Source organism: Kitasatospora sp. NPDC001119 (assembly GCF_053598475.1).
In genome coordinates, this window is sequence record NZ_JBSFKI010000037.1 from 55,125 (window position 1) to 98,345 (window position 43,221).

At 75.2% G+C, this 43,221-nt stretch carries 33 protein-coding genes (1 of these 33 cut by a window edge); 15 read left to right on the top strand and 18 right to left on the bottom strand.

The window, feature by feature from the left end; all coding sequences use genetic code 11:
* From ACWDD9_RS34340 to ACWDD9_RS34370, 7 genes are all read right to left on the bottom strand, one after another.
* On the bottom strand, positions 1 to 707 hold the 5' portion of the coding sequence (locus ACWDD9_RS34340; RefSeq protein ID WP_449813783.1) for a serine hydrolase domain-containing protein. The gene continues 673 nt to the left of window position 1, outside the view; the window shows 707 of its 1,380 coding nt (coding positions 1-707); the start codon lies at positions 705 to 707; its stop codon lies off the left edge, out of view.
* 141 nt (positions 708 to 848) lie between these two features.
* On the bottom strand, positions 849 to 2,174 hold the full coding sequence (locus ACWDD9_RS34345; protein WP_049658093.1) for a M1 family metallopeptidase: 1,326 nt from the start codon (positions 2,172 to 2,174) through the stop codon (positions 849 to 851).
* Positions 2,175 to 2,221: 47 nt separating this feature from the next.
* Complete coding sequence (locus tag ACWDD9_RS34350) at positions 2,222 to 6,184, bottom strand: Pls/PosA family non-ribosomal peptide synthetase (protein WP_449813784.1); 3,963 nt, start codon at positions 6,182 to 6,184, stop codon at positions 2,222 to 2,224.
* Between the two features lie 390 nt (positions 6,185 to 6,574).
* Positions 6,575 to 7,441: an NmrA family NAD(P)-binding protein gene (locus ACWDD9_RS34355; RefSeq protein ID WP_416875055.1), complete on the bottom strand. Its 867-nt coding sequence runs from the start codon at positions 7,439 to 7,441 to the stop codon at positions 6,575 to 6,577.
* The gene (locus ACWDD9_RS34360; protein ID WP_449813785.1) at positions 7,438 to 7,926 is read right to left on the bottom strand and encodes a hypothetical protein; all 489 of its coding nucleotides are present in this window, start codon (positions 7,924 to 7,926) and stop codon (positions 7,438 to 7,440) included. The genes ACWDD9_RS34355 and ACWDD9_RS34360 overlap by 4 nt, the downstream gene beginning before the upstream one ends.
* Positions 7,927 to 8,039: 113 nt before the next feature.
* The gene (locus ACWDD9_RS34365) at positions 8,040 to 8,561 is read right to left on the bottom strand and encodes a MarR family winged helix-turn-helix transcriptional regulator (protein WP_375874967.1); all 522 of its coding nucleotides are present in this window, start codon (positions 8,559 to 8,561) and stop codon (positions 8,040 to 8,042) included.
* Positions 8,562 to 8,618: 57 nt separating this feature from the next.
* A complete protein-coding gene (locus ACWDD9_RS34370; RefSeq protein ID WP_449813786.1) occupies positions 8,619 to 9,884 on the bottom strand; it encodes an FAD-dependent monooxygenase in 1,266 nt (421 codons plus the stop codon).
* 200 nt (positions 9,885 to 10,084) lie between these two features.
* Here ACWDD9_RS34370 and ACWDD9_RS34375 point away from each other — a divergent pair, with 200 nt between their 5' ends.
* From ACWDD9_RS34375 to ACWDD9_RS34385, 3 genes are all read left to right on the top strand, one after another.
* Positions 10,085 to 10,690 carry a TetR/AcrR family transcriptional regulator gene (locus tag ACWDD9_RS34375; RefSeq protein ID WP_449813787.1) on the top strand — a complete coding sequence of 202 codons (606 nt, stop codon included), beginning with the start codon at positions 10,085 to 10,087 and terminating at the stop codon, positions 10,688 to 10,690.
* Positions 10,691 to 11,097: 407 nt separating this feature from the next.
* Positions 11,098 to 12,717 carry an alpha/beta hydrolase gene (locus ACWDD9_RS34380; RefSeq protein WP_198959396.1) on the top strand — a complete coding sequence of 540 codons (1,620 nt, stop codon included), beginning with the start codon at positions 11,098 to 11,100 and terminating at the stop codon, positions 12,715 to 12,717.
* Between the two features lie 355 nt (positions 12,718 to 13,072).
* Positions 13,073 to 14,695, top strand: coding sequence for an FAD-dependent oxidoreductase (locus ACWDD9_RS34385; RefSeq protein WP_449813788.1), 1,623 nt, complete (start codon positions 13,073 to 13,075; stop codon positions 14,693 to 14,695).
* 123 nt (positions 14,696 to 14,818) lie between these two features.
* Here the strand turns inward: ACWDD9_RS34385 and ACWDD9_RS34390 are convergent, their stop codons facing one another.
* The gene (locus ACWDD9_RS34390; protein WP_049656422.1) at positions 14,819 to 15,550 is read right to left on the bottom strand and encodes an ABC transporter ATP-binding protein; all 732 of its coding nucleotides are present in this window, start codon (positions 15,548 to 15,550) and stop codon (positions 14,819 to 14,821) included.
* Positions 15,551 to 15,980: 430 nt separating this feature from the next.
* On the opposite strand from ACWDD9_RS34390, the gene ACWDD9_RS34395 reads away from it, so the two are divergent.
* The 3 genes from ACWDD9_RS34395 to ACWDD9_RS34405 all read left to right on the top strand — a co-directional run bounded on the left by ACWDD9_RS34395 (position 15,981) and on the right by ACWDD9_RS34405 (position 23,318).
* On the top strand, positions 15,981 to 19,352 hold the full coding sequence (locus tag ACWDD9_RS34395; RefSeq protein WP_449813789.1) for an ABC transporter permease: 3,372 nt from the start codon (positions 15,981 to 15,983) through the stop codon (positions 19,350 to 19,352).
* Complete coding sequence (locus tag ACWDD9_RS34400; RefSeq protein WP_449813790.1) at positions 19,349 to 22,195, top strand: hypothetical protein; 2,847 nt, start codon at positions 19,349 to 19,351, stop codon at positions 22,193 to 22,195. The genes ACWDD9_RS34395 and ACWDD9_RS34400 overlap by 4 nt, the downstream gene beginning before the upstream one ends.
* 133 nt (positions 22,196 to 22,328) lie before the next feature.
* A complete protein-coding gene (locus tag ACWDD9_RS34405; RefSeq protein ID WP_380743290.1) occupies positions 22,329 to 23,318 on the top strand; it encodes an ABC transporter ATP-binding protein in 990 nt (329 codons plus the stop codon).
* Positions 23,319 to 23,339: 21 nt separating this feature from the next.
* Here ACWDD9_RS34405 and ACWDD9_RS34410 read toward each other — a convergent pair whose 3' ends face one another.
* Both ACWDD9_RS34410 and ACWDD9_RS34415 read right to left on the bottom strand, forming a co-directional pair.
* Positions 23,340 to 23,522: a hypothetical protein gene (locus ACWDD9_RS34410; RefSeq protein WP_049658969.1), complete on the bottom strand. Its 183-nt coding sequence runs from the start codon at positions 23,520 to 23,522 to the stop codon at positions 23,340 to 23,342.
* Between the two features lie 167 nt (positions 23,523 to 23,689).
* Complete coding sequence (locus ACWDD9_RS34415) at positions 23,690 to 25,240, bottom strand: AMP-binding protein (protein ID WP_449813791.1); 1,551 nt, start codon at positions 25,238 to 25,240, stop codon at positions 23,690 to 23,692.
* A 295-nt stretch (positions 25,241 to 25,535) separates the two neighbouring features.
* Between ACWDD9_RS34415 and ACWDD9_RS34420 the strand changes: the two genes are divergently transcribed.
* Positions 25,536 to 26,156, top strand: coding sequence for an AAA family ATPase (locus ACWDD9_RS34420; protein ID WP_449813792.1), 621 nt, complete (start codon positions 25,536 to 25,538; stop codon positions 26,154 to 26,156).
* A 19-nt stretch (positions 26,157 to 26,175) separates the two neighbouring features.
* On the opposite strand, the gene ACWDD9_RS34425 is transcribed toward ACWDD9_RS34420, so the two are convergent.
* Complete coding sequence (locus tag ACWDD9_RS34425) at positions 26,176 to 26,382, bottom strand: hypothetical protein (protein WP_449813793.1); 207 nt, start codon at positions 26,380 to 26,382, stop codon at positions 26,176 to 26,178.
* Positions 26,383 to 26,665: 283 nt separating this feature from the next.
* Here ACWDD9_RS34425 and ACWDD9_RS34430 point away from each other — a divergent pair, with 283 nt between their 5' ends.
* The 3 genes from ACWDD9_RS34430 to ACWDD9_RS34440 all read left to right on the top strand — a co-directional run bounded on the left by ACWDD9_RS34430 (position 26,666) and on the right by ACWDD9_RS34440 (position 30,232).
* Positions 26,666 to 27,874, top strand: a complete 1,209-nt coding sequence (locus tag ACWDD9_RS34430) for a proteinase inhibitor I4 serpin (RefSeq protein ID WP_449813794.1) — start codon at positions 26,666 to 26,668, stop codon at positions 27,872 to 27,874.
* Between the two features lie 152 nt (positions 27,875 to 28,026).
* Positions 28,027 to 28,779, top strand: coding sequence for a thioesterase II family protein (locus ACWDD9_RS34435; protein WP_375874958.1), 753 nt, complete (start codon positions 28,027 to 28,029; stop codon positions 28,777 to 28,779).
* Positions 28,780 to 28,933: 154 nt separating this feature from the next.
* Positions 28,934 to 30,232: a styrene monooxygenase/indole monooxygenase family protein gene (locus ACWDD9_RS34440; RefSeq protein ID WP_387971201.1), complete on the top strand. Its 1,299-nt coding sequence runs from the start codon at positions 28,934 to 28,936 to the stop codon at positions 30,230 to 30,232.
* 86 nt (positions 30,233 to 30,318) lie between these two features.
* Here ACWDD9_RS34440 and ACWDD9_RS34445 read toward each other — a convergent pair whose 3' ends face one another.
* The 3 genes from ACWDD9_RS34445 to ACWDD9_RS34455 are packed head-to-tail and all read right to left on the bottom strand — an operon-like array spanning position 30,319 to position 33,756.
* Complete coding sequence (locus ACWDD9_RS34445; RefSeq protein ID WP_449813795.1) at positions 30,319 to 31,020, bottom strand: FadR/GntR family transcriptional regulator; 702 nt, start codon at positions 31,018 to 31,020, stop codon at positions 30,319 to 30,321.
* Positions 31,021 to 31,030: 10 nt separating this feature from the next.
* Complete coding sequence (locus ACWDD9_RS34450; protein WP_449813796.1) at positions 31,031 to 32,272, bottom strand: MFS transporter; 1,242 nt, start codon at positions 32,270 to 32,272, stop codon at positions 31,031 to 31,033.
* Positions 32,269 to 33,756: an amidase gene (locus ACWDD9_RS34455; protein ID WP_449813797.1), complete on the bottom strand. Its 1,488-nt coding sequence runs from the start codon at positions 33,754 to 33,756 to the stop codon at positions 32,269 to 32,271. Before ACWDD9_RS34455 ends, ACWDD9_RS34450 begins: the two co-directional genes overlap by 4 nt.
* Before the next feature lie 230 nt (positions 33,757 to 33,986).
* Here ACWDD9_RS34455 and ACWDD9_RS34460 point away from each other — a divergent pair, with 230 nt between their 5' ends.
* Complete coding sequence (locus ACWDD9_RS34460; RefSeq protein WP_079272352.1) at positions 33,987 to 34,319, top strand: PadR family transcriptional regulator; 333 nt, start codon at positions 33,987 to 33,989, stop codon at positions 34,317 to 34,319.
* Positions 34,316 to 35,314, top strand: coding sequence for a hypothetical protein (locus ACWDD9_RS34465; RefSeq protein ID WP_449813798.1), 999 nt, complete (start codon positions 34,316 to 34,318; stop codon positions 35,312 to 35,314). Before ACWDD9_RS34460 ends, ACWDD9_RS34465 begins: the two co-directional genes overlap by 4 nt.
* A 159-nt stretch (positions 35,315 to 35,473) precedes the next feature.
* Here ACWDD9_RS34465 and ACWDD9_RS34470 read toward each other — a convergent pair whose 3' ends face one another.
* On the bottom strand, positions 35,474 to 36,097 hold the full coding sequence (locus ACWDD9_RS34470) for a LysE/ArgO family amino acid transporter (RefSeq protein ID WP_049651185.1): 624 nt from the start codon (positions 36,095 to 36,097) through the stop codon (positions 35,474 to 35,476).
* Positions 36,098 to 36,166: 69 nt separating this feature from the next.
* On the opposite strand from ACWDD9_RS34470, the gene ACWDD9_RS34475 reads away from it, so the two are divergent.
* The gene (locus tag ACWDD9_RS34475) at positions 36,167 to 37,084 is read left to right on the top strand and encodes a LysR family transcriptional regulator ArgP (protein WP_449813799.1); all 918 of its coding nucleotides are present in this window, start codon (positions 36,167 to 36,169) and stop codon (positions 37,082 to 37,084) included.
* A gap of 26 nt (positions 37,085 to 37,110) precedes the next feature.
* On the opposite strand, the gene ACWDD9_RS34480 is transcribed toward ACWDD9_RS34475, so the two are convergent.
* A complete protein-coding gene (locus ACWDD9_RS34480) occupies positions 37,111 to 38,025 on the bottom strand; it encodes a hypothetical protein (protein WP_449813800.1) in 915 nt (304 codons plus the stop codon).
* Positions 38,026 to 38,163: 138 nt separating this feature from the next.
* Here ACWDD9_RS34480 and ACWDD9_RS34485 point away from each other — a divergent pair, with 138 nt between their 5' ends.
* Complete coding sequence (locus ACWDD9_RS34485; protein ID WP_449813801.1) at positions 38,164 to 40,566, top strand: ATP-binding protein; 2,403 nt, start codon at positions 38,164 to 38,166, stop codon at positions 40,564 to 40,566.
* A 193-nt stretch (positions 40,567 to 40,759) separates the two neighbouring features.
* Here ACWDD9_RS34485 and ACWDD9_RS34490 read toward each other — a convergent pair whose 3' ends face one another.
* Complete coding sequence (locus ACWDD9_RS34490; protein WP_074003580.1) at positions 40,760 to 41,539, bottom strand: NAD(P)H-dependent oxidoreductase; 780 nt, start codon at positions 41,537 to 41,539, stop codon at positions 40,760 to 40,762.
* A 161-nt stretch (positions 41,540 to 41,700) separates the two neighbouring features.
* On the opposite strand from ACWDD9_RS34490, the gene ACWDD9_RS34495 reads away from it, so the two are divergent.
* Positions 41,701 to 42,591: a helix-turn-helix transcriptional regulator gene (locus ACWDD9_RS34495; RefSeq protein ID WP_449813802.1), complete on the top strand. Its 891-nt coding sequence runs from the start codon at positions 41,701 to 41,703 to the stop codon at positions 42,589 to 42,591.
* Positions 42,592 to 42,606: 15 nt separating this feature from the next.
* Here ACWDD9_RS34495 and ACWDD9_RS34500 read toward each other — a convergent pair whose 3' ends face one another.
* Entirely contained in the window at positions 42,607 to 43,005 is a 399-nt protein-coding gene (locus tag ACWDD9_RS34500; RefSeq protein WP_380775195.1) for a VOC family protein, read from the bottom strand.
* Positions 43,006 to 43,221 lie beyond the last annotated feature (216 nt).

Sequence of the window (43,221 nt, forward strand, 5' to 3'; positions counted from 1 at the left end):
TCGGCGATGGTGGACCAGAGTTGGCCGGCCGGCGCCATCAGCCCGGTGTCGGTGAGCGGCTCGGGCAGCATGACGTCGGCCCAGGGGTGGACGGCGAAGCCCCCGGCGTGCGGGTGCTCGGGCAGCAGCGTGGTGCGGTCCATGCCGAGCGGGGCCAGCACCTCGCGGCGCAGTACCTCGCCCCAGGGCTCGCCGCGCAGCTTCGCGACCAGGGCGCCGAGCAGCGCGTAGCCGGGGTTGGAGTAGTGGTGCACCCGCCCGGCGGGGTGCTTCAGCGGCCGGTCGGCCTCCAGGACGTCGTCGAGGCCGGGCCGCAGCGAGCCCTCGGTCCGCTCCCACCACGGGCCGGGGGTCTCGGCGGTCAGGCCGGAGGAGTGCGCGAGCAGTTGGGCGACGGTCGCGTCGTCGGCGGGGGTGCCGGGCAGGTGGCGGGAGAGCGGGTCGGCGAGGTCGAGCAGGCCCTCGTCGCGCAGCCGCATCACCAGCACGGCGACGAAGGTCTTGGTGAGCGAGCCGATCCGGTACTGGACGTCCGGGGTCGGCGCGTGCCCGTCGACCATGCTGCGGGCGCCGCTCCACACCGGCCGCCCGTCGCGCAGCACCCCGGCGACCATCGAGGGCGTGCGCCCCTCGGCCTGGGCGACGGCGAGCCGGTGCAGCAGGGCGCGGCGGGTGGCGGGCAGCAGCTCGGAGGGGAGGTCGGTCATGTGGGCTTCTGGACTCATCGACATGTGCACGGACAGTAGTCCAGCCCGGCCGCGACGCCGACCCAATAACCCCGCGCCCGGGCCCGGTGACCACCCGCGCCCGGGCCCGGTGACCGGATCAGGCCGGGCCCGGGCGCCGGATCAGCCCGGCAGCGGCGGCAGTTCCGGCCGCTCCAGCCAGGCCTCGAAGAGCGGGCCGAGCGGCGCGGCGGTGTACCGGGCGGCGTGCGCGCGCAGGTCGGCGGTGGCGACCACGCCGTGCCGGTTGGCGCCCGTCCAGTCCCGCAGCATCGCGAAGAACGCGTCGTCGCCGAGCGCCCGCCGCAGCGCGTGCACCACCAGCCCGCCGCGCTGGTACAGCCGGTCGTCGAACATCAGCCTGCGGCCCGGGTCGCCGAGCGTCAGGTCCTGCGGCAGCCCGGCCAGCAGCCGGTGCGCGGCGGCGGCGTGCACGGCCGCGCCCGGGCCGCCGGCGTGCTCGGACCAGAGCCACTCCGCGTACTTGGCGAAGCCCTCGTTGAGCCAGATGTGCCGCCAGTCGGCGATGGTGACGCTGTTGCCGAACCACTGGTGGGCCAGCTCGTGGGCGATCAGCCGCTCGCGCTCCCAGCCGCCGCCGAGGTGGTTGGTGCCGAAGGTGGCGACGCCCTGCGCCTCCACCGGGACGTCCAGCTCCTCGTCCGCGACGACCACCGCGTACTCGCCGAACGGGTACGGGCCGAAGACCTCGCCGAAGTACGCCGCCATCTCCGGCTGCCGGGCGAAGTCCCGGGCGAAGGCGGCGGCCAGCCGCTCCGGCACGTAGCCGGTCTGCGGCACCGCCGGGCGCACCGCCAGCGGCACCGGCCGGTAGTGCCCGATCGACACCGTCACCAGGTACGTCGGGGTCGGCGCGCTCTGCTCGTACACCCAGGTGGTGCTGGACGCCCGGGTGGTGCGGGTCAGCAGCCGGCCGCTCGCCACCACCGTGAACGGGGACGGCGTGGTGACCGCCAGCTGGTAGGTCGCCTTGTCGGCGGGGCGGTCGTTGCACGGGAACCAGGACGGCGCGCCGACCGGCTGGCTCGCCACCAGCGCGCCCTCGGTCAGCTCCTCCCAGCCCAGGCCGCCCCACGGGCTGCGCACCGGGCGCGGGTTGCCCGCGTAGTGCACCTCGACGGTGAACGCCGCGCCCGGCGCGAGCGCCCTGGCGGGGCGGATCCGCAGCTTGCCGCCGCGGTGGGTGTAGCGGGCGGCCTTGCCGTCGACCAGCACCCGGCCGATCCGGAACTCGGCCAGGTCGAGCGCGAACTCGGCCAGCGCCGCGTCCGCGACCGCGCTCAGCCGGGCCGAGCCGGCCAGCCGGTTGGGCCCGGGCCGGTAGTCCAGCGCCAGCTCGTAGCGGTGCACCCGGTAGCGGTGGTCGCCGCTGTTCGGGAAGTACGGGTCCGGGGCGCCGGCGGCCGCCGGGACGTGCTTGGGCTTCACGGGGACGTGCGCTTCCTGCGGGCCGGGACGGGGGGACGGGGAGGTGGTCACGGCGTGCTCTGCCACGCCTCGATCGGGTTGCCCAGCCACCGCGTGTCGGCGGGGACGGACTCGGCGCGCATCACCAGCGAGGCCGGGCCCAGCGTGCTGCGCGCGCCCACCGTGCTGCCGGGCAGCACGATGCCGCCCGGGCCCAGGGTGGCGCCCTCGCGGAGGACCACAGTATCCATCCGCATGATCCGGTCGTGGAAGAGGTGCGTCTGCACCACGCAGCCCCGGTTGATGGTGACCCCGTCGCCGAGGGTGACCAGGTCCGCCTCCGGCAGCCAGTAGCTCTCGCACCAGACCCCGTGCCCGACGTGCGCGCCGATCGAGCGCAGCCACAGGTTCAGCACCGGGGTGCCCGGCACCGCGCCGACCAGCCACGGCACCGCCAGCATCTCCACGAAGGTGTCCGCCAGCTCGTTGCGCCACACGAAGCCGCTCCACAGCGGGTGCTCCACCGCCCGGAACCGCCCGACCAGCAGCCACTTGGCGGCGGCCGAGACCAGGCAGGCCAGCGCGCCGGCCGCCAGCAGCACCAGGCCCGACAGCAGCGCGGCGGTCAGCGGCGAGCCGGCCGCCAGCCAGGACAGCGCCGCCGCGGTCAGCAGGCCCAGCGCCGCCGAGGCCAGCACCGGCACCAGCCGGGCCACCTCGACCAGGCCGCGCGCCCACAGCAGCCGGGCCGGCGGCTCGTAGGTCAGGCTCTGGTCGGCCAGGTCCGCCGAGCGCGGCAGCCGCATCGGCGGCATGCCCAGGTACGAGCCGCCCTTCTTCGCCTTCGCCGGCGTCGCCGACAGTACGCCCACCAGGCCGCGCTTGGGCACCGAGCGGCCCGGCGCGGTCATCCCCGAGTTGCCGAGGAACGCCCGCTCGCCGACCTTCGCCTCGCCGAGCCGCACCCAGCCGCCGCCCAGTTCGTACGGGGCGATCAGGGTGTCGTCGGCCAGGAACGCGCCGTCGCCGACCGTGGTCAGGCTGGGCAGCGCCAGCACCGTGGACACCTCCGCGCCCCGGCCGACCCGCATCCCGAGGGTGCGCAGCCACAGCGGCGTGACCAGCCCGGCGTAGAGCGGGAACAGCACCTCGCGGGCCCGGTCCATCAGCTGGGTGACGGTCCACGCCTGCCAGCCCACCCGGCCGTGCAGCGGGTGCGTCCCGGGCACCAGGCCGGTGCTCAGCAGCCGGACCAGCACCACCAGCTGCGTCGCGTACACCGCGCCGAACGCCAGCGTGGCGGGCAGCAGGCCGAGCAGCGCGCCGCCGAGCGCCGGGCCGAGCGCCGCGCCCTGGTCGACGAACCGGGACAGCACGGCCAGCGCGGCGAGCGCCGGCAGCGCCGGGAGCAGGCCGAGCACGGCACCGCTGGCGCCGTACAGCGAGGCCCAGCGGGCCCGGCGGGCGGGGCGCTCCTTGGGCCAGGCGCGTTCGGTGCGGCCCAGCTTGACGGCGGGCGCGCCGCCCCAGCGCTGGCCGGTCGGCACCTGCCCGGTGACGCTGGAGCCGGCCGCCACCTGGGCGCGCTTGCCGACCCGGGCGCCGGGCAGCAGCGTCGACCGGGTGCCGACCACGGCACCGGAGCCGATCTTGACCTGGCCGATCAGCAGCCGGTCGCCGTCCAGCCAGTAGCCGCACAGGTCCACCTCGGCCTCGACCGCGCAGCCGCGGCCCAGCTTCAGCATCCCGGTGACCGGCGGCAGCGAGTGCAGGTCCACCTCGGGCCCGACCTTGGCGCCCAGCGCCCGGGCGTAGCGCGTCAGCCAGGCGCCGGACAGCGAGTCCGCGCCGCTCAGCTCGGCGAGCCGCTCGGCGGTCCACAGCCGCAGGTGGACGGAGCCGCCGCGCGGGTGGCTGCCCGGGCGCACCCCGCGCAGCAGCAGCCGGGCGCCGCCCGCCGCGACGGCCAGCCGGCCCGCCGGGGTGTACAGCGCGAGCGCGCCCGCGCCGACCCACCACCAGGAGGCGGTGGGCGCCCACGGGTAGTCGCCGAGGTGGGTCAGCAGGTTCCCGGCGGCCAGCAGGGCGACCGTCCAGCGCAGGCCGACGACGGTGAACAGCGGGACCAGCAGGAGCAGCTGGAGCAGCTTGGCCCTGGTCGGCACCAGGGCGACGGTACGGGCCTCGGCGCTCTCGCCGGCGGAGCGCTCCAGGTGCCGGGCGAGCTTGCGCAGCGTCGGGTGCTGGTAGATGTCCAGCACGGCCGCGCTCGGGTAGCGGGTGCGCAGCAGGGTGGTCAGCCGGGCGGCGGCCAGGCTGCCGCCGCCGATCGCGAAGAAGTCGTCGCGCGGGCCGCCGACCCGCACGCCGAGGATCTCCGACCACTGCTCGGCCAGCCAGGCCTCGGTGCCGTACAGCTCCTCGCCGGGGCCCGCGTTCTCCAGCTCGGGCAGCGGCCAGGGCAGGGCGGCCCGGTCGACCTTGCCGGAGGTCCGGGTGGGCAGGGCCTCGACGGTCGCCAGCAGCGGCACGAGGGCGGCGGGCAGCTCGGCGCGCAGCCGCTCGACGGCCTGCTCGCGGTCGAAGCCGTCCTGGACCACCAGGTAGCCGACCAGCAGCTGGTTGCCGCCGCGCGCGGTCCGGACGGCGGCCGCCGCGCCCGCCACGCCGGGCAGGGCCTGCAGGGCCGCGTCGACCTCGCCGAGCTCGATCCGGCGGCCGCCCAGCTTGATCTGCTCGTCGGTGCGGCCGAGGAACAGCAGGCCGGCCGGGTCCGCCTGGACCAGGTCGCCGCTGCGGTAGGCGCGCTCCCAGCCCAGCGAGGGCAGCGGCGCGTACTTCTCGGCGTCCTTCTCCGGGTCGAGGTAGCGGGCCAGGCCCACCCCGCCGATCACCAGCTGCCCGGTGCCGCCGGGGGCGACCGGCAGGCCGGCCTCGTCCACCACGGCGAGGTCCCAGCCGTCCAGCGGCAGGCCGATCCGCACCGGGCCCTCGCCGGTCAGCAGGGCGGCGCAGGCGACCACGGTGGCCTCGGTGGGGCCGTAGGTGTTCCACAGCTCGCGGCCCTCGGTGACCAGGCGCTGCACCAGCTCGGGCGGGCAGGCCTCGCCGCCGAAGATCAGCAGCCGCACCTCGTTGAGGGCCTCGGCCGGCCACAGCGCGGCCAGGGTCGGGACGGTGGAGACCACGGTGATCTCCTGCTCGGCCAGCCACGGGCCGAGGTCGGCGCCGCTGCGCACCTGGGAGCGGGGGACCGGCACCAGGCAGGCGCCGTGCCGCCAGGCCAGCCACATCTCCTCGCAGGAGGCGTCGAAGGCCACCGAGAGGCCGGCCATCACCCGGTCGCCGGGGCCGATCGGCTCCTCCTGGAGGAAGAGCGCGGCCTCGGCGTCCACGAAGGCGGCGGCGTTGTGGTGGGTGACGGCCACGCCCTTCGGCTTGCCGGTCGACCCGGAGGTGAAGATGATCCAGGCGTCGTCGGCGGGGGTGGGGCGGCGCTCCAGGGCGGGAGCGCGCTCGCCGGTGGTCGCCAGGCCGCGTCCGGCGCCGAGCACGGCGGCGACGGCGGCCTCGCCGAAGACCAGCTCGGCGCGCTCGTCCGGGTCCTCGGCGTCCACCGGGACGTAGGCGGCCCCGGCGGCGAGCACCGCGAGGATCGAGACGTACAGGTCGTTGGTGCCGGAGGGCACGCGCACGCCGACCCGGTCGCCCGGGCCGATCCCGGCGGCGGCCAACCGGCGGCGCAGCTGCTCGACCTCGGCGGCCAGCGCGCGGTAGCTGAGCACGGTGCGCCCGTCGTCCAGGGCGGGCTCGTCGGGGTGGGCGGACACGGTGGCGTCCAGCACGTCGACCAGGGTGCGCGGGGCGGCGGCCGGGCGGCCGGGGAACAGGGCGAGGGCCGGTTCGGCCTGCGGCACCGGCGCCTGGGCGGGCTCGGCGTGGGGCGTGGACCCCTGGACGGGTTCGGCGCGGGGCGTCGGATCCTGCGGTGGCGTGGGGTACTGCTCCGGGTGGCTCGGTTCAGCTGTCATGGCAGCCGTGCGCTCCTCGTCCTCGCCCCGTTCCGACCGATGCCCGGCCCCTGGGGCGGTGGGGGCACCGCCTGATCGGGTGACCCCACTCCGGGGCCGGAGCGGACAACCCGACCGATGGTAGCCCCGGCGCGGCGACCCGGCAGGAGCGGACGCACGGCCCAACTGGCGCCGGAGTGGCCGAATCTGACGCTTCATCAGTCAATAACTGAGCCCCGTTGGAACCCATGTGACGAGGTGTCAGTGAAATTGACGGATCGTCAGGTCGATTCTTCGACCGTGATCCACGCCACAGCGAATGCTGCTCCCTTCGGGTGGCGGGCCGTCGGCGGGCCGGGTTTCGAGCTCGGCCCCTTCGGTCCGGTCCCGGCCCGCCGTACGGCCCGGCGGTCAGCGGAACCGGTGCAGGTTCTCGCCGAGGAAGGCCTCCAGGGTGCGCGGAGCGCGTCCGGCGAGGCGGAGGAAGGTGTCGTCCGGCGTCTCCTTGCGGACCACCGCGAGCTGCTGGATCTCCACCACGTGGGTGGCCAGCCAGTCCGGCATCCCGGCCCGCCCGACCAGGTGGGCGTGCAGCTCGGACGGGCCCAGGTCGAGGTAGCGGACCGGCCGGCCGAGCAGCTCGCCCAGCAGCGCGGTGAGCTCCGGGTAGCTGTAGGCCCGCCCGCCGGTGAGCGGATAGGTGCCACCGGCGAGCTCGGGGCGGGTGAGCACCTCGGCCGCCGCGTCCCCGATGTCCCGGGCGTCCACGTAGTTGCAGCGCGCCTGTCCCAGTGCGCCGTGCACCATCCCGGCGGCGGCGATGCCGGGCGCCAGGAGCAGCAGCTTCTGCATGAACGCGTACGGCCGCAGGACGGTGGTGGTGATGCCGGAGGAGCGCAGCCGCTCCTCGATCAGGTGGTGGCCGCGGGAGACGGCGACGGGGGAGTCCGGCTCGGCGGCGGGCGCGGAGACCTTGACGATGTGCTCCACGCCGCAGTCGACCGCCGCCTCGATCGCGTTCAGCTCGTACCGGACCTGCTGCGGGCCGTTGGCCATGGTGAGGAAGAGCTGGTGCGCGCCGTGGAAGGCCGCGCGCAGGGAGGCCGGGTCGGCGGCGTCCGCCGGGAGGGTGGCCGTGCGGGCGAGGGTGCGCTCGTCGAGTGCGGCGGCCAGTCGGGCGGGCTCGCGGCTGAGGGCGCGGCTCGGTGCGCCGAGGGCGGCGAGGCTGCGCAGGGTGGCGCCGCCGGTGGCGCCACCGGCGCCCATGATGACGATCATGACGTCTGCCTTTCGGGGAGGGGTGCGGTGGGGAGTCGGTGCTGTGCCGTGCGGGCCGGGCGGCTGCCGCGCCAGTGCCAGGTGGTGATGGTGGCGGCGATCGCCGAGGAGACCGGCAGGTCGATGGGGAGCCGGTGCGGCCACGGGCTGTCGGCCAGCCGGGGGACCTGCGGCAGCCAGTGGGCGGCGGCGAGGCCGACGGCCAGGCCGAGCGCGGCTCCGGCCAGGCCGAGGGCGGCGGCCGCGAGGGCGCGCGGGGTCCGGGCGGGCCGGGTGCGGACGGGGCGGCGGCGCAGTGCGGCGCCGAGGGCGGCGGCCACCAGGGCGGAGGTGCCGCCGATGGTGGTGAGCGCGGCGGCCACCAGCTGGGGTTGGCCGGTGATGGCTCCGCCGGCCCCGGCCATGGCGGCGGGCATGGCGTAGGCGAGCAGGACCTCGCGCCACAGGACGAAGGGCGGGGGAGCGCCGGGGGCCTTCTTGCTCATCGGAGCGGATGTCCTTTCGTTAGTAGTTAGGTACCTAAGTATTTGTGCTTAGGTACCTAACTATTGGGGCTGAGGGGGGCGGGCCGCCGAACGGCGGCCCGCCTGGGTGCGGATCAGTCCTCGGTGAGCGCGTCCATGCCCGCGACCACCCGGCCCAGCAGGTCCAGGAAGGTGGCGCGCTCCTCGGTGGAGAGCCCCCCGACCAGCGCCTGCATCCGGGCGAAGTGCTCGGGCGCCAGCTCCCGCAGGCGGTCGGCGCCCCGCGCGGTGAGGATCACCACGTTGCCGCGGCCGTCCTCGGTGGACGGTCGGCGGGCCACCAGGCCCTCCCGCTCCAGGCCGTCGACCAGGCCGGTCACCGTCGCCCGGGAGACGCCGAGACTCGCCGCGAGCTGGGAGGGCGACTTCTCGCCGCCGTGGTCCTCCAGGTCCGCCAGCAGTCGGTAGCGGCCGGTGGAGAGGCCGAAGCGGCCGAAGTGCACCTCGCCGGCCTGGTTGATTCGGGCGCCCGCCGCCATCAGCCGGGTCGCGACCAGAATCGCCTGCGGATCGGCCGAGAGGCCGTAGCGGGCGATCTGGCGGCGCGCCTGGTCGAGGCTGGGGGCGGTGGGACCGCCCTCGGAGTACTGGGTCACGAGAAGTAATATGGCGCCTAACTTGATTCCGCGTCAAGCGGGACCATGGGCTTGTGCCTAGGCGGCACGCGGAGCGATCCGCGGCGGCGTCCAGTCGGCGTGCCGCAGGACGGTCCGGACCATCGCGCCGGGCGGGGTGAGCCGGATCGCGGCGTTGCGCAGGCCGACCGCCAGGGGGTGGGCGAGCTGCTGGCCCATCCGGCCGGCCCGGCGGGCGTCCCGGGCCACGGTCTGGCTGCGCGGACGGCGGGCCGCGTCGTACCGGGCGAGCGCGCCCTCGACCGTCCGGGCCTCGGCGAGCGCCGCCGCCAGGGTCACCGCGTCCTCCAGGGCCTGGCAGGCGCCCTGGCCGAGGTGGGGCGTCATGGCGTGCGCCGCGTCGCCGAGCAGTGCGACCCGCCCCGAGACGTAGGAGGGCAGCGGGGTGGTCAGCTCGTTGATGTCGTGGTGCAGCACGGCCTCCGGCCGGGTCGTGGCCAGCAGCGAGGGGATCGGCTCGTGCCAGGGCGCGAAGCGGCGGCGGACCTCGGCCAGCGGGTCCCGGTAGCGGACCCCGGCCGGGGCGTTCAGGACCGCGTGCCACTCGGCGGTGCCGTCCGGGAAGGCGATGTGGCCGAACTCGGCGCCGTGTCCCCAGGTGATCTCGAAGTCGGCCCTCAGTCCGTCGACCGGGCGCTCGGTGATCGCCCGGAGCACCGTCGAGCCGCTGTAGACCGGCCCGGGGTGGTCGGGGAAGAGGCGGCGCCGGAGCCGGCTGTTGAGGCCGTCGGCCGCGACCAGGAGGTCGGCCTCCAGGAAGTCGGCCTTCGGGCGGTCGGAGTGCTGGGGGTCGGCGTGCCGGGGGTCGGTCTGCCGGGGGTTGGCCTGCTGGGTGTCGGTCGCCGGGGTGGTGCCGCCGAACCCGACCCGGACCCGGAATGGCCGGGTGGTGTCCAGCTCGGTCACCTCGGCGCCGACGATCAGGGACTCGGCGGGCAGCGCCTCGCGCAGGATGCGGTGCAGAGCAGCGCGGGGGATCCCGACGATCGGGGCGCCCAGCTCGCGTTCCAGTGCCGCACCGTCCATCGCGGCGAGCCGGCGGCCATCCGGCGTCCGGGTGCCGCCGGTGTACTGGCGGCGGGCGGCCGCCTCGACCGCCTCGCCGACCCCCAGGGCGGCGAGCGCGCGCATCCCGTTGGCGGCCAGCGAGATGCCGGCGCCCGCATCGTCCAGGACGGCCGCCCGCTCGACCACGGTCACGTCCCACCCCGCCAGTCGGAGCCCGATCGCGGCCGCCAGTCCGCCGATGCCGCCCCCGACCACCACCGCGCTGCTGCTGCTCATGCCCGGTCCTTCCCGTGTTGCCGCGCTGCTTTCTACATCTGTAGAAGGAGCGTACTACGGGGCTGTCGGCAGGTGGACGGGGGTGGGGGCGGGGCCGCCGGGGTCCGCCAGGGCGGTTCGGGGTGGTGGGGTGGCGGTCGGCGGTCGGCTCGGACCGAGGTGGTGCGCGCCGGGTGCCGCGGCCCCGGTAGAAAGGAGGGATGCGGCGACACGAGGACCAGAAGCGGGACGATGCGGGGCGGCCGGACCGCCGGACGGTGTTGGCGGACGCCGCGATCGGGGTGCTGGCCGACCTCGGGGTGCGCGGACTGACCCACCGGGCGGTCGACGCGGCGGCCGGGCTGCCGGTCGGAACCACCTCGGCCTACCTGCGGACCAGGCAGGCCCTGCTCACCGCACTGGTGCGGCGGCTGGTGGAGCTGGACCAGGGCGAGCTGCACGCCATGGGGGAGCGGGTGCCGGTCCGTTCGTCGGAGGAACTGGCCGACGGCATCGCCGAGTTGATGCGGCAACGACTGTCCGGCGACGGGCGGCGGCGCTCGCTGGCCCGGTACGCCTGCGCGGTGGAGAGTGTGCGCGATCCCGAACTGCGCGAGATCCTCGTCCCGCGGGAGAACGCCGGGCGCGCCGCCGTCCGCGCGTTCCTCGCCGACCAGGGCGTGACCGATCCCGACGGGCGGACCGCCACACTGCTGGCCTGCGTCGACGGTCTGGTCTTCGAGCACCTGGTGGGCGGCGGCGAGCCCGGTGCCGACGCGATCCAGGGACTGGTGGCGGCCGCCCTGCGGGGAGCGGCCGCGAGTTGAGGCGTGCCGCTCTTCGCAGGGTCGCGCGGGGTCGCGCCGGCGAGGAGCGGGACGATCTTCCCTCCACGGGCCGCCGAGCACCGGCGGGGAGCGCCGCGCCCTCGATGCCGAACGCGCAATAGCGGGAGCCCCTGGGTGTTCGGCCGCGCGGGAAATCCGCGCCCTCGGTCGACTGCGTAGGCCCCCCGCCGGACGCCGCCCGCCCCCACCGAACCCGGACGACCGACGGTCGATCGGCAACGCGGGATGACGAAATCTCAGGTCAATCAACCGTCAAGTTGGTTCATTCACAGAATATTTCGCGATGTGTCACATGACGGGTGGATGATTTACGCCGCTCCCAGGTCTTCCCACGGAGATCTCCGACTGACAGGCTGGGGCCGCCCTTTCAGTACGGAGGAGGTTCCTTGTCCCGCATATCCACGCTGGCCGGAGCGGTCACCTGCGCTCTCGCACTTGTCACCGGCACCGCCGCCGCCGCTTCGGCAGCGCCTATTGACCAGACCCCGAGCCTGGCCGAGGCGAAGGTCGATCCCGTCGCCTGGACGCCGTGCAACCCCGACCCGACCAAGCCGGACCCCGGCATCTACGACTGTGCCGTCTACCCCGTGCCGCTGGACTACGACAAGCCGTCGGGCGAGAAGGTCGGCATCGCGATGATGCGGCGGCGGGCGAGCGACCCGTCGAAGCGGATCGGCTCGCTGTTCCTCAACCCGGGCGGCCCGGGCGGCAGTGGCTACCTGTGGGCGACCACCGCCCGCTTCGGCACCGAGGTGCAGTCGAAGTTCGACCTGGTCGGCTTCGACCCGCGCGGCGTGGCCCGGAGCAACCCGCTCAAGTGCTTCAAGACCCAGGAGGACGCCGACGCGGTCACCAACCGCATGGTCGGCGTGCCGGTCACCAAGGCCGAGATCAACGAGACGCTGGACGCGGACCAGGACTACACCGACGCGTGCAGCAAGAACGCCGGCCCGCTGATCGAGCACATGTCGACCATTAACGTGGTGCGCGACCTCGACCGGATGCGCCGCGCCGTCGGTGACGCCCAGCTCACCTTCGCCGGGTTCTCCTACGGCACCCTGATCGGTTCGACGTACGCCAACATGTACCCGAACAAGGTCCGCGCGATCATCGTCGACGGCAACGTCGACCCGAACCTGCGCCTGCACAACGGCCTGGAGTACGACCGCCAGCGGGCGAACGGCTTCGAGCTGGCCCTGGACGAGTTCCTCAAGCGCTGCCAGACCGCCGGCGCCCCGCGCTGCGCCTTCGGCGAGGGCGACACCCGGGCCAAGTTCGACCAGCTCCGCGACCACCTGCGGACCAGCCCGATCACGCTGCCGAACGGCTCCAAGGTGACGCTGAGCAGCTTCACTGGCGAGGTGGCCAGCGCCCTGTACTCGCAGGCCAAGCTGGCCCCGCTGGCCAAGTCCCTCCAGGCGACCTACCAGGTGTTCCAGAAGCCGGCCGCGGCCGCCCTGCTGGCCCCGCAGGCGAACGTCTCGGACGAGGACGCCAACCTGCTCTCGGTGGACGTCCCGCGGACGGCGCTGCGGGAGGCCCCGGTTGACTCCGAGTACACCGCGGACGACTCCTACATGGCTGTCAACTGCCAGGACAAGCCGTACCCCTCCAACGACCGGGTGTTCGCGAACGCGGCCAAGGCCTGGGAGAAGGAGATGCCGACCTTCGGCCGCTACCAGGCCTTCGACGCGCCCGCGTGCGCGAGCTGGCCGGCCCCGGCCCGGGACGCCGAGCGCTTCTCCGGCCCGTGGAACAAGAAGACCTCCAACACCGTGATGGTGATCGGCAACCTCTACGACCCGGCCACCCAGTACAAGTTCGCCCAGCGGATGCAGCAGGAGCTGGGCAACGCGGTGCTGGTCAGTGTCGACTCGATCGAGCACTGCGCGGTCGGCCGCAGCCAGGCGCTGAACAAGATGGTCACCCGCTACCTGGTCGACGGCACCGCGCCGGCGGCCGGCCAGCTGCTGAAGCCGGACGCGGAGATCTTCCCGGCGGTCTGACGGAACGGCCCCCGGTGATCCGGGGGAGGGTTTGACGGTCGTGGTGGTCGGCGGTGCAGCCGGCCACCACGACCGTGTTTTCCGGGCGAGTTCCCGGAGGGCCGGGAGGGCCCGGAGAACACGGAGACGGATCGTCATCGAACCTCCCGTGGAGCGGATTCCTGCGATTCGTCGGCGACCATAGCCCATGCCACTGACAATGGGATTCCGGCGTCAAGGTGACGGTCAAGACCAGGCTGGACCAGCAGGAATGACGTACTGTCACACTTTCCATTAACCGATTCCCGTGGCCGGATATCCGTGTTAGCGTGCGGGCCGCCGGCTTCTCTCGGACTCGGGAAAGTGGGGACGGAACATGCGGTACGAATTCTCCCGGCGGGGATTCCTGGGCGGTGTCGGCGCGGCGGCCGCCGGGATCACCGCCGCTTCCACGGGCGCGGCGGCGGCCGAGGGCGCGCGCCGGGAGCTGCCGAAGGGGCGGTCGGTGCTCCCCGGTGACCCCCGCTACCAGACCCTCGCCCAGGGCTTCAACCAGCGGTGGAGCAGCAGTCCCGCCTACATCCGGCTGGTGGGCGACGAGGCCGACGCGGTCGCCGAGGTGAACCGCGCGCTCGACGCCGGGCTACGGCCGACGGTCCGCGGCGGCGGGCACTGCTACGAGGGTTTCGTCGACAACGACCAGGGCGTCATCCTCGACCTCGGCATGATGCGCGGCACCGCCGCCTCGACCGACAAGTTCGGCCGGCCCACCTACGGCGTCGACGGCGGCGCGACCAACTGGGACGTCTACACCACGCTGTTCCGCGAGTACGCCGTCACCCTGCCCGCCGGGTCCTGCTACTCGGTCGGCGCGGGCGGGCACGTCTGCGGCGGCGGGTACGGCCTGCTCTCCCGGCGGCACGGGCTCACCGTCGACCACCTCGTCCAGGTCGACGTGGTCACCGTCCGGGGCGGCCGGGCGGTGGTGACGAAGGCGCACCGCGAGGACGCGCCGGGCTCGCCCGAGCAGGACCTCTTCTGGGCCCACACCGGCGGCGGGGGCGGGAACTTCGGGGTGGTGCTGCGGTACCACTTCGCGTCGGACGTGCCCCAGCCGCCGCCCCGGGTCTGGCTGAGCAGCGTGGCCTGGCCCTGGGCCGAACTGCTCCGGCGGCCGGCCGACTTCGAGACCCTGGTGGCGAACTTCGGCGCTTTCATGGCCGAGCACAGCGGCCCGCGGGAGGCGGTGTACCAGGGGCTGTTCGCCATCCTCAAGCTCACCCACCACTCCAACGGGAACGTCGTCCTGTTCAGCCAGTGGGACGGAGCGGACCCGGCCCCGCTCGACGCCTTCGTGGCCGCCGTCGAACAGGGGATGACGACGCGCGCGGTGGTGCAGACCCGCTCGGCCGGCGGGCTGTTCCTGCCCTACCCGGACAAGCGGCGCCGGATGCCCTGGTTCCAGGCGACCATGACGCTCAACCCCTCGGGAGACAACGAGCGGGGCAAGCACAAGTCGGCCTACCACCGGGAGCCGTTCGCCCCGGCGCAGATCGCCGCCTTCTGGGACTGGCTGACGCGGGACGTCGAGGGGGCGGACCTCTCGAACACGGTGGTCCAGATCGACTCCTACGGCTGCCGGATCAACGCCCGCCGCCCCGAGGAGACGGCCGTCCCGCAGCGCGACTCGATCATGAAGCTGCAGTACCAGACGCACTGGACGGACCCGGCCGAGGACGAGGAGCACCTCGCCTACCTGAGCGGGCTGTACCGCGACGTCTACCGGGAGACGGGCGGTGTCCCGGAGGTCGACACCGCGACGGACGGTGCCTACGTCAACTACCCGGACACCGACCTGGGCACCGCCGACCAGCCCGACCCGGACTACCCGCGCCTCTACTACAAGGGCAACTACCCACGGCTGCAACGCACCAAGGCCTACTGGGACGGGGAGGAGGTGTTCCACCACGCCCAATCGATCATCCCGGCCGGGCCCTGAGTCCGAGCGCCGGCGCCCCACGGGGGCGGGGAGGCACCCCGCATCCCCACCCCCGTAGAGCAGTCCGGTCACGCGCACCCGTAGCGCACACCGGGATCAGCCCCGGGGCCCGGGCCCGTTCCGCTAGGCGGCCTGCTCCGCCTCCTCCTCGACGATCCGTCCGTCCCGGACCTCGATCACCCGGTCGGCGAGCCCCATCAGCGTCGGGTCGTGGGTGGCGACCAGCACGGTGACGCCCTCGCTGCGCACCACCGCGCGCAGCAGCTCCATGATCGAACGGCCGGTCTCGGAGTCCAGCTGACCGGTCGGCTCGTCGGCGATGATCAGGCTGGGCTGGTTGGCCAGCGCACGGGCGATGGCGACGCGCTGCTGCTGGCCGCCGGAGAGCTCGCCGGGGCGCTGGTTGGCGTGGTCGGCGAGGCCGACCAGGGCGAGGAGGGTGTGGGCGCGCTCCTCGCGCTCGGCGGCCGGGGCCTTGCGCAGCCGCAGGGGCACGCCGACGTTCTCGGCGGCGGTGAGCATCGGGATCAGCCCGAAGGACTGGAAGACGAAGCCGATCCGCTCCCGCCGCAGGGCGAGCCGGCCGTCCTCGTCCAGCGAGGCGAGGTCGATGCCGTCCAGCGCGATGCTGCCGCCGGTCGGTGCGTCCAGGCCGCCGACCAGGTTCAGCAGGGTGGTCTTGCCGGAGCCGGACCGGCCCTTGAGCGCGGTGAGTTCACCACGGCCGACGGTGAACGAGACGCCGCGCAGGGCGTGCACGGTCCGCTCACCGGTGCCGAAGCTCCGGCGGAGGTCGGTGACGGCCACCATCGGCTGGGTGGTGGTGTCGGCGGTGGCGGCCTGAGGCTGCGTCATGCGGCGTCCCCCTGTGGGCGTGGCGGCCCGGTTCCATCCGGGTCCCGTCCGGTTCTACGGATATGAGTGCTCCGGCGGTTCACGTTCCCGGGCGGGAATCCGAGAAGTCGGTGTCCCGGGCCAAAGGAGTGCGCCGAAGCCGGATTTGTGAGGTGTTCATGGCATTTCAAGTAGGGCATCCCCGGCCGGGATGCTACCAATGAAAGGAATTTGCTCACTGCTTACTTGATTCGCGCAAGTCCCTTCCGTTCCTGGATCGAATCTGACAGCATCGTCCGCTATCCGGCGACCGATAGCCGGTGATCAATGCGCCGGTGTGCCCGCGGTGTGTCCATCTGTGACCGATCTGCACGCGGATCGGCACTCGGATCGGACCGACGAGCGGGGCCCGGGGATGCAACCGGGGACGTAAGTCCGGGGGAGGAACCTGATGCTCGGCTTCGTCGTGCGCCGACTGCGCGGACGAGTGCCGCTGGCTGCCGCCGTCCTGCTCGCGGTGCTGATCACCACATCCGTGCTGACCGCCTTGGTCGCCTTCAACAGCAGTGTCGGCGAGGCCGGCCTGCGACAGGCGCTCCAAGGGCCCGGTCACGCACGGACCACGGTGACGGTGACCGGCGAGCACGGGCTGGACCAGCGGACGAAGGACGAGGAGGCGCTCGCCTCCTACCGGCAGAAGCTCTTCGGCGACCTGCCCGTGCACACCGACAGCGTGATGCGCAGCCGCTCCTACAGCCTGCCCGGCTCCGGGGGCGCGGCGAACGGCAGCCCAGCCAACGGCACCGCGGCGAGCGGCAGCCCGGCCAACGGCACCGCGGCGACCGGCAGCCCGGCGAGCGGCACCGGCGCAGCCGGCGCCTCCGCCGGCCAGGCCCCCGGCGCCCAGCTCGACCTGACGGTCCTCGCCGACCTCGACCGCGGCCGGGTCCAACTGGTGGCCGGCGCCTGGCCGGGCGCCGCCACCGGGCCGGCCCAGTCCGCCGCCCCGGAGGCCGCCGTCCCGCAGAGCCTGCTGCGCCGGCTCGGCCTGACCGAGCAGGCCCTGCCCGCCGAGGTCCGGCTCGTCGACCGGAACGACAGCAAGCCGCTGGCCGTCCGGATCACCGGCGTCTACCGGGCCACCGACCCGGCCGCCCCGTACTGGCGGATCGACCCGGTCGGCGGCCACGAGATCGAGGTCGCCGGCTTCACCACCTTCGGCCCGATGATGGTCGACCAGAGCGCCTTCACCACGGCCGGCCTGGTCCAGAGCAGCCGCGGCTGGTCGCTGGACGCCGACTTCTCCGGCGTCGACCGGGCCGCCGCGCAGGCCGTCGGCGACCGCGCCCAGCGCCTCTCCGATGAGCTGCGGACCTCCGGTTCGCTCGCCGCGAAGACCGAACTGCCCGACATCATGCGCGAGTTGTCCGACAGCATGGTGGTCGCCCGGTCCACCCTGTTGATCGGCGCCCTCCAGCTGGCGGTGCTCGCCGCGGCGGCCCTGCTGCTGGTCGTGCACCTGATCGCCGCGCGGCAGGAGTCCGAGAACGAGATGCTCGCCGCGCGCGGCGCCTCGGCCGTCCGGCTCGGCTCCTTCACCGCCCTGGAGTCGCTGCTGCTGGCCCTGCCCGCGGCGGTGTTCGCGCCGCTGCTGACCCCGTTCCTGGTCCGCGCGCTGGCCGGCCTCGGCAGCGCCCACCAGGTCGCCCTGGACACCGGCATCAGGTGGTCGCTCTGGCCGGTGGCCGTGGTCTGCGCGTTCGCCTGCATCCTGCTGGCCACCGTGCCCAGCGTGGTGCGCGGCGTCGGTGCCGCCCTGCGCCGCCGGGCCGGTCGCCGCCAGGCGGTGGTCTCCGGCGTCGCCCGCAACGGCGGCGACATCGCCGTGCTCGCCCTGGCCGCGCTCGCCTACCAGCAGCTCGACCAGTACGGCGGCGGGCTGTCCCCCGACTCCACCGGCCGGCTGGACGTGGACCTGCTGCTGGTCGCCACCCCGACCCTCGCCCTGTGCGCCGGCACCCTGGTGGTGCTGCGGCTGCTGCCGGTCGTCGCCCGGCTCGGCGCCCGCGCGGCGGCCCGGGGCAGCGGCCTCGGCCCCGCCATGGTCGGCTGGCAGCTGGCCCGCCGGCCCGGCCGCGCCACCGGCCCCGTCCTGCTCCTCGTCATGGCCGTGGCCACCGGCGTCCTGGCGCTCGGTCAGCACGCCACCTGGACCGCCTCCCAGCGCGACCAGGCGGCCTTCGCCACGGCCGGCGGCCTGCGCATCTCCGGCTCGCACAACGCGCCGATGGGTCAGGGCGGCCGCTACGGCAGCCTGCCCGGCGGCGACCGGCTGGTCGCGGTGGTGCGCGACGAGCAGCCGCTGCAGGGCGGCTCCGGCCAGCTGATGGCCGTGGACGCCGCCGCCTTCGCCGAACGCGTCCCGGTCCGCTCCGACCTGCTCGACGGCCGCACCGGCACGGAGGTCTTCGGCTCGCTCGCCTCCCCCGCCCCCGCCGGCATCCCGCTGCCCGGCAGCCCGCTGCGGATCGACGCGGACATCGCGGTGAGCCAGCAGGAGCCGAAGAACTCGCGGTTCACCAGCGTCCCGATCCAGCCCGAGGTCCGGTTGCTGCTGCGCGACCGCTTCGGCCTGGTCCACAAGGTCCCGTTCGGCGAGCTCCCGATGAACGGCCAGGTCCACTCCTCGATCCGGCTCGGCGCGCTGGTCGACGCCCCGGTGGGCTCGGTCGCCGCCCCGCTGACCGTGGTCGGCGCGAACGTCGCCTTCGGCGACCGCAGCGAGGGCGAGGTCACCCTGCGGAACCTGGCCGTCTCGGACACCGCCGACGGACCGTCCACCGCCGTCCCGGTGCCCTCCGGTGCCGGCTGGACCATCAAGCCGCCGGAGTCCCGCAACGGCGCGGGCGGCTCGCCGGTGGCCGCGCTCGCCTCCGAAGCGGCCGCCGCCGACAGCCTGTTCACGGTCCGCTACCACCCCGCGGGCGGCATCGGAGACCCGATCCGCGCGGTGCTGAGCCCGACCGGGGCGCCCCTGCCGGCCGCCGTCAACGGCGTCGCCACCCACGACTACCTGAAGTCCGTCGGAGCCTCCGTCGGCGACACCCTCCAGGTGCCGTTCAGCGGGGTCGTCGTCCCGGTCAAGGTGACCGGCGCGGTCGAGGCCCTCCCGGTGGCCGGCCAGCGGGCGCTGCTGCTGGACCTCGGCTCGGTCGCCCGGATGCTGTCCGTCCAGGACCGCAACCTGCCGTCCCGCACCGAGTGGTGGCTGCCCGCCACGGGGCCGGGCGACCGCATCCCGGCCGAGGCCGCCGCCGCCCTGCGCGGCGCGCCCGGCAGCCAGGACCTCGCGCTCTACGAGGAGGTCTCCGAGGGCCTCCTCGGCGACCCGGTCGGCGCCGCCCCGCAGAGCGCGCTGATGGCCATCGCGATCGTCACCGCCGTGCTCGCCGCGATCGGCTTCGCCGCCGCGGTGGCCGGTTCGGCGCACGAGCGCTCCCGGGACTCCGCGCTGCTGCTCGCCCTGGGCGCCCCGCGCAAGCAGGTCACCCGGACCGTCGCCGCCGAGAACGCGGTGCTGGTCGGCCTGGGCGGGATCGTCGGCCTCGCCCTCGGAGCCCTGCTCGTCCGGCTGATCGTGCCCTTCGTGGTGCTGACCCCGGCGGCCCGCCGCCCGGTGCCGGAGGCCCTGGTCGAGCTGCCGTTCGGTCAGGCGCTGCTGTTCGCGGGCGCGATCGCCGTCGTCCCGCTGCTGTCGGCCTTCCTGATCGGCCGCCGGCGCCGAGACGTGGCCGCGCGGCTGCGCCACGTGGAGGAGATGTGACCACCAAGGCCGGCACCACCGTGCCCACCCCCGCGCCGCCGCCGGCGCCCGAACCGGCGCGGGCCCACCGGCCCGCGCCCTGGGTCCGCACCCGGCTGCGCGCGATGCCGCTGGCCGCGCTGCTCACGGCGGCCCTCGCGCTCGTCACCGTCTTCCTGGCGGCGGCCTTCCCGCGCATCGCGGACCGGAACGCGGACAGCGCGCTCCAGGAGTTCACGCGCGGCCTGGGCACCAACGTCACCAACCTGGAGGTCACCTCCGGGCTGGCCCCCGGCGACGACGGCGCCGCCCTCGAAGCCCTGCAGCGGAAGTTCGACGCGCAGATCGGACGGCAGCTGCCGCTGAGCGCGTCCGCCCAGGTCCACGGCACCCGGATCAAGACCGAGCGGAAGATGTTCAACCCGGGGTTCACCCGGCTCTCCGACCGGGCCATCCCGGGGCTCGGCCTGTTCTACCTGCACGGCCTCGCCGACCGGGCGACGCTGACCGCGGGCACCTGGCCGGGCCCCGCCCCGGTCGACGGCCCGCTGCCGATCGCGCTGAGCCAGCAGGCCGCCGAGGCCATCAACATCAAGGTCGGCGACGTCATCGAGAGCGGCACCGACGGACCGGTCGCGCTGCGCACCACCGTGACCGGCCTCTACCGGGTCAACGACCCCCAGGACCCGTTCTGGGAGGGACTCGGCTGCCCGTCCAGGGCCTGCCTGGGCGTCAAGGGCGAGGACGCGTGGTACTGGACCAGCGGCTTCGTCGACGGCGGCAGCCTGACCGCGCTGGCCCGCTGGGGTTCGAGCGGCCAGAACTTCTGGCGGCTGCCCGTCGACCCCGGCTCGCTGCGCGCCGACGAGCTAGACCACACCCGCGAGGTCCTCGGCTCGTACACGGCCGGCCCCGGCATGACCGCCCTGATCGACGCCACCCTCCGGGCCGACCTGCACGCCACCTCGCTGATGCCGGACGTCCTCGCCCGGGCCACCGCCCGCTACCAGGCCGCGGCCCCGCTCGGCGCCATCGGGCCGGCCGGTGTCGCCGGCGTCGCGGTCGTGGTGCTCTGCCTGGCCGCGGCGCTCAGCACGGACCGGCGCACGGCCGAGATCCGGCTGCTCCAGGCCCGCGGCGGCTCGCGCACCGGGGTGCTGCTGCGGCTGCTCGGGGAGGGCGCGGTGACCGTGCTGCCCGCCGCCGTGCTCGGCACGGCCCTCGCGCTGGTGCTGCTGCCCACCCCGCGCTGGGGCACCCCGGTGCTGCTGGCGCTCGCCGTGACCCTGCTCGCGATCCTGGTCTTCCCGGTCCGGGCCGCGCTGCTCTGGGCGCGCCCGCGGGCGGCCGGCGGCTGGCGCCGGATGGTCGGCGAACTCGCCGTGCTGGCCGTCACCGCCGCGGCCGTGGCCGAGGTCCGACGTCGCGGCGTCGGCCACCCCGGTAGCGGCGTCGACCCGCTGCTGGTGGCCGCCCCGCTGCTGCTCGCCGTCTCCGGCGGCCTGCTGCTGGCGAGGATCGAGCCGGTCGTGGTCGGCTGGCTGGCCGCACTCGCCGGCCGCGGCCGCGGCCTGGTCGGCTTCCTCGGCCTGGTCCGGGCCGCCCGCGACAACTCGGGCCGGCGGCGGCCCTCCGCGCTGCCGCTGCTCGCCCTGCTGATCGCCGTCACCGCCACCGGCTTCGGGGCCACCGTGCTCGACACGGTGGACCACTCCCGGGCGCGTGCCGCCCGGCTCTCCACCGGCGGCGACGTGTCCGTCTCCGTCCCGCTCTACGCCAACCTGCCGGAGGCCTTCACCAAGGCGGCCGGCGAACTGCCCGGCGTCCGGGCGGCGACCGGCGCGTGGATCGAGGAGCGGGCCACCTTCGTCGGCGCCGACCGGGAGACCGCCGAGGCCGTCCTGGTGGTGGTCGAGCCCGAGGCCTACGCGGAGATCTCCCGCACCGTCGGGGTCGGCGGGTACGACCCGGCCAAGCTGACCGCCGCCCCGGGCGGCAAGGACGGCCCGGTCCCCGCGCTGTTCAGCCGGGACCTGGCCGCGCACCTGGACTCGGGCGCACCGCAGGTGCGCACGCCCTCCGGCAGCCAGATGGCCACCAGCGTCGCGGGGATCGTCACCGCCACGCCCGCCTTCCCGGACCCCGGCAAGCCCTTCGTCGTGGTGCCGGCCGGCCCCGCCGCGGAGCACCTGCCGGAGCTCAAGCGGTCGAACCGGGTGAACAAGTGGTTCGCCGTCGGCGACGTCGACCCGGACCGGGTCCGCGCCCTGCTGCGGGAGCGCGCCATCGGCAGCGGCGAGCTCCTGGGGCGCGTCGCCAAGCTGATCGACGCGGAGGCCACGGCGGCCGGGAAGACCACCGCCGGCCTGCCCCCCGGCTACGTGGTGCACAGCAGCCGCGAGAAGATCGCCGAGCTGGCCGGCGACCTGGTGCAGCACGCCGCCGGGCGGCTGTTCTGGTACTCGGGCTTCGCCGCCGCCGGCTTCGCCCTGCTGGCCGTGCTGCTGACGCTGCTGCGGGCCGCGCCGGACCGTACGGCGGTGCTCGCCCGGCTGCGCACCATGGGCCTGCGGCCCCGGCAGGGCCTGGTGCTGATCATCGCCGAGGCGCTGCCGCAGACCCTGGCGGCGGCCGTCGGCGGCGGGCTGGTCGCGCTGGCCGCGGTCGCCCTGCTCGGGGGCGCCTTCGACCTCTCGGCGCTGGTCGGTGCCACCGTCGGCGAGACCCTGGCCCCGGCGGTGCTGCCGGTGCTGCTGCCCACCGCCGGTCTGGCCCTGGTGGTCGGCCTCGGGGTGGTGCTGGAGACCCTGGTCGCCGGCCGGCGCCAGATCGCCACCGAACTGCGAGCGGGGGAACGGCAATGAGGCCGGTACGGACGGCGGCGGACCCGCCGGGAGCGGCGGGCGGGGGCAGTGCACGGGCCGTGACAGCGGCCCGGTCCGCCGGGACAGTGGAGAGCGGTGCGATGAAGCAGACAGTCGAGACAGGAGACCACCGGTGAAGAGCACTCCCCAGGAGCGGACGGTCGCCGAGGCCCCCAGCCTCCAGGAGCTCCAGCAGCGGGCCCTCGCCGCCGCCTCGCCCAAGGCGTACGGCGAGGGAGCGGCCATCGTCTGCGACCGGCTGGTCCGGATCTTCAGCGCGGAGGGGGTCGAGGTCCAGGCGCTCCAGGGCCTGGAGCTGACCATCCGCCAGGGCGACCTGGTCGCCCTGGTCGGCGCCTCGGGCAGCGGCAAGTCCACGCTGCTCACCATCCTCGCCGGGCTGGACGTGCCGACCGCCGGCACCGCCACCGTGGCCGGCTGCGACCTGCTGGAGATGTCGGTCAAGGAGCGGCTGCGCTACCGGCGCGAGGTGGTCGGCTTCATCTGGCAGCAGACCGCCCGCAACCTGCTGCCCTTCCTCACCGCCGCCGAGAACATCGCCCTGCCGATGCAGCTGCGCGGCCGTCGTTCGGGCGCCGGCGGGGCCCGGCAGCAGGCGGCCCGGGTGGCGGAGCTGATGGAGGCGCTGGAGATCGGCGAGCTCGCCCACCGCAAGCCCAACGAGCTCTCCGGCGGCCAGCAGCAGCGGGTGGCGATCGCGGTGGCGATGGCCAACAACCCGCCGGTGCTGCTCGCCGACGAGCCCACCGGCGAGCTGGACTCGGAGACCGCCGGGATCATCTTCGAGTCCTTCCGCACCGTCAACCGCGAACTGGGCGCCACCGTCGTGATCGTCACCCACGACCCGATGGTCGCGGGCGAGGTCCGTCGCACGGTCGCGATCCGGGACGGGCGGACCGCCAGCGAGGTGCTGCGCCGCACCGTGACGGACGAGCACGGCGAGGAGTCGGTGAACGAGCGCGAGTACGTGATGCTGGACCGCAGCGGCCGGGTGCAGCTGCCGGTCAAGTTCCTGGAGTCGCTCGGCATGGAGCACCGGGTGGCGGTCGATCTCGCCGCCGACCACATCGAGGTCCGGCCGGACGACATCGCCGGGCACTGACCGGCGGTGGGCGGCGCGGCGTCAGCTGTCGCCGCCCATCCGCTGGAAGAGGCCGCTGCCCTCGGCGTCCGCCCGGAGGTCGGGCGGCGCCTCCTCCGCGGCGCGCTCGCCGCGCGAGGTGGCGGTGCAGAGGGCGAAGACGATCAGGGCACTGGCCGCCACGGCGAGGATGCCCAGTGCGGTCAGGACGCGTAGCCAGGTCAAGGGAGTGCCTCCTGGGGGGACGGTGCGGCCCACAGCGACGTGCACGGCGCTGCCGGGGATGTATCGGCAGGTCGGGCCGCACGATCGAGTGCCCACGGACGGTTCTTCCCGCCGGGTGGCGCACGAGAGGTCGCCCGCGTAGGCGCTCGATGCACTCGTCGGGCGCGTCATACCCCGTCGCGCGCCCCCGCGGTGGCGGCCGCCCGTCCGCTCCCGGCGTCCACCTGGGCCCGCAGGGCGGCGAGGTCCGGCTTCCCGAGGCCGTTCAGCGGGATCGCGGGCAGCAGCAGGAGCGAGTCCGGGGCGCACCGGCCGAGGCCGTGCGCCCGGGCCCAGCGGTGCAGCTGCCCGGCCGTCAGCCGCGAGCCGGGGACGAGGGCGACGGCGGCGTGCACCCGCTCCAGGCGGTCCGGGTCGGTGGTCGTGAACATCACCGCCTCGCGGACCTCCGGGTGGGTGCGCAGTGGCTCCTCGATCTCGCGGGGGAACACATTGTGCCCCTCGACGACCGCCATCGGGTCCCGCCGCCCGGCCACCGTCAGATAGCCGGCCGCGTCCAGGCTGCCCAGGTCGCCGGTGTGCAGCCAGCCGTCCCGGAGCACCTGCCCGGTCAGCTCCGGGTCGCGCCAGTAGCCGGCCATCGCGGTCGGCGTCCGGACGCAGATCTCCCCGGTCCGGTCCGGCGGCAGCTCGGCGCCGTCCTCGTCCAGGACGCGCAGCCCGGTGTCCGGGTACGGGCGGCCCGCGGTGGTCAGCAGCCGCGGTGCCAGGTGCTCGTCCGGGCCCAGCCGGGCGACCGGCCCGCACTCCGTCAGGCTGTAGGTCTGGTGCAGCACCCGGCCCAGCCGCCGGGTCGCCTCGGCGAGCCGCCGCGGCGAGGGCGCGCAGCCGGTGTACCCGACCCGGCGCAGGCTGCCGGTGTCGGTCGTCGGCAGCAGCGGGTGGTCCAGCAGCCGGTACAGCAGGTGCGGCGGCAGGTACATCCGGGACACCCGGTGCCGCTCGACCGCCGCCAGCACGGCCCCGGCGTCGAACCCGTCCTGCATCACCACCATGCCCCCCGCCGCCAGCGCCAGGTCCGCCGTGGTGCCGCCGCCGTGGCAGAGCGGGGTGCACAGCAGGAAGACCGAGCCGGCCAGCAGCGGCGGGCGCGGCGGACGGGCGAAGCGGCGCAGCACGCCCTTCGGGCGCCCGGTCGTGCCGCCGGTGAACCGCACCGCCATCACGTCCTCGGGCAGGTAACGGGGCGCCAGCGGGGCGGGGGAGCGGGCCGCGGCGAGGTCCAGCAGGTCCGTGCCGAGCCCGAGCGGCGACGGGCCCAGCGAGAGCAGGACGGCCGAGGGCACCGCCCGCGCGACCCCGTCGGCCGCCGCCGCGCACCGGACCGGGTCGAAGACCAGCGCGGACGTCCCGGCGAACTCCGCCAGCGCCACCTGCTCGGCGACCGGCCCGTCCGGGAACGGCATCGCCACCCGGCAGCCCAGCAGATTCGCGGCCAGCCGCACCAGCAGCGCCTCCGGCCGGTTCCCGGCCAGCACCGTCACCCCGTCCCCGCGCCCGAGCCCGGCCCGCTCCAGCGCGCGGGCGGCGCGGTGCACCAGGTCCAGGCAGTGCTGCCCGGTCCACTCCTCGTCCCCGTACCGGAGCGCCACCCGGGCGGGATCGCGGGCGAGCCCGTCCAGCACCAGCGCGGTGTACGTCGGAGCCGCCTCCGCCATGGCCCGTCCTCCTGTCTGACGGCTCGTCAGCCTAGTGGACGGCGGGCCCACGGGTGCACTGCGGTCGCCGGGGGCCCAGGGGCACCGACGGGTGCGGGTAGGCGCCGACGGACCGGTGCGGGCCTGCGGGGTCCCCTCGGCCCCCGGCCGGAGGGCGCCCCCGCTTCCTCTCCGCGAGGCGCGCACGCCCGACGCCGAGGCCCGGTCCGGCCGGATCCGCCGAGCGGCCGGCCGGGCGTTGTTGTTAGGGTTCCCGGTCGGACGTGAACGGGGGCTCGGACTGGTGGGCGGCGGGGTGGATGCGGTCGTGGCGCCGCGCGGCGTGGTCGATCTGCGGGGCGAGGCCGGGGCGGGGTTCGTCACCGCCTACCCGGCCGACGCCGTCGTGGTGGTGTCCGGGCTGCCGGGGGCCGGGAAGAGCACGCTGCTGCGGCGCTGGTCCGGGGCGGCGGTCCGGGCCGTGGACCCGCGGACGGTGCACGAGGCCTGCGAGGCCGTGATGCCCGCCGCCCTGCCGTACGCGGTGTACCGGCCGTGGGCCCGGCTGGAGCACTTCCGGCTGCTGCGCTCCTCGGTGCGCGGTGGCGGCCCGCTGCTGGTGCACGACTGCGGCAGCCGCGCCTGGATGCGGCGCTGGCTCGCCCGGGAGGCGGCCCGCCGGGGCCGCGAACTGCACCTGGTGCTGCTGGACGTCGGCGCCGCCACCGCGTTGGACGGTCAGCGGGCCCGCGGCCGGCACGCCTCCAGTCGGGTCTTCGCCCGCCACCGCCGCGGCCTGGAGCGGCTGTTGGCCGCCTTCACCCGGCACGTGCGCGCCGGCGGCCCGATGCCGACCCCGGAGGCCTCGTCCGTCCTGCTGCTGGACGGGGCCTCCCGCTCCCGCGCCGAGACGGTCCGCTTCGGCGCGGCGGGCTGAGCCGGGCCGGCGGCCGCCGTCACCGACGGGCCCGGCGCTCGGCCTCGGCGTGCCACCAGCCGGGCGGGGAAGATCCGTTGACGACCGCGGACGCCTGCTCGGGGTGCAGCCCGAGCGTCCGCAGGGCGTCGGCGTGGACCCGGACGTCGAACCAGCCGTGCCAACGGCCGTCCGGTCCGACCCCGCAGAGCAGGTCACTGCGCACCGCTTCCGCGGCGATGGGCATCCAGTCGATGCCCCGGTCGCGCAGTCAAGCGCGGAGGGCGGCCGGAGGGGTCGGGCGGCCGGGCAGATTCTCGTACGCCGCGATGGTGATCCAGTCGTCGGGCTCGCTCATCCGGCCATGCTGACACGGATCGGATCAGGTCGACAGCGGAAAGGGGGGACGGCGGAACCCGCCTTCACCGAGCGGGCGTTGGCGGCCGGGAGCGCCGGTAAACCGGTCGCCTCCCACCCGGGCCCGCGCCTACCCTCGGCGGCGTGCCGGACGATCGAGCGCAGGGGGGCGGATGAGTCGGGCCGAAGCCGTGAGGGCGGTCAACGCGCTGGGCGCGCGCTGGGTCGGGCAGGTCGACCCGGCGGGTGGGACGGTCCTGATGCCGGCCGGTGTCTGGCCGCTGCTCGGCCTGCTGGCGCCGGCCGGAAGCCCCGCCGTCCAGGGCGAGTCGACGCAGGCCCTGGGTCTGCCGCCGGAGGCTGCCGCCGAGCGGGCCCGGGAACTCCTCGGTCTGCTGGAGGGCATCCCGGCGGTCGGCTCGGCCCTCGGGCTCTGGACGGGTGAGCGGCTGCGGCTGCGCCCGGAGTGGTCGGCCGGGCTGCCGGCGGGCGTACACGGGCGGCTCACCGGTGACGTCCGACAGGACCAGGCGCGGCTGGACGCCTGGGCCGCCCGGGCCACCGGTGGTCTGATCGACGCCATGCCGGTGCGGTTGGACCGGGAGACCCGCCTGGTGCTGGCCGCGGCGCTCACCGTCCGGACCGACTGGATCCGGCCGTTCGACGAGATCGACGGTCCGCCGGAGGGTCCGGCGGACGCCTGGGGCAGGCCCGTCCGGTACCTGTCGCGGTACACCTGCCTGCTGGACCGGGCCGCCGTGCTGGAGTCACCGACCGGGCTCGTCACCGAAGTGCGGGTGCACGGGTACCGGGACATCAGTGTCCATCTGCTGCTCGGCGAGCCCGGCGCGTCGCCCGGCCGGGTGCTGGCCACCGGCGTCGAGGCGTTGAGCGGGCGCCACCGCCGGACCACCGCCGACCGCCTGCCCGTCGGCGCCCCCGGCCCCGGCCTGACGATCGACCTGATCCGGCGGTACGAGCCGGAGGACCTGTTGGCCGTGGACGTCCCGCGGTTCACCGTCGGGGCCGACCACGATCTGCTCGCCCGCCCCGACCTCTTCGGCCTGGCCACACTGGGGACTCGCTCGGAGACCGAGCACCGCCTGCCCGGGCTCGGGGGAGCGGAACCGCTGTTCATCGACGGCGCCCGGCAGCGCGCCACCGCGACCTTCGGCCCGGACGGCTTCCGGGCCGCCTCGGTGACCGCTCTCGGAGTCGCCGGGGGCGCCGCCGCCCACCCGCGCCCGTCGTACCTGCGGCGGATCGCCCGGGTCGGCTTCGGACGGCCGTTCGGCTTCCTCGCCGTCCACCGCACCTCCGGTCTGCTCCTGGCCGCGGGCTGGGTCACCGATCCGGACCCCGCGAGCGGTGTCCGGGCCTGAACCTCCTGACAGGCAGGCCCGGGCGGCCGGCGGGGCACCGGCGAGAACCGGCCTGCCGGAGGGTCATGATCGTCACTTCGCCCCCGCGGCGGGGCCCGGCACTGCCAGACTGGGGCCTGCAGAGTCCGTCACGGAGAGAGGTCGCACCCCGCATGTCCAGCAGCGCCGTCGTCGAGAATCCGTGGTTCCGCAGGTTCAACCCGTCTGACTCCGCGCCCGCCCGGATCGTGATCTTCCCGCACGCCGGCGGCTCGGCCAGCTACTACCTGGAGTACGCCAACGCGCTGGCGCCGCACGCCGATGTGCTCGCCGTCCAGTACCCGGGCCGGCAGAACCGCATCGGCGAGCCGACGATCGGCTCGGTGACCGGCCTCGCCGAGCAGCTCGCCCGGGAGCTGCGGGAGTGGGCGGACCGGCCGCTCACCTTCTTCGGGCACAGCATGGGCGCGGCCGTCGCCTTCGAGACGGTCCGCTGCTTCGAGCGCGACGGCGTACGGGGACCGGACCGGCTGGTCGTCTCGGCCGGCCGCGCGCCCTCGCTGCCCCGGACGACCAGGGTCCACCAGCTGCCGGACGACGAACTGCTCGCCGAGATCTCCGCGCTCGGCGGCACGGACGACCGGATCTTCGCCGTGCCCGGCCTGCGCGAGCTGGTCCTGCCGAGCCTGCGGGCCGACTACATGGCCGTCGAGACCTACTGCAGCACCCCGGACGCGACCGTGTCGCTGCCGATCACCGCCCTGGCGGGGGAGTCCGACGCGCACGCCACCGTCGACCAGGTCGGTCAGTGGGAGCGGCACACCACCGGCCCCTTCGACCTGCGGGTCTTCCAGGGCGGGCACTTCTACCTGGCCGACCGGACCCAGGACGTGGTGGAGGTGCTCACCGCGCACCTGCGCGGCTGAGCCGGCCCGGGGCACCCCGGGCGACCGGGGCGGCGGCGCGGTCCGCACGCCGCCGCCTCCTTCGAACGGATGCGCCCGCCACCGGTGACCGGAGCGCGCCCGCTCGACTACTGTGCCTGCTTGACGGACCGTCAACAGACCACCAGGAGGCAGCGTGCGCCGGATCGCCGTCGTCGGAGCGGGCCAGGCCGGCCTCCAACTCGCGCTCGGGCTGGTGGCGGACGGGTACCGGGTGACGCTGGTCGCCGAGCGCACCCCGGAGCAGCTGCGCGGCGGCCGGGTGCTGTCCACCCAGGCGATGTTCGGCCCCGCCCTGCGGATCGAGGCGGCGGCCGGGCTGGACCTCTGGGCGGAGCGGGCACCGGCCGTCTCCTCGGTGGAGGCGGTGCTGGCGGCGCCCCCCGGCGTGCGGGCGCTGGAGTACACCATGACGCTGGACGAGCCCGCCCAGTCGGTGGACCAGCGGCTCAAGCTGGCCGGCTGGCTGGAACTGCTGGCCGAGCGCGGCGGCGTGGTCGAGTACCGCACGCTGGACCGCGGCGGGCTGCACGAGCTGGCCCGTCGGCACGAGCTGACCGTGGTCGCGGCCGGCCGCGGCGCCCTGTCCGGGATCTTCGAACGCGACGCCGTCCGCTCACCGTTCGACGGGCCGCAGCGGGCCCTGTCCTGCCTGTACGCGCACGGCGTCGGCTCGCCGGACCCGGCCGCCGGGCCGAGGGCCCGGATGAACGCCCTGCCCGGCCTCGGCGAGCTGTACCTGCAGCCGGCGCTCACCCTCTCCGGCCCCTGCGACATCCTGCTCTGGGAGGCGCTGCCCGGCGGCCCGCTGGACGCGTTCGGCGACGCCCCGCCGCCGGACGTCCAACTGGCCCGGATCCGCGAGCTGTTGGCCGAGTACCTGCCCTGGGAGGCGGAGCTCTGGACGGAGGCCGAGCCGACCGACGCCGGGGCCGGGCTGTTCGGCGCGGTCACCCCGGTGGTCCGGCGCGCGGTGGCGGAGCTCGGCTCGGGCGTGGACGCCGTCCACGTGCTGGGCCTCGGCGACGCGGTGGTGGTGACCGACCCGATCGCCGGGCAGGGCGCCAACAACGCCGCCCGGGCCGCCGAGGCCTACCGCCGGGCCGTCGTGGAGCACGGCGACGCCCCGTACACGGCCGACTGGATGTGCCGCACCGCCGAGCGGTTCTGGCAGCAACAGGCCCGCCACAGCGTCGAGTTCACCGCCGCGATGCTGACCGTGCCGGACCACCTCCAGGGGGTGTTCGCGGCCGCCGCCGAACACCCGGAGGTCGGCCGCCGGCTCGCCAACACCTACGCCGAAGCGCGCGACTACGCCGCCTGGCTGGCCACCCCCGAGCTGACCGCCGCCTACCTGGCCTCGGTGGGCAACTCCTCAGCGGGGAGCCAGGTTCGGCTCGGCGACGAGGACGGGTCCGGCGGCTCCTGTCGGTAGGAACCGCCGGACCCGGGGGCCTAACGACAGCACGACCGGACACCGGCCTTCCGGGCCCGAGGCGGTCGGGCGCGGGTGCGGCCGGCTCAGCGTGGTCCGGTGCCCGTGGCGCGCAGTCTGTCGAGGGTGTGGTCCAGGTTGGCCTGGGTCGCCGCGACGGCGGCGTCCGGGTCACCCGCGGCGATCGCCTCGATCAGGGTGCGGTGCGCATGGGTGATGCCCTCCGCTTCGATGCCGTCGTGGAGCCGGTTGTCGGCCACCACGTGGCCGGCCGCTTCGCGCAGCGCGTCGACGAAGGAGTCGAAGAGGCGGATGAGCACCGGGTTGTGCGCCGCCCGGACGACCTGGCGGTGCAGTTCCAGGTCGGTCTCGACGAGCTCGGCCGGGTCGGCGGCCGCGTCGCGGGCGGCCAGCGCCGCCCGGAGCGCGGAGACGTCCGCCTCGGTGCGCCGCTGCGCGGCCAGCCGGCCCGCCTCCACCTCCAGCGCCGCCCGGACCTCGTACACGTCGAAGACCTCCGAGCGCCGCAGCTCCCGGTCGAACTCCGAGACCGGGGCGGCGGCGGCCACGTACGTGCCCGAGCCCTGACGGGCGCGCAGCTGGCCGTCGGCGATCAGCACCCGGACGGCCTCGCGCGAGGTGGTCCGGCCGACTCCGAGGAGTCGGCTCAGCTCCACCTCACCGGGCAGTTTGCTGCCGACCGGCCACTCGCCCGTGCCGATCAGTCGGCGCAGCTCGGCCGTGGCTTCCTCCACCAGTGAGCGATGGCGTACCGGGCGAACAGTCATGAGGACGACCCTATCGTCCTCCGGGTGCCGCACCCGTGGCGGCCTGCTCGTTCACCCGTTCCGGGGCCGGTTCCGGCTGCTCCTCCGGTCCCTCCTCCGGCAGTACGCGGTCGCGCAGCCGCAGCGCGGAGCCGAGTCCGAGCGCCAGCACGCCGAGGACCAGGGCGAGGACGGTCCGCAGGCCGTGGGCGTCGGCCAGGCCGCCGAGCGCCGGTGCGGCGAGGCCGCCCACGGACATGGCGAGTCCGAGGGTCAGCCCGCTGGCGGTGCCGGGCCGGGTGGGCAGGTAGTCCTGGGCGAGTGTCACCTGCGGGGCGAAGGGCAGGAACATGGCCAGCCCGAACGCCACCGCGCCGGCCATGGCGACCGCGACGGAGGGTGCGAAGGCCACGGCGGCCAGGGCGGGGACGGCCAGCAGGTAGCCGGTGCGGATCGGGGTCATCCGTCCGTGCCGGTCGCCGAGCCAGCCGCCGAGCAGGGTGCCGGCCGCCCCGGCCAGGGTGAGCAGGGTCAGCGCCGCGGCGCCGGTTCCCGTCGAGCCGTGGAGGTCGCGCTGGATGTGGAGGGCGAGCATCGAGGTGACGGTCACGTAGGGGATCGACCAGGCGACGGTGGTCGCGGCGAGGCGTCCGAACGCCCGCCAGTCGTCGCGGTGGGCGCTCGTCGCCGCGCCCCGGGCGGCGGCCGGGGTCGCCGGGGTGTGGCCGCGGTACCGCAGCCAGCGGCCCTGCGCGGCCCACAGCAGGGCCGTCACCAGCGCCGGGACGGCCAGCAGCCAGCTGCCGCCCAGGCCGTACGCGCCGACCACGAGGGTGACCAGGGCCGGTGCCAGCGAGGCGCCGAGGGTGCCCCCGACGGAGAACAGGCTCATCGCCCGCTGGGACTGTCCGCCGGCGACCCGGGCCTGGTTGGTGGCGGCCGGGTGGTAGGCGGCGATGCCGATGCCGGCCAGCGCGGCGAAGAGCCAGGTCAGCGGGTAGCTGTCGGCGAGGGCCGCACCGGTGATCCCGGCCGCGGCGGTGAGGAAGCCGGCCGGGATGAGCCAGCCGCGGGGGCGGCGGTCGACCAGCAGGCCGAACAGCGGCTGGACCACGCTGGACAGGCCGCTCGCGGCCAGGGCGATGCCGGAGACGGCGGTGTAGCTGTAGTGCCGCTGGGACATCAGGAAGGGCAGCAGCGCCGGGACGGCGCCCTGGTAGAGGTCGTTGACGATGTGGGTGCCGGTCAGGAAGGCCAGCTGTCCGCGCTTCACCGCGTCCCCCGCTCGGGCCGCGCCGTGTTCTGCCCGGTCGCCCGCTCCAGGACGGCCGCCTGCCGGGCGGCGTGGTGGTGCCAGGGCCGGGCCCGTTCCAGCTGGGCGCCGAGGGAGAGCAGGAGGCCCTCCTGGCGGAGCCGGGCGGTCAGCATCATGCCGATCGGCAGTCCGTCCGGGGTCCAGTGCAGCGGCAGGCTGATCGACGGCCGGCCGGTGAGGTTCGCCACCGGCGTGCGCGGGGTGACGGCGAGCATCCGGGCGTAGGTCCGCTCCGGGTCGTCCGGGTCGGCCAACGACCCGACCGGCAGCGGCGGTTGGTCCGTCGTGGGGCTCAGCACCGCGTCGAATCGGTCGTACCGGTGGCAGATCGTCCGGGCGGTGGCGGTCAGCGAGGCCATCGCCGAGGCCAGCCGGACCGCGCTGTGCTCGTTGCCCCGGGCGCGCAGCCAGCGGGTCAGCGGCAGCAGCCGGTCCTCCCGCTCCGGCCGGACGGGCACGGCGGCGGCCAGCACGCTCCACAGCACGGTGAAGTCCGGCACGTACTCGGCCGGGTCGAACGGCGGGGCCTCCTCCACCCGGTGGCCGAGGTCGGCGAGCAGGTCGGCGGTGCGGCGGGAGGCCAGCGCGGCCTCCGGGTGCCACCCGTCCGTCCGGGGCAGGACGCCGATCCGCAGCGGGCCGGGCTCACGTTCGACGCAGGCCCTAAAGTGGCCGGCGGGGGAGGCGGGCAGGGTGCTGCCGTCGCCCGGGACGCTGCCGGCCATGACGTCCAGCAGGAGGGCCGCGTCCAGCACCGTCCGGGCCAGCGGGCCGGCGGTGGCCAGCCCGAAGGCGTCCGTGCCGGGGGCGGTCGTCACCCGGCCCCGACTGGGCTTGAGGCCGACCACGCCGCAGGCGGCGGCCGGGATCCGGACCGAGCCGCCGCCGTCGCTGCCCAGGGCCCCGGCGGCCAGTCCGGCGGAGACCGAGGCGGCCGCCCCGCCGCTGGAACCCCCGGCGCCGCGGCCGGGGTCGTACGGGCTGCGCGCGGTGGCGTGGACCGTCTCCGTGTAGGCGGAGCAGCCGAACTCGGCGGCCGTGGTGGTGCCCAGCAGTACGCCGCCCGCGGCCCGGAGGGCGCCGACCACGGCGGCGTCCTGCGGAGCGACGCGGTCGTCGAAGGCGGCGGAGCCCGCGGTGAACGGGAGCCCGCCGACCGGCCAGGTGTCCTTCACCGACAGCGGCACGCCGAGCAGCGGCGGCAGCCCGGCGCCGTTCCCGGTCCCGGTCCCGGCGCCGTCCCCGGCGGCGGCCAGCCGGGCCTCGGCCGCACGGGCGGCCCGGCGGGCGCCGGGCGCGTCGACCGTGCGGTAGGCGCCGAGCACGCCGTCGAGCTCCTCGATCCGGCGCAGGTGGTGGTCGACGAGTTCGGTCGGCGAGACGGTGCGCCCGCGGATCGCCGCCGCCTGTTCGGCCAGCGTCAGGGCATGGAGGTCTGACATGATCACTCTCCCCAAGTAGTCCTCAGGTCCCCAGGTCTTCAGGTCCTCTGAGGACTTCACCATAGAGGCGGGCCCGACTCGATGGCAAGGCAAGCCTTACCGGCTACCCGGGTGCGCGTTGGTCCTGGCGGATGGGCGGTGCGCGCCCCTTCCTCGCCTTCGATCGCACCCGCTCTTCCAGATACTACGGTGACCGTACTATGGTGATCGGCGTGACGAAGAAACGCTCCATGCAGGAGCCCACCTTCCTGCTGCTCACCGCCCTCGCCGACCAGCCCCGGCACGGCTACGCGCTCGGCGACGAGGTCGCCGCGATCTCCGACGGCCGGGTCCGGCTCGGCGCCGGAAGCCTGTACGGCACGCTCGACCGACTGCTCGCCGAAGGCCTCATCCGGGTCGAACGGGAGGAGACGGTCGACGGGCGACCCCGCCGCGTCTTCGCCCTCACCCCGACCGGCACCCAGGCCCTCACCGACGAGAGCCGGCGGCTGCGGGCCGCCCTCCGCGAGGCCGACCGCCGCCTCGCCATCACCCGGAACAGGCTCGCGGGAGGCCCGGCATGACCGCGCACCAGGACCACCAGGACCACCAGGAGCAGAGCAGGGAGGGCCGCCTGGCGGCCCACCTGCTGCGCCGCGCCCTCGCCCTCTACCCGGCCTCCTACGGCACCCACGCGCTGGCGGAGGTCGCCGATCACGCCGAGCGCCGCGTCCGAACCGCGAGTCCGCTCGCTGCTCTGCGCGAGGTGGCCGATGTGGCGGGGCACGGGGTCCGGGTCCGGCTCGGCCTGGTCTCCCACCGGCCGGCGGGCCGGGCCCTGGCCACCGCGGCCCCGCTCGCCGCCGCACTGGCCGGCGGCTACGCGGCCGTGCACCTCTATTGGGCGGTCCGGGCCGCCACCGACCCGGACGGCGGGATGCGCGTCGGGTCGCTCGGCGCCACGATGGCGCTGCTCGTCCCGGCGGTGCTGATGGCCGTCGCGGCGCTGACCGGCCGTTGGACGGCGGCCCGCGCCCTGGCGGCGGCCACCGTCGTGGCCCCGCTGCTCGTCCTGCTCGCCGGCCCCGAACTGCCCGGTGCGCACGCGCGGGGCCCGCTGACCTACGGTCTGGTCGGCCCGGACACGGTGCTGTTCGCCCTCAACGCCCTGGTGCTGCTGGCCGCCCCGCCGGACCGCACCACGCGACCGCGCTCCGCCGTGCCGTGGGCGGTCGTGCTCACCACCACGGCCTCGGACGTCGCCCTCGTCCTGGTCTCCGGCCCGGGGGAGGGAGTGTTCTTCCGGACCGGATTCCCCCTCGTCGCCCCGGTGGTCGTCGGCGCGGCCGTCGCCTGCACCACCCGTACGGTCCGCTCGGCGGCCCTGACGGCCGTCGTCCTGGGGGTGCCGCCCGTGGTCGCCCCCACGCTGACGGGCTACTACGTCATGAACGCGACCGCTGTCCTGTTCCTGGTGGTGCTGTTCACCGTCGGGTACGCGGTCGCCCTCGCGGCGGTCCGGCTGACGGGCCGGTTCGGCCCGCGGACCGACCCGCGGACCGACCCGCAGCAGCCCTGATCCCCGGGCACGGCCCCGGCCCCGCGTCGTGAACCCGCGCGTACGCCCGCGGGTCCGCGCGGCGTCGGACGAATGGTGGCATCCGGCCTGGTCGGGTCGGATGCCACCATGGCCGGCCACCCACGCGGGTGGCAGCCGGGGCCGGTGGGTCAGGGCGCCCTACGCCCCGGCGAGGAGCATCCCGCCCATCGCCAGCATGGTCGCCGCGACCAGTCCGTCCAGCACCCGCCAGGCCCTCGGCCGGGACAGGACGCCGCTCAGCAGCCGGGCGCCGAAGCCCAGGGCGGCGAACCAGCACAGGCTGGCCAGCGCCGCGCCCGCGCCGAAGGCCCAGCGCAGGTCGCCGCGGTCGGAGGCCAGCGAGCCCAGCAGGAGCACGGTGTCGAGGTACACATGCGGGTTCAGCCAGGTCATCGCCAGGCAGGTGAGGACCGCTCGCCGGACGGACCCGGTCTCCGGTCCGCCGCCGGTGAGCGCGGCCGCCGGATCCGGGCGCAGCACCCGTCGGGCCGCCAGGAAGCCGTAGCAGAGCAGGAACGCCCCGCCGACCAGGCCCACCGCGGTCAGCGCCGCGGGCCAGGCCGTGACCACCGTGCCCACCCCCGTCACGCCGAGCGCGATCAGCGCCGCGTCCGAGACGGCGCAGATGGCGACGACCGCGAGGACGGCGTGCCTGCGGGCGCCCTGGCGCAGGACGAACGCGTTCTGGGCCCCGATGGCCACGATGAGGGAGAGTCCGGTACCGAATCCGGCGAGTGCGGCGGCGATGGTGCTGCTGGTCATGGGTCCGACCGTATGGACCGCGTATAGATGAGTACAGCTAAAGATTCTAAAGTAACCTTAGCCGTACTTATGGACGAGCTTCCCCTGGACCAGGTCCGGACCCTGCTCGCGGTGGTCGACGAGGGCACCTTCGACGCCGCGGCCGCCGCCCTGCACGTGACCCCCTCCGCCGTCAGCCAGCGCGTCAAGGCCCTGGAACAGCGCACCGGTCGGGTCCTGCTGATGCGCACCAAGCCGGTGCGGCCCACCGAGTCCGGCGAGGTGGTGGTCCGGTTCGCCCGCCAGCTCGCCCGGCTGGAACGCGACGCCCGCGCCGAACTGGGCCTGGCGGCCGAGCAGGGCCCGGCCCGGGTCCCGATCGCGGTCAACGCCGACTCCCTCGCGACCTGGTTCCTGCCCGCGCTCACCCGGGTGCCGCAGGACCCGCCGATCTGCTTCGAGCTCCACCGGGAGGACGAGGCCCACACCACCGCCCTGCTGCGCGAGGGCCAGGTGATGGCCGCCGTCACCTCCTCGCCCGACCCGGTGGCCGGCTGCACCGTGCGGCGGCTCGGGCTGGCCCGCTACCTGGCCGTGGCCACACCGGAGTTCGCGGCCCGTCATCTCACCGGGGACCTGGCCGAGGATCTGGGCCGGGCCCCCACCGTGGCCTTCGACCGGCGCGACGAGCTCCAGGAGGAGTTCGTCCGGTCCCTCACCCTGGGGCGGTCGGGCGCCGGGCGGATCCGCCACCTGGTGCCCGCCTCGGACGGGTTCCGGGACGCGGTGGCCGCAGGTCTCGGCTGGGGCCTGGTGCCCGAACCCCAGGCCGAGCCGCTGCTGCGGTCCGGGCGGCTGGTGGAGCTGGCACCCGCTCGGCCGATGGACGTCCCCCTGTACTGGCAGCAGTGGAAGCTGGACTCGCCCGCGCTGTCCACGGTCGCCGAGGCCGTCGCGGCGGCCGCCGCCGAGGCCCTGCGGCCCGGGCCCACCCGCCGCCGGCCGTAGACCGCTTGGGGCTCGGCCCGCCCTCGCTATCCCTCGAGTCCTTGGTCCTGCCCGTTCCGCAGGGCGGCGCCGTGGGCGAGCAGGACGCTCAGCGCCACGTAGTCCGATCCGGGGCGGCGGACGGGCACGAACACCTCCAGCCGGTCCCCTTCGGTGCGGTAGCCCGCCTTCGTCGCGCGCCCCGACAGGGCCCGGCTGCCGACGTGCGAGGCCAGTCCCCGGACGTCGAGCCGGACACCGTCCGCCGGGCGCGCGGAGACGAGGGCGATCCGGGACCAGGCGATCGGGGCGGGGAAGGGGGAGAGGGTCATCCCCTCGGCGGTGAAGGTCAGGGCGCCCCAGCGGAACGACCCGCCCGCGCCGAGCTCGTCCAGGAGGCGTTGCGCACGGGCCACGGCGACGGACTGCGTCGCGTCCGAGACGAAGCGCGCGCCGGTGGTGGGGTGCGCCTTCGTGATCATCCGCCAGAAGCCGCACTCCTCCTGGACCCTGATGTAGTCCAGGCCCCGGAGGCGGATCCGGCCGCCCGCGTAGGGGCGGATCACGGTCTTGAGCACGTCGTGCGAGTGCGCCGAGTTGAAGTGGACGGACACCCGGGTCGACTCGACGGAGGCGATCTCCTGCCACGCGTACCGCAGCGTGCGGCGCCCCGGCCGGCGCAGCTCGAAGCCGTGCTCGTACTCCCGGATCCGGATCCGGGCGTGCCGCACGCACAGGGCGAGGCACCCCAGGGCCGCCACGGGCAGGGCCCAGAACGCGAGGCGGAACGAGGAGTCCTCGTCGTAGTACTTGCCGACGAGGGAGCACAGCACGCCGAACAGGATGAGGAGCACGACCAGCGCGGTCGTCGGCCTGCGTACGTAGGCCCCCTGGTAGGTCCACACCCGCTGCCCCAGCAGCCGCCCGCTCCGCTCCGACCCCGCCGCCGTGCCTGCTGTCACCACACACCTCGCATAGCCGTCCGATACCGCGTCGTCGAGTCTCGGGCGGGTGCGTGCGGGGGACAACGGGAGAACTACTCAATTCCCGCACGCTTTCCGTGCCGGTACCGTCAGCGCGCGTCCGTAGGATGACCACCCATGGGAACGGGGGCAGCCGCGGGGACGTTCGCTGGCCTCGGCGGCTTCGACGCCGAACTGACGCCGCTGATCGGGCGGCGGGCGGACACGGCCCGGATCGCCCGGCTGCTGTCCGGCGCGCGCCTGGTGACGCTCAGCGGCACCGGAGGCGTGGGCAAGACCCGGCTGGCGCTGCGCGTGGCGGCGGACGCGGCGCGCTCCGCCTTCCCCGACGGCGTGTACGTCGCCGAACTCGCCGACCTCCGGGACCCGGAGCTGCTCGCGTCGAGCGTCCTCGGCACCCTCGACATGGCGAATCCGGGGCACCCCGGCGCCGACGCGGCGGCCGTCCTCGCCGCCCGGCTGCGCGAGCGGCGCGCCCTGCTGGTCCTGGACAACTGCGAGCACCTGGTCGACGCGTGCGCCCGCCTCACCGACGCGCTGCTGCGGGCCGCGCCCGGACTGCGCGTCCTGGCGACGAGCCGGCAGCCGCTCGGCATCGCGGGCGAACAGGTCTTTCCCGTGGAGCCGTTGCCGGTGCCGGACGCGCGCGCGGGTCACGGCCTGCGCGACCTGAACGGCAATCCGGCCGTCGCGCTGTTCGTCGACCGGGCCGCCGCCGTGCTGCCCGGCTTCACCCTGACCAGGCCGGACGCCGCCGCCGTCGCCGAGCTCGTCCGCCGCCTGGACGGGCTGCCCTTCGCGATCGAACTGGCCGCCGCCCGCATCCGGAGCCTGACGCCGCAGGAGATCCTGGAGCGGCTCACGGACCGGTTCGCGCTGCTCACCGGCGGGAGCAGCGTCGCCGCCGACCGGCAGCGCACCCTGCGCGCGTTGATCGACTGGAGCCACGAACTGTGCACGGGGCGCGAGCGGTTGCTCTGGGCGCGGGCCTCGGTGTTCCGCGGCGGCTTCGACCTGGAGAGCCTCGAACGGGTCTGCGCGGACGCCGAACTGCCGCCCGCCGCCCTGCTCGACGCCCTCGACGGCCTGGTGGCCCGGTCGATCGTCAACTGCCGCCACGTGCAGGGACGTTCGCGCTACCACATGCTGGAGACGGTACGGGAGTACGGGCACCAGCGGCTGGCCGCGTCCGGCTCGCTCGACGCCCTGCGCGGCCGTCACCGGGACCGGTACGCCGAACTGACCGCACGAGCAGGGCGGGAGTGGTTCGGGCCCCGGCAGGTCGACTGGTTCACGCGCCTTCGCCTGGACCACCCGAACCTGCGCGCCGCTCTGGGATTCTGCCTGGAGCGGCCCGGGCAGGCCCGGGCCGGTCTGGCCCTGGCCGTGTCGCCCCGGCACTACTGGATGACCGCGGGCCTGCTGTCCGAGGGGCGCCACTGGCTGTCGCAGCTGCTCGCCGCCGACCACGCGCAGGACGGCGGTGACGGCGACGGTGACGGCACAGCGGACCCGGATGCCGCCGTCCGCGTCCACGCCCGGGTCACCGACACGTACCTGCGCATCCTGCAGGGCGACCCGGATGCCGACGTACGGCAGGCGCTCGCCGCGTGCGAGGCGGCGGCCGAACAGGGCGGCCACCGGCGGGAGTCGGCGTGGGTGTGGCACCACCACGGGATCCTCGCCGTCTGGCGCGAGGACTACGCGAGCGCCGCCGAGCTGTTCGCGCGGGCGCGCACCGAGTTCCGCGCGCTGGGCTGCCCCGACGCGGCCCTCGAATGCCGGGTCAAGTTCGCCATCGCGCACGCCTGCGGAGGCGAGGCCGCCGTGGCCGAGGAGGCGTGCGGCGAGGTCGAGGCGGCCGCCCGCACGCACGGCGAGTCATGGCTGCACGGCATGGCCCTGCTCGCCCGCGCCCTGCTGGCCCTGCGCGCGGACGCGCCCGCCGACGCGACCACGCACGCCAGGGCGGCCATCGCCCGGCTGCGCCCGTTCCAGGACTGGTGGGACGTGGCCATGTGCGTGGAGGTCATCGCCTGGAGCACCCGGAACGACCCGCGGCGCACTGCCCGGCTCCTGGGCGTACTGCACCTGTTGTGGGAGTCACTGGGCGGGCGGCTCGGCGCGGCGCCGTTCATGCGCACCCAGCACCTGCGCCTGGACGCCGCGGTACGGGAGGCGCTGGGCGCGGCCGCCTTCGACCGGGAGTTCCGCCGCGGAGCGCGCGCCACCGTGGACGAGGCGATGGCCCACGTCCTCGACGACCCGGCCGGGGTACCGGGCCTGACGAAGCGCGAGAGCCAGGTCGCGGAACTGGTCGCCGAGGGCCTCACCAACAAGGACATCGCGGCGCGCCTCACCATCGCGCAGCGGACCGCGGAGAACCACGTCGAACGCATCCTGGGCAAGCTGGGGCTCGCCTCGCGCACGCAGCTGGCGGTGTGGACGTACGAGCAGCGAGGCGCTCCCGCCCGGGGCCCGCGGCGCCGGGGGCCCGCGGAGCGGTCGCCGGCGGACTGAGTCGGAGAACTGGGTTGTGCGACCCAGCCGCCGGACTTTGTCGTTCGACCCAGCCGATGGACTGGGTTGCTCGACCCAGCCGGCGGACTGAAGTAGCAGACCGAGCCGACGGTCCGAGTCGGTGGACCGAGCCGGCAGACTGAGTCGGTGGACCGAGCTGACAGACCGAGTCGGGGGACCGAGTCGACCGCCCTCAGCCGCGCACGTGCAGCCCGAACCCCGTGCGGCCCGCGGGCTCCAGCCCCTCCTTCAGGTGCAGCGAGGGGATCTCGTAGTCGCCGAAGTTCTGCCGCCGGAACGCGATCGGCTCGGTCGACTCCAGGGTGAGCAGGCGCTGCTCCCAGGCCCGGGCGACGGCCGGGTAGTCCTCGTCGGTCATCCGGTCGCTGCCGTACAGCACGAACGGCGGCAGCACCTCGATGCCCGGGTAGTAGAGGACGCCGTGCTGGAACGGGAACAGCAGGTCGTCGATGGGGCCGCTGATCCCGCGAGCGGCGTAGTGCGACTCCGGGCCGCCGACGGTCACCGACAGCAGCGCCCGCCGGCCCGCGAGGGTGCCCTCGCCGAAGCGCTCGCCGTACCTGGTGGCGCTGTGCTCGCCGACGCCGTACGCGAAGCGGTAGGTGAACACCCGGTCCACCCACCCCTTGAGGATCGCGGGCATCGTGTACCACCACAGCGGGAACTGGAAGACGATCGTGTCGGCCCACAGCAGCTTCTCCTGCTCGGCGCGGACGTCCGGGGAGAGCGTGCCGGCCTCGAAGGCCCGGCCCGAGTCCAGGGCGACCTTCAGCGGACTCGAGGCCTCGGGGCCGTAGTCCGCGGCGTCCACGACCGCCTTCCAGTTCATCGCGTACAGGTCGCTCACCCGTACCTCGTGCCCGGCGGTCTCCAGGGTGGACACCGCGAGGTCCTTCAGCGAGCTGTTGAGCGACTTCGGCTCCGGGTGGGCGTGGACGATCAGCGTCTTCACGGGGGACTCCTTCGGATTGAATGCTCCGATCCTGGACGCCGCGGCGCCCGGCGTTCAGGGGCGCCGCTTCCGTCGGACCGGACTTCCTGGTACCGGCAGGGCCACCCTCGCGGGCACCCGAGCCGGCCGTACGGGCGCCCGCCGCGGCCATACTGAGGGGCATGGACGATCTCGCGGGCTTCCTACGGACCAGGCGTTCCCGGGTCGATCCGGCCACCGTCGGCATCCCCACCGACAGCCGCCGCCGGGTCGCGGGGCTGCGCCGCGAGGAGGTCGCGCACCTGTCCGGCGTCAGCGTCGACTACTACGTACGCCTGGAGCAGGGCCGCGCGACCCAGCCCTCCGAGCAGGTCCTCGACGCGCTCGCCCGCGTCCTCGACCTCGACGAGACCGAACGCGGGCACCTCTACCGCCTCGCGCGGCAGCGCCGCCGCCGTGCGACGGCGCCGGGCAGCCGGGTCCGGCCGGAACTGCTGCGCGTCCTCGACCTGGTGGCCGGCGCACCCGCGCTGATCATGAACCACCGCCTGGACGTCCTCGCCGGGAACCGCCTCGCCGGACTCCTCCTCGGCCGCCCGATGCCGGGCCTGAACACCGCCCGGCACATCTTCCTGGAGGCGGCCGACCGCGGCCTCTACGCCGACTGGGAGAACTGCACCCTCGACGTGGTCGGGCACCTGCGGCTGGCCGCCGGCCAGTACCCCGACGACCCCCGACTGGCCTCGCTCATCGGCGAGTTGGCGATGGGCAGCGAGCGCTTCCGTCGCCTCTGGGCCCGCGCGGACGTCCGCGCCCGCACCCACGGACGCAAGGCGTACCGGCACCCCCTGGTCGGACCGCTGGAACTGCACCAGGAGAACTTCGCGCTGCCGGATGAGCCGGGCATCGAGCTGCTGGTGCTGTCCGCGGCCCCCGGCAGCCCCGCCGAGGACGGACTGCGCCTGCTCGCGGGGCTGGGCACGGACACCGGCGAGCCCCGCGGCGCGGCGGCCGTCGGTGCTGCGGGCGCCGCGGGTGACGAAGACCTGCTTCAGCGGGCGGGGAAGGCGTAGCGGCGGGGTGCCCCGTCAGCGGGTGAACTTCGCGATGGCCGCCGGGGTGACGGGCGTGAAGAAGTTGACGAGGTTGCCGTCGGGGTCGCGGAGCAGCAGGGAGCGGTTGCCCCAGGGCATCGTGGTGGGTTCGGTGACGAAGTCCGTGACGAACCCGGTCAGGTCGCGGTGGACGCGGTCCACGTCGTCGACGAGGAACTCGGTGATGACGCTCTGGTTGGCGGCCGGGCGGGCGGAGCCCGGGGCGAACAGCGGGACGGTGCGGGTGCCCGCGATCGCGAGGGTGGCGCCCGCGGTCCGGAGCTCGGCGAAGTCCTCGGTGGCCCACTCCGCCCGTACCTGCGTGGCGCGTTCGTAGAACTCGACCAGGCGTGCGACGTCGCCGGTGATGATGCGGATCGAAACGAAGTCCATGGTGTCCTCCTGGGACGGGGTCGGAGCCGCGCGCGGTCGCGCGGCTGCACGGTCGTACGGCTGAGCGGCCGTGCGCTCCGCAGACTAGGAGGGATAGTGGACAGAACCTGTCCACTATCCGCCTAGATGAGTGAGTCCGATTGCTGGGCTGGCCGCGACCATGACGAAGGGTGCCCGTTGGTTGGTTTGTGAAGACGAACCTGGACACCCTTCTGA

Excerpts from the sequence above, each read along its gene's own strand:
- ACWDD9_RS34355 (WP_416875055.1), bottom strand. The coding sequence starts at position 7,441 with ATGATCGTCATCATGGGCGCCGGTGGCGCCACCGGCGGCGCCACCCTG.
- ACWDD9_RS34485 (WP_449813801.1), top strand. The coding sequence starts at position 38,164 with ATGGGAACGGGGGCAGCCGCGGGGACGTTCGCTGGCCTCGGCGGCTTC.
- ACWDD9_RS34385 (WP_449813788.1), top strand. The coding sequence starts at position 13,073 with ATGCGGTACGAATTCTCCCGGCGGGGATTCCTGGGCGGTGTCGGCGCG.
- ACWDD9_RS34390 (WP_049656422.1), bottom strand. The coding sequence starts at position 15,550 with ATGACGCAGCCTCAGGCCGCCACCGCCGACACCACCACCCAGCCGATG.
- ACWDD9_RS34500 (WP_380775195.1), bottom strand. The coding sequence starts at position 43,005 with ATGGACTTCGTTTCGATCCGCATCATCACCGGCGACGTCGCACGCCTG.
- ACWDD9_RS34455 (WP_449813797.1), bottom strand. The coding sequence starts at position 33,756 with ATGTCAGACCTCCATGCCCTGACGCTGGCCGAACAGGCGGCGGCGATC.
- ACWDD9_RS34360 (WP_449813785.1), bottom strand. The coding sequence starts at position 7,926 with ATGAGCAAGAAGGCCCCCGGCGCTCCCCCGCCCTTCGTCCTGTGGCGC.
- ACWDD9_RS34350 (WP_449813784.1), bottom strand. The coding sequence starts at position 6,184 with ATGACAGCTGAACCGAGCCACCCGGAGCAGTACCCCACGCCACCGCAG.
- ACWDD9_RS34430 (WP_449813794.1), top strand. The coding sequence starts at position 26,666 with ATGAGTCGGGCCGAAGCCGTGAGGGCGGTCAACGCGCTGGGCGCGCGC.
- ACWDD9_RS34470 (WP_049651185.1), bottom strand. The coding sequence starts at position 36,097 with ATGACCAGCAGCACCATCGCCGCCGCACTCGCCGGATTCGGTACCGGA.
- ACWDD9_RS34435 (WP_375874958.1), top strand. The coding sequence starts at position 28,027 with ATGTCCAGCAGCGCCGTCGTCGAGAATCCGTGGTTCCGCAGGTTCAAC.
- ACWDD9_RS34475 (WP_449813799.1), top strand. The coding sequence starts at position 36,167 with ATGGACGAGCTTCCCCTGGACCAGGTCCGGACCCTGCTCGCGGTGGTC.
- ACWDD9_RS34395 (WP_449813789.1), top strand. The coding sequence starts at position 15,981 with ATGCTCGGCTTCGTCGTGCGCCGACTGCGCGGACGAGTGCCGCTGGCT.
- ACWDD9_RS34445 (WP_449813795.1), bottom strand. The coding sequence starts at position 31,020 with ATGACTGTTCGCCCGGTACGCCATCGCTCACTGGTGGAGGAAGCCACG.
- ACWDD9_RS34375 (WP_449813787.1), top strand. The coding sequence starts at position 10,085 with ATGCGGCGACACGAGGACCAGAAGCGGGACGATGCGGGGCGGCCGGAC.
- ACWDD9_RS34425 (WP_449813793.1), bottom strand. The coding sequence starts at position 26,382 with ATGCCCATCGCCGCGGAAGCGGTGCGCAGTGACCTGCTCTGCGGGGTC.
- ACWDD9_RS34370 (WP_449813786.1), bottom strand. The coding sequence starts at position 9,884 with ATGAGCAGCAGCAGCGCGGTGGTGGTCGGGGGCGGCATCGGCGGACTG.
- ACWDD9_RS34460 (WP_079272352.1), top strand. The coding sequence starts at position 33,987 with ATGCAGGAGCCCACCTTCCTGCTGCTCACCGCCCTCGCCGACCAGCCC.
- ACWDD9_RS34465 (WP_449813798.1), top strand. The coding sequence starts at position 34,316 with ATGACCGCGCACCAGGACCACCAGGACCACCAGGAGCAGAGCAGGGAG.
- ACWDD9_RS34495 (WP_449813802.1), top strand. The coding sequence starts at position 41,701 with ATGGACGATCTCGCGGGCTTCCTACGGACCAGGCGTTCCCGGGTCGAT.
- ACWDD9_RS34415 (WP_449813791.1), bottom strand. The coding sequence starts at position 25,240 with ATGGCGGAGGCGGCTCCGACGTACACCGCGCTGGTGCTGGACGGGCTC.